This window comes from Vibrio sp. 5S239, assembly GCF_041439575.1.
GTDB lineage: Bacteria > Pseudomonadota > Gammaproteobacteria > Enterobacterales > Vibrionaceae > Vibrio > Vibrio kanaloae.
On sequence record NZ_JBGOOM010000001.1, the window covers coordinates 1 to 57,671 of the forward strand.

Sequence of the window (57,671 nt, forward strand, 5' to 3'; positions counted from 1 at the left end):
ATTAAAACGCTTTTATCTCGAACAAAATTTAACCACGAAAGGTCAACACGCCCTAATCAGTGCCAAATAAGAAGCACAAGGAAGCAAAGATGGAGACAAACACATCCCATGAGCAAGTAGTAGACGCACAAGCTTATCAGCAGCTTGAAGCGATACTGGCTCAAAAAATAGAAACAGAACGCATTGTCACGCAAGAGGCAAAGCGCTTGGCTTACGGCACCGATGCGAGTTTTTATCGCTTGGTGCCGAAAATGGTTCTAAGGCTCAAGAACTTAGACGAAGTGATATTCACCATTCAAAGCTGTCGTGAACTCGGTACCCATTTTACTTTCCGTGCAGCAGGCACCAGTCTTTCAGGACAAGCCGTTTCAGACTCTGTACTCATCACACTGACCGACGACTGGCGCGGCCACGAAATCGTAGACAACGGCAATCAGATCATTCTTCAGCCCGGTGTGATTGGTGCTGATGCCAACAAATACCTTGCCCCTTTCCAACGTAAAATCGGCCCAGATCCAGCCTCTATCAACACCTGTAAAATCGGCGGTATTGCCGCGAACAACGCCAGCGGCATGTGTTGTGGTACTGCGCAAAACTCCTATCGAACCGTCGAGAGCATGAAAGTCGTGTTGAGCGATGGCACTCTGCTCGATACCGCAGACAGTGCTAGCGTTGAAGCGTTCAAACAATCACACAAAACGCTGTTTGATGGCATTGTTGATTTACACAGGCAGACTAGCTCGAATCAAGAACTGGCAGACAGAATCCGCCACAAGTACCGCCTCAAAAATACCACTGGCTACGCGCTTAATGCATTGGTCGATTACCACGACCCAATTGAGATCATCAAACACCTGATGATTGGCTCAGAAGGCACGCTAGGCTTCATCGCAGAGATCACCTACAACACGGTTATCGAACACCCAAACAAAGCTTCGGCCCTGTTGGTGTTTGCCGACATAGAACAAGCAAGTAAAGCCGTTACTACACTATCAAAAACGCCGGTTGCTGCGGTGGAATTGATGGATGGCAGAGCACTACGTTCAGTCGCGGATAAGCCGGGTATGCCTGCCTTTATGTCGAGCCTAAACTTAGAAGCCGCGGCTATTTTGGTTGAGTCACACGCCAGCTCCCAGCAGGACTTAGATTTACAATGTAAATCAATTTTGGACGCATTAACTGAATACACGATTGTTGAGTCGGTGCCTTTCACTTCTGATCCAAAGACAGTCGCGACTCTGTGGGGCATTCGTAAAGGCATGTTCCCAGCGGTTGGCGCCGTGCGTGAAGTGGGCACAACCGTTATCATTGAAGACGTGGCTTTCCCTGTCGAAAACCTTGCTAATGGTATTAGAGAGCTGCAAGAGTTGTTCGATAAATACGACTACAGTGAAGCGATCATTTTTGGTCACGCACTCGAAGGCAACCTGCATTTTGTGTTTACTCAAGGCTTTGATAGCCAAGAAGAGATCGACCGTTACGGCGGATTCATGGATGACGTTGCCGAGCTAGTCGCTGTGAAATACCAAGGTTCTTTGAAAGCGGAACACGGCACTGGCCGCAACATGGCGCCTTATGTTGAATTGGAATGGGGCAAAGACGGCTACGCCTTGATGCAACAGATCAAAGCACTGTTCGATCCAGAAAGGCTGCTCAACCCCGGCGTTATCATCAACGACAACCCGAATTCACACATCACAAATTTGAAGCCAATGCCTGCTGCTGACGACCTTGTCGACCGCTGTATCGAATGTGGCTTCTGTGAGCCTGTTTGTCCGTCTCGCACGCTGACTCTATCACCTCGCCAACGTATTGTGTTGTACCGAGAACTGCAACGCCGCCGAGCTGCGGGTGAAGAAATAGAAGCAAGCGAGCTAGAGAAAACCTTCGAATACCAAGGCATTGATACCTGCGCGGCGACAGGCTTGTGTGCCGAGCGTTGCCCAGTCGGAATCAACACCGGTGATTTGATTAAGAAGCTTCGTATTGCCAAGTACGAGAAATTTACGCCAATCGCTAAGTGGACAGCGGATCACTTCTCGATCACCACCAAGCTGACTAAGGCTGGCCTCAAAACCAACCAAGTGGCGAGCAAAGTATTAGGCGCAAATACCGTCGGAAAGCTAACCAACGGCCTGCGCTCTATCACCAAAGGTGCGACACCGGTGTGGATGCCAGAGATGCCACAATCCAATAGTCACTCGCTAGCCTCATCACCAGTGATGGCAGAAAACTCAAGCAATCATAAGAAGGTGGTTTACCTCCCTTCGTGTGCGAGTCGAACCATGGGACAACAAAGCGATGCGGGCGACCAACGTCCTCTAACGGAAGTGACCATGTCTTTGCTTAACAAAGCCGGATTTGAGGTTATTCTGCCGAAGAAGCTCGATGACCAATGTTGTGGTATGCCTTACGACAGCAAAGGCATGACCGACTTAGCTCAATCGAAGGCTCAGCAGTTGGAAGAAGTGCTATGGCAAGCCAGCCGTCAAGGTGAATACCCAGTACTAATGGACACCAGTCCGTGCGCCAAACGCAGTATTGAGCAATTCACCAAGCCATTAGAAGTACTAGAGCCGACAGGGTTTGTGAACCAATACCTGCTTGAGCACCTGACACTTGAGCCGTTGCAAGAAACCGTGATGCTGCATGTAACTTGTAGCTCTCGTCGAATGGGTTTGGAAGGCGCGATGTTGAGCCTTGCTAAAGCCTGTACCGAAGAGGTCATCGTTCCTGAACATATTCAATGCTGTGGTTGGGCAGGTGATAAAGGCTTTACCACACCAGAGCTAAATGAGGCGGCAGTACATCCACTCAAAGAACAAGTGCCGAGCAACTGCACTCGTGGATTCAGCAACAGCCGAACCTGTGAGATCGGTTTGTCACATCACAGTGGCATTCCGTATCAATCAATCTTGTACTTGGTTGACGAAGTGGCGCAATAGCCCCATTCATACTGCGAGCGACGTGCTCTAGCTTAAAACGAAAAATGGCAGCCCAATCAGGCTGCCATTTGTTTATTCGATTTCAAACGTGCTACTGAGCTAACAGTTAGAGAGCTAAGCGCATCAACTCTTCTGGCGAGTAGTGTTCTGCTTCTGCACCTTTGGCGATTAAGTCGATCACTTGAAATTCGCTCATGTCACCAAACTCTTTGGTTAAGTAATCACGAAACGCTTTCTCGTTCGGCCACTTACCTCGCACGATGTAGCCCTCTTCTTTATCGAAATCTTCCGTCTCAAAGAAAGAAAAGTCAGTCATACCAATATTGTGGCAATACAAAACAAGATACATGTTGAATCCTTAACGCTGAACACTTAACTAAGCTGAAAACCGATCGACAACCGATCCGAAAGCCAATTTAAAAAAACAGGCTCAAGGTTACAACATAAATGCCAAATCGAACACTCTATCGAACACCCAATCAAGGACTTAAGCAACCTGCACTTTTTCGTTAATCATCAAACATCATGTTGATAGCCGCGCCTAACAGAATCAACCCAACAATTGGCCCCATGACTGCCAATGGCGCGCGTTCAATGTAGGGCAAGTTTTCTGCAATCATCAAACCCCATTCCGGTGCAGGCGGTTTCGAACCTAAACCGATGAAGCTTAGCGAGGTCAGGCTCAATGTGATTACTGGCAGCCTCAACATCGCGTGTCTCAGCAAAGGTGGCAATACATAAGGAAGCAAGTAGAAACGGAAGATTCGAAGCTTGCTGGTACCCCACAATGGCGCGAGATGCGTATAAGGTTGAGCCTTTGCTTCCACGATTAAGCTTGAGCAGTGCGCCGCTAATGGCGCCCAAGATACCAATACAATCGCGATTAATGCACTGTTCGGATTCATCCCCGTTAAGCCCGCAACCAACAGGCCTGCAATAATGTAAGGAATGCCCTTAGTGATCTCGATAAGGCCTTGGCTAAAGCGGGTATTAAAACCCATGATGATGCCCGTCACCAAACTCAAAAACGTCGCCACGATACCGGCTTGGAAGGTCGCGACCATACCTGAACCGATTCTCGCTAACAGATCTCGGCCAATGCCGTCCGCACCCAATGGCGCTTGCCAACTAGGGTCCGCTAAGCGAGTAAACTGACTGGTGTATGGGTCACGAAATGCAGCCCAAACTACGATAGCAATTAGGAATGAGAAAATCGTAAAAGTAGTGACACGTTTAGCTCGGTTCTGGGTAAAACGAAACGAAGAGTGGCTGCTAATGAGCTTACCGCTTTTCAGACTGTGACCCAGAATCAGCTGTTGAACAAACAAGCTCATGCTGCTCACAGCAATTGAAAACAGTAGCAGCACCAGCAGGCCGCCTTGCAGCATCGGCAAGTCTTGCGCCTTAGCTGCGCCTAGAATCATGCGCCCGATACCCGGAATCGAGAAGATAAGCTCAACCGCGACCGCGCCACCAGTCAAACCAATCACGTTCATCGCGATTTGTGGGATCAGGCTGCTCAGCGCTCTTTTCAGCGCAAAACGAATAATTTGGTTGGAGTGAACGTTGGCACTGAGCCAAGTGATCACCCAAGGTTCATTTAAAACGCGTTGTAAACTGTCTCTGAGTAGGCTACTAAATAGGCCACTAGCGGGCAGTGCGAGCGCTAAGCTCGGTAGCCAGATATCTTGCCAACTTTGCCAACCATACGGTGGCAGCCAACCTAACCAGATTGAGAACACCAGTATTAATACCGAGGCCACCACGTACTCTGGCAACGATATTAATACGGTGCTTAAACTGCTGTAACTCTGCCCCAGTTTGCCCTTCTTCCAACTGCGTAAGGTAGCAAGTAAGCCTGCACCACACAGTACGAAAGTCATCACAAGTGCGCTCGACATCAGAAACAGAGACGTCGACGCTGTCTTTTGAATACCTAATGCAACTGAGGAACCATCAATCCATGATTTACCTAGATCACCTGAAAAAGCACTTCCGACCCAGTCGATTAGGCGCTCAATGGCTGAACGGTCAAGCTGAAGATCAGCACGTACCGCCGCTAAAGCTTCAGGCGTAAGCAGGTGTTGTTGCCCCGCCCTAGCCCGAAGGATGGATTGACTTGGGTCGATGCCTGCAATGTCAGGCATCAAACCAACAAGAATCACCACCACAATCAGTGAGGCGATTCTTGATAGCCAAGGCGTCAAGATAAATAGAGTTCGACGCAGAGTCTCAGCAGATAACATTTGCTTAGTTAGCCTGTGTTGCCGGGTTAACTTGTGTCGTTTGATCAACCAAGCGACGTTCACTTGGGTCACGAACGACATTGCTTACACGCTCACTTTCACCTTGAATCACACGTTCGTGAAGCAGTGGAATCGCAGCAAAGTCGTTCAAGATTTTTTGCTCAGCTTCGATGATCGCTTGCTGACGCAGTGCACCTAGTGGTTGTAAGTCAGCGTGAGTCAGTGCTTGGTCGACTTCTTGAGAACAGAATTGACCAAGGTTGAATGAGCCCTTACAGCCAAAGTCACTCATCATGTAAGCCACTGGGTCACCAGAATCTAGAACCGTTGCACGAGAAAGGATGAACGCATCAAACTTGCCTGACAGTGCATCATTTTCAATCTGAGCATATTCACGAATATCCAGCTCAACCTTGAAACCAGCCGCTTCAAGTTGTTGTTTCAGTAACGCTGCCACTTCTGGAAGCTCAGCACGGTCGGTAAAGGTACCGATAACAATGCTTTCTCCGTTCGCTTTTAGTGTCTTGTCGACTGCCTGACCTTCAGGTCGAATTGGTTCAGCCCAAGCAAGTGCAGGACCTAATAGACCTTGTGCGATATCCGCGTGGTTTTCATAAACGGTATTCACGATTTGCTCACGGTCTACCGCAGCAGCCGCTACCTTACGCAAGTTAATATCGCTGAATACGCCTGACTTGTTGTTTAGGTAAAGCGTATTGGTACGAGGCATTGCCACTTCATAAAGTAGGTTCGGATCAATGGTCGCGATTTGTGAAACGGGCACTGCTTCAACGATGTCTGCCGTGCCTGTTCTTAGAGCTGCAGCACGAGCAAAACCGTTAGGAACGTATTCTGCAATCACAGATTCAACTTGCGCTTTTTCACCCCAGTAGCCATCGAAACGTTTTAGCTTCGAGCTGGTTGTACCGTTAATTTCAGTCAACTCAAACGGGCCCGTACCTGCACCCATTGGGCTAACGCGGCCATCTTCTTGGTAAGCACTGGCTGCTAGGATCGCCAATTGAGGGCTTGATAAACGGCTTGGTAAAAGAGGGTCATCAAAGCTGGTCTTGATCTCTACGCGGTAGTTGTCCATCGCTTTCACTTCGAGATCGACACCATCTAGGATACGTGGCTTAGGTGCCGCTTCCAGCGCTTTCTGCAGAGAGTTCACAACAGACTCTGCCGTTAATGTAGAGCCATCGTGGAATTTAACACCTTGGCGAATCGTGAACTGCCAAGTCAGTGGATCAAGATGTTTCCAATCAGTCGCCAACATAGGTTGTGCTTCTGAGGTTGGGCTCAGGTTAACCAGAGTTTCAGCCGTGCTCCAACGAGATAGCTTAAAAGCATCATCAGAAAGTGGCGATAAGCCGGTTCTTGGCGGTTGCATCATCGCAACACGAATTTCAGATTTGACCGCCACATCGCTCGACTCTGGTTGAGAGTCAAAACAGCCCGTCAAAGGCAGAGCCAACGCAAGCGCGCAAGCCAGTTTGATTGAATTAAAACGCATAGTTATTTTCTCTGTAGCTGTATTTTTTAATAAGATGTATTTCGTTAATAAATAGGGTTGTGTTAACAAGTAGATTTCGAAAGAGGCTGAGACTCGATCAGCATCTGAGTTGCAGGATGAGCAGGTTTACTCATCACTTGATCGGCCGGTCCGTGCTCGACCATTTCACCATGGTCGAGAACCAGTATTTCTTCACAAAGAGCTTTTGCCGCACCGAGATCATGCGTAACCAAAATAAGGCGCATATCACGCTTCTTTTTCAATAAATTAACCAAGTCCAACAACCTTTGGCGATTCACCGGGTCAAGGCTGGCAGTAGGTTCATCGGCCACCAGCACTGCGGGTCTAACGACAAGAGCCCGAGCAATGGCCACACGTTGAGCTTGACCTGTAGAAAGCTGATTAGGTTTCAGTAAGAGCAAACTGGCAGGCAATCCAACGTCTGAAAGCGCCTCTTCAATGATGGCTTCATGATTACCCGAAACATCTAAGTTGCTTAGCGGTTCGGCTAAGATCTGTCGAACGGTATAGTAAGGGTTGAGGCTAGTGTGGGGCTCTTGTGGCACCAATTGAATCAAGCGACACACCGTTGCTTGCGCTTTGCTATCGCGAATTGGGAGCGAATAACCGAACAAGTTTATTTGACCAACGGTTGGCGATTTAAGGCCAAATAGCAGTTCAATCAACGTTGATTTCCCCGCACCAGAACGCCCAACAATAGCTAAGCTTTTGTCTTCAACCTTAAGGTCAATGTTCTGTAGCGCTTTAAACGCCTTTCCACCCAACCAACTTGGTACGGAATAGTAGTGAACACTCACATTGTCGAACTTAATCTCTGTCGATGTTTGTGTGTCTGAATCAATCACTGGCATTGACGATGAGACTTCTGAGTTTAGTGATAAGGTCGAGCTCATTCGATTAAGTCTCTCAATGAACAACAGAAAGCGTGAGAGCTTGATTCAAGCGCGTGTTTCGGTGCACCATAAGCCACCACACCGCCATCATCGATCACCAATAACTTGTCACACGCTAAGGCGCTGTGCAGGTCATGTGTAATCAACAAGCCACCGATTTGTCGCTGTTTAACATTGTCTCGAATCAGCTTAAGTATCTCTTGCTCTGTCACCGGATCTAACGCGCTAGTCGGTTCATCTGCAATGATGATATCGGCGTTACTCAGCAAGCCAATCGCAATACAAATCCGTTGACGTTGCCCTCCCGAAATTTGGCTCGGATATAACGGCAATATGGTTTCAGGGTTAGGAAATCCAAGCTGCACTAACAATTCAATGAGTTTGATCTTGTCTTGTGATTTAAGCTTAGTGCGCGTCCCCGTCAATGCCAAACTGAGTTGACCTTCAATGGAAACCAGAGGATTTAATGCTTGAAGCGCATCTTGAAAGATAACTGCGGGGCGCTGTGCTGCAGTTCTTTGCAACATCGGCAAACCACACACAGCTTCACCAGATAGAGAAATATGACCTTCAGCCTCAACGGTCTCTGGCATAAAACCCGCGATCGCGCGTGAAAGCATCGACTTACCAATCCCTGAAGGGCCCATGATCGCCAACAATTCTCCTCGATACACATCGAAATGAATATCTTGAAAAAGTGTTTTCGAAGAGGTTTTGATCGTTAATCGGTCAACAGACAAAAGTGGTGCTTTCACGCAGATACTCACAAATAGATGTTATAACATAACAACTCTATCATTTGGCTGAGGTGATGAAAAGCGAACATTGAACTAGATCGCATTTTTTGCTGTTTTATTGACCGGCTCTAATCAGTCATTAGATAGAAAAAATGCGCTCACTAAATTTATTGAGCATAAATAGTAAAGCGCTTTCATAAAGTCTTAGAAGTGGCGATGGTCGTTCTGAATTAATGACACGCTGCTGACGCATCTTCTACTAGGTAACACTTCTGTTTAACCTGTGAGATGAACGGATACAGGAATGCGATACGCCCAAGATAGAACAGAGTAAACGCTAGCCACAACCCATGATTGCCCCACGCTCCGACCGCAAACGCTTGAACAGCCAAGAACACCAATAAAGTAGCGATACTAGAATCTCGAACCGGACGCGTGGTTCCTGTTCCAGTAAAGATGCCGTAAACCGTTAAACCAAAACCAGCCACCAGCGGGAACACAATCAGCCACGAAGCCATCTCTTGATACAAGGCGACCAACGTCGGGATATCGGTAAACAAGAAAACAATGTTGTCTTTAAATACCAAGGTCAATAACGTTAACGCAGCAATAAAACAGGCTGTCCATTGGAAATTGAGTCTTAACACACAGTCCAACATTGAAGGATTCTTCTGTCCTACGGCTTTGCCCGCGAACACACTCGATGCATTGGCAATACCATCAAACATGTAACTCACAATAAAGGTTACTTGCATCAAGATTGCGTTAGCAGCCAGAACATCGGTACCTAGCTTTGAGCCTGTGCGCGCCATCATGTTAAAGAATACTAAGATACAAATCGTGCGTAACAGTAGGTCAGTATTTGATGAGATGATTGTCGAAAGGTCTTTCTTGGTCATCTTCGAGCCTTGCAGGAACTCAGAGACCGAGATATTGCTGGTCTTCATCACTAGCGTCATACCAATCGCAAAAGTAGTGATTTGTGCAATCAAGCTTGCGTAAGCGACACCAGCCACACCCAAGTCGAAATAGAGTACGAACACCGCATCCAAGACAATATTCAACACGTTACCAAACACTTGTGTGTATAAGACTTCTTTAGCTTTCGCTTGCCCCATCAACCAACCAATAATGGTGTAGTTGAGCAGCACAAAAGGCGCGCCATAAATCAAAATACTGAAGTAAATGTGCGCGTGCTCAGCCACGTTCGCTTCAGGTTCTATCACCCACATCGCACCTTGCCAGATCAGCGGTTGTATCAAAATGAAGATCAAGCCCACCAAACCAGATAGTACAAATGGACGCATCAAGCTGCCCGCCAAATCAGAGCGGTTTCCCTTACCCAATGCCATCGCACTTTGCCCCGTGGTACTGACACGGAAAAAGCCAAACAACCAGTACATGGTGTTCATGATGATGGTGCCAATCGCCACACCACCAATCAGTTCAGCGATGCCAAGCTGTCCGATCACAGCGGTATCTACGGCGCCAAGCAGAGGCTGAGTCACCGTTGAGATGATGAAAGGGGAGGCGATTTTCAGATAATCTTTGTGGGTAATGGTCATATATTCTAGCGGGTGATATTAAGAACTATTTGCAATTAGGGCGAAATGCTATCGTTTAATACGTACGTTGTCATCATCTACTGGAGTAAATTATCAACAAAGCCCTTCTCTCTTGATTCAAGAAAACACCACAATCATCGATTAATTGAGTTTGCGCTAACAAGAAAAATGAGTGGCTTTTAATCGGTTAGTAAAAACCCACGGGAAGGTAAAAATCGAGTTCAAACACTTCATCACTGTTAAGAAAGTGATTCTGATGATAATGCACATAAGCCGGAGTAGAACGTTGCTTGAAGCCAGACGTAGGTAGCCACTTTTCTAATACCATACTGATCTGTGGTAGCAACTCACCATAGCGACCATTAAGTCGAAACACGGCATGTAAACCGCCCGGAATCACCATCTGATTAACCACGCTGCGGTACTTAATCGGTTCATTAATCGCGATACACGCCACATAGCGACACTGATCCATCTCAACCCAAGCAGGGTTTGAGTGATGCAAACCAAACTGGCTCGAAAAGTCGCGTTGTTCAGAGCTAGCCCACGCTTTCAATATCAACCATGCGTTGCGAATGGAGCGGTTATAACCCGTATGTCGAACATAAGCCGCCATGCGCTCCGGTGTTTCAACTATCTTAGGTTCAGGTAGCGCTCGCTGCGCCACGTTCAAATAACCCGCTGCCACTTCGGGATCTTTCAAATAGGGTTTTTCTGCTATCTGTAAGTCGTGTTTACGCCACTCACCCGGTGACATGTTAAAGGTCGCTTTGAATGCTCGGCTAAATGAAGACACCGAACTAAAGCCACACTTACTGGCAATTTCTACCACAGACGACGTGGTATCGAACATCAATTGGTTGGCCGCATATTCCATTCGAGTGCGTCGAATGTATTGGTGCAACGACTCCCCTACCACACTTTTGAAGGTACGATGAAAGTGTTGTTCTGAATAAGCGGCAATCTCAGAGAGCGCTTTGGCCGACAAAGGCTGACTGATGTCTTGGTGAATATAGAACAGAACATCATTGATTCTAGATATGTGTTGTCGCGACATCGTTTAAATAGCATAAATGGACATGTTTATGAGCATAAACGGACACACTTGTTTTTACAATTGCCGTGTAATATCAAGCGATAGAATAAAAACGAAAAACGACGAGACACAACACATGGAAATCGCACAGTCATTACAACAAATTCAATCTTCATACATTCGAGAGATCCTCGCAGCCGCAAGTGATCCAAATGTCATCTCATTGGCCGGGGGTTTACCGGACGAGAAGACATTCCCTATCGATTTAATGAAGCCAACGCTAGAAAACCTAGCGAACATGCCTGAAGTTTTCCAATACGGTTCTACTGCCGGTTACGGCCCGTTGCTTGATCACCTTACGCAAAGCTACCAATTGCCAGAAACTCACACAGCAATGATCTGTACCGGTTCTCAGCAAGGTTTGGATTTGATTGCACGTGCGTATGTAGACCCGGGTGATGTGGTTGTGATGGAAGCGCCGAGCTACTTAGGTGCGATGCAGGTGTTTGGCCTAGTTCAAGCAAACATTGCGACCGTGTCTCAAACAGAATGTGGCCCGAATCTAGATGAACTGGAAACGTGCTTTGCACAGCAATCACCGAAGATGTTCTATGCCGTGCCTGATTTCCACAACCCAACAGGTGTGTGCTGGGCAACAGAAACTCGTCAAAAAGTGGCTGAGCTGTGTATCAAATACAACGTGGCATTCATTGAAGATGCGCCATACCGTGAGCTACGTTTCACAGGTACTGAACTGCCATTGGTTTCTTCGTTCTGCCCTGACAACTCTATCGTTCTTCGTTCATTCTCTAAGATTGCATCGCCAGGTCTACGTATTGGCGCAGTAACAGGCAAACGCAGCTACCTTGAGCCACTGATCAAAGTGAAACAAGGCGCGGATTTACACTCAAGTGTACCAATGCAAGCACTGCTTGTTGGTCTTCTAAAACATGAAGACTTTGGCGTGCATATGGAAAACATTCGCACCCTGTACAAGTCTCGTTATGAAGTGCTGTTCTCAGATCTAGAGAAACAACTGCCTACAGATTGTGTACTAAAAGCCGTAGATGGCGGGATGTTCATTTGGGTTGAAATCCCAGAGTGCGACACCTTCGAACTGGCTAAAACCCTGCTATCAAATGGCGTAGCGGTTGTACCAAGCCCCGTATTCTATCCAAAGGCCGATGAAGCGAAAGCCGCACTGCGCTTAAACTTCACCAACGCCAACCCAGAAGAATTAACAGAAGCGGTAAAACGCTTAGCTGAAGTACTTAACCAAGCGTAATCGCTGACAGCACGGAGCGCTTTGGTGATTGCCTGATCGGCTTATTACCGAGAAAACCGTCACGCGTCAGCATTAAAGGCCAATGCCATTCTCAACAAGAGAGTCACATTGGCCTTAATTTTAGGTCTCCATAAAGCACAGAAAGGACATCAGTTTGCCGCATTGTATTATCGAACACTCACCCACTATTGATGGTCAGCAACTCAACCAACAAGTGTTTTTCGGCGCAATGGAATCTCAGTTGTTCTCACCAACAGGAGAAGACATCAAAGTACGCAGCCTTGCCTATCAGCATTACCAAACCGGTGAAGTAAAAGAAGACTTCGTGCATGTCTCTGTGCGCATTTTGTCAGGGCGTAACGAAAGCGTTAAAGCGATGCTCTCTAAGTCCATTTTGGATCAATTACTTACTCTCACACTATCCAATGCTTCGCTGACCGTAGAGATCATTGATATTGAGACAAGCAGCTATTCAAAAGCCTTAGTTTAAAGGCAAATCACAAGCGTCATCCCCTCACAAATAGAGGATTTTCAAAAAATTCGTTAGACAGTATGGAGCAATGAAATGGAATTGGTGATTGGTAACAACCCAGAATTGATAACGAAAGCACAAGCCATTCGTCATCAAGTATTCGTTGTTGAACAAGGTATCCCCCATGTGTTGGATCTTGATGGGCTCGATCCTGTCTCACATCATGCACTCATCACCGATGACGATAATTTAGTCGCGACGGCACGCTTGCACATTGATGAATCAGGACACTCAACCATGGCGCGAGTTGCTGTTCTGCAACCTTATCGAGGATCTGGTATCGCATCTAAAATTGTTAGCGCAATTCTAAAACACGCCTCTGAACATGGTGCCAAGGTAATTGAAATCCACGCCCATCAATACCTAAAGGATTACTATCAAAAATTCGGCTTTGAGTTCATTCGTGAAGTGGAAATGGTAGGAGAACACCAACTGATTGAGATGAGACACAACATAAGTTCTTAGCCGAATATTCAATAGACAACAAAGTACCACTGCTTATTTGAGCTAACATTCCTTATCAAATAACGGCCTTTTTACCACACATATAGCCATACTATAAGTACTGTTATATAACCCTACGTTTTGTTGGTTTTTGTCCCGTACCGCCTTGGTTATACTGCGCCTGATTTTTAATAAGCCAACAAGACAGAACCGAGTTGAAATACTCAATTTTGATCGCAACAGGCAACCGCTCTGGATTTACGTTCCAGCTCGCAGAAAGGAAAAACCATGTCTCAATATGTTGTATGTGCTCTGTATAAATTCGTTGCACTTGATGATTACCAAGAAATTCGCCAGCCACTCACTGAAGTGCTAGAAGCCAACCAAATCCGCGGTACTTTGCTACTTGCGAGTGAAGGCATCAACGGTACTGTTGCAGGTAAACGCGAATCTATCGACGCTCTTCTTCAATGGTTCAAACAAGATGCTCGTTTGGCTGATGTTGTTTACAAAGAGTCGTTCAACGAAGAACAACCATTCAACCGCACCAAGGTTAAACTTAAGAAAGAAATCGTAACCATGGGCGTTGAAGGCATCGACCCTCGCCATGTTGTCGGCACTTATGTTAAGCCAAACGAATGGAACGACCTCATCTCAGATCCAGATGTGATCTTGGTGGATACTCGTAACGATTACGAAGTCGACATCGGCACATTCAAAAACGCCGTAAACCCAAACACGGAAACCTTCCGTGAGTTCCCTCAGTACGTTGAAGAAAACCTCGACCCTAAGAAGCACAAAAAAGTTGCAATGTTCTGTACAGGCGGTATTCGTTGTGAAAAATCAACAGCCTACATGAAAGAGCAAGGCTTTGATGAGGTTTACCACCTTGAAGGCGGCATTCTTAAGTACCTAGAAGAAGTGCCAGAAGAAGAGAGCATGTGGGAAGGCGACTGCTACGTATTTGATGGCCGTGTTGCCGTTAACCATCAGCTTGAGAAGAGCGGTTACGATGTGTGTAACGCTTGTCGTCTACCAATCACTGACGAAGATAAAGCGTCTGAACACTTCGAAAAAGGCGTAAGCTGTCCTAAGTGTATTGATAAGCACAGCGACGAGCAGAAAGCGCGCTTCCGCGAGCGTGAAAAGCAAGTTCAGCTGTCGAATGCTCGTGGCGAAACCCACGTCGGTGGCGAAGCTGCTCACCTTATCGAGCAACGCAAGAAAGCAAAACTAGCACACAAAGAGCAACAACGTTCTGGTAAGAAAGCTCAGTAATTTTTAATACTACTAAAATAATAAAGGGCAGTAACGCATCCAAAATGGAACGTTAATGCCCTTTTTTGATCCTGCTCTCGCTTTGTGTTTAGGAACACATTTATCTTCAAAAATAGACTCTATACTGAAGTTAAGTAGACAAGAGAGGAAGTGCCAATGCTCAATGAAAACCATGCCTTTATCTTAGATTTCCCAGATCTTAAATTAGACATTGTTCAGCTCAACCACGACGATGAAAAATTCAAAGCAGACATGCAGAAATACCACCAACTCGACTACGATATTCGCCAACTAGAAATCTCTGGCAGCCCCATTGATGACGATAGCATGCACAACCTAAAAGTAGAACGCATGGCTCTGAAAGACTCGCTACACAAACAACTTACTCGACATCACGCGCTTAAAATCGTTTAACCTAATACGCCGCTAATCTATTTTAAGACATGGAAGAACCACTCGCCAAGTTGTCGATAATAGCGATGATAATTTTGTGGGGTTGGCTCTCTACCTAGCTAACCAAGTAAACGGTGACTAAGTAGAGAGCTCAATCACTAACGGTCTGCAGAAATATCCAACTTATCGATCAACGACGGAAAACCCCAACCGTTCTCGCCTTCGACCACAGGTTCTCCGGTCAAATACTCAAACAGCGTTGGCGCTAAAGATCCGTTAGCTTCGATTTTCAATTGCTGAGAATTATCGCCAATTGGCGCTCCCCAGAATCCTATAAAGGCATCTTTCTCTAAGTAATCCTCTCCAGCATGACGCCCCGGAACTTTAGTGTTGTAACCAATTCCAGCTTTCGGGAACAAATTAATCGTGCCTGCCCTATCTTCAAGGTAGATATTGGCCAGTTGATTGACAGAGTCAGGTCGAGGGGTCAGTTGAGTTAACTCTGTCCATTGCGCACTGCTGCACCACGTTGTCGCATCCGCCTTAACCGCTCGATTAATACACTTTTCTACCAATTGAGAATACTGTGCAAAATCAGCTTCGCTTGGTGATGCCAGATACGGATTGAGTGTTTGGGTGTTGAGTAAAGCTGGAGATTGATTGGCATCCAAAGATTCGTAGAAAAGCTTGTCACCCTCGCGAGTGATCAATTCATCGACCCGTTTTAAATCACGGTTGCCAATCACACGAACTGCGCAACTTTGCTGGTCACAAGCACTCTCTCTTACAACCATGTAATCCAGACTTTCAGGCAGGCGTTGCGCTATCTGATTAATGATGTCTATGTTCTGACCAGCTGGCGCTGCAATAGGAGACCACTGCGTGAGTTCTTGGTAAACCGGCTGAACCTGCCACCCTTGAGCCGAATTAAAGAAGTCCATCATGAAGTTACCACCGGCAGTCGAGGCGACCACCACATCCAATTCCTTCGAGCTTGGGTAGCTTAGAGCATTGGTGATTTTAGGCCCTTCCCCCTCGTCTGAAGATATCTTCTTAACCACAATTGGATACTCTAGCTCTGCTTGTAAGCCTTCAAATACCTGCTTTTCGGGGTTGAGCGCGTAGAACACTGGCGTTAAACCATGATCCCCAGCCATGCCCCATAGCGTTTTATCGTAAACGCCGGCACTGCGGTAGGTCGCTTCAATCTGGCGAATCCAATAGTCCAACCGGTTAAGCTCTCCAGTCGGCATCAAAATTTCGTCACTAAAAGGCCCCGTGAAGTGCGCAAAGTGATCCGGCCATGGATTGTAGACCAAGGTATAGTCTGGCATCCCTTTTCCATCCAACTCGGCAAACTGAGTAATCGATTGTTTAACCTGAGCCTTCTTTGAAAGCTTAGTGAAAAAATCAAAGCCCGATATAGACAGGTACGCTTCAATATCTTCAATCAAGGCTTCACGCTTTTCTCGTAGAACGGCTTCAACTTCAGAACGCTCCTCAAGCTCTTTGACGCAGCGTTTCTCACCGTAATCACGTAACGACTCTCCTAAACCTAAGTTCACTAACCCATCATAAGTCGTGTGCGCATTCCAGTCGTACTGTGCGTTGCAGCTCAGCGTTTTGAGATAATCAAGGCGATCAAACATGGTTTGTACCTTGTTGTTTGCCATCAACACATCCAACTGCAGAGCATCATTACCAAAGAAGTAATACGCTCGGTCGATTTCTCGGTCGACAAAATGAAAATTAGGGATACCCGTACCACCATTACCAGACACTTTTGCGCCCGTTTTAATGATCGGTAGGTTGCGTACACTGATTGTTGGAGTAGAAGAGATACCCACTCGGCTTATATTATTTCGATTCTCTTGATAGAGTTTTTTGAAGAACGGAAGATAATTCGGGTCACGATAGGTTTGTTCAGACAGAACCTCCATGAACCGAACCTGCTGTTGATGTTCAGGCTCGATCACTGTTTCTAGATTAGGTTTGTATTGCGCTCGGTTTTTATGATTCTGGTACGCCACCGAGATGAAAGGCGCATTCTCATCGACCAAGCCTTCGATCAACCCTTGCTGTAAACCATCGACCGTCACTTGAACCGCAAAGCGTTTGTTCTGTTGGGATTCTAAGAACTGAATGAGTGCATCAGGCTGGTCGCTAAATGCTTGCTGCATCCAATCATCGAGCGCTTCTGCACGTTCTTCTTTAAACACAAATTGTCGGTAGGCTTTCAGCAAGTTTAAGCGCACAAAATCAATAAGAGTGACCGTCAGAGCTTGTGCTTTGTTATTCGGCTTATCGGCGTTTTCTGGTTTACCATCTTCTGCAATTGCCAGCATTGCAGATTTCATGTCACCGTCATCCATGCCCAATGCCGCTTTACCGATCAAATCAACGATGATCGGTTGAATTTGAGCGATGATCGCCAAATCTTCAGGGCTGTTCGTTAAATAGGTGTAGCTCTCAGGTAGGGTGTCCATATCCTGCCAAACACCGATCTCAAATAGCGCATCGTAGATAACAACCATATTGGCAATGAACTGTTCATCAATACGAATACCTTCATGGTGACCTGTTGCTTCAGTCGAGGTATCTGGCTCTTTATGCTCTGAGACTGGCTCATCACCGACATAATAGAGGCTATGTTCAAAGCCTTTTAAAGCCTCGTTATCATAGACTGTCGACAGATACCCTTTGAATACATCTTCACTACCCAAACCGGAATAGCGGTCGTAGTAACTATAGAGAAAATAACCTAAAGGAATTGAGTAAGTCGGGTTGGACAACTGAGCGATCACTCGCGCTTTCGTTTTAGCATCTAAAGGCAGCGCAAGAATGTACGCATCTAATGTTACGCCGCCGATGGTGAAAAGTGCGGCATCGCGAGTAAGTTTGGCGGAGTAATCTAGGCTTGAAAGCACTTGATTCTTCAGTACATCACTGGAACTGAACACCCCACCAATAACAGGCGTTGTCGACATATCGGCAAAACTAGGCGCCGACACTAGGGTCAACGAAAGGCTACTAAACAAACTGGCGTAGCGACGGGCTTGGGAATAGAAACGCATCCAATATCCTTTAGGTCAAATTACTTTCATAAATACAACCTATTGTTTCAGCTCACTTTCATTAGTCAACTACGTTTACTTGTGCATCGTTCACTTATGTATTCGGAGTGAAAGCTTTAAGAGTGATAAATGAACCTTTACTTACGTCAGCAACCTTAAAGTTGCTTGCCACTACCGTCTTCCCATATCACTTCACACTCTTCTTTGATTGCTGCTGTTAATAGTTCAATCAGTGGGAAAGCTCTACTACTTATGTTAACAGGAACTTCGACACTATTATCTTCGTTCTCGAGGCCGGTATTGTCTTGTTCTACAGATTGGTTTTGCTCAGCTTCAATCTCCCTACGTAAGTTGTTCAACGCTTGAGGTACTTCTGCGGCATCAATAGCACCAGGAACCGTTCCGCTATGTCCAAGCATCTTAATAAAATGAAGTGCAACATCACCAAACATAGTGACGCTAGCATGAGCTTTGCAATTAAAGGTAATTAACATAATTAGTCTCTTTGAGTTTTATTGTATACAAACTATGTTGAGTAAATCTTTAGAAAGCAAGCGCATAATGATGAAATAGATTCCATGATTAGACGCTCCAATGTAAGTTTACCACTATCCCGTCACATTCAGTGATACACATCACTGTATAAATCTCACTCAGCCACCTTTAACATAGAACCTTGATAGTAGTCACACTAAATAGATGACAAAGGGTCCGCGTAGGTTGTTATTTAATCTAGTATTAATGCCATTATCAAATTTTAGTGGCACAAATCACATGAACAGGCTAGTGGGCAGACACATAGAAGAAATGGCGGATATACGATCCACTCGAAAGCAAAAAATTGTCTACGCCTTCTCACTCATTGCCGCAGCTTTATTCATTTTTTACACTTGGGCTTATCTCCAAGGACAGCATTACACCTTGTTAACTTTCGAACTGTGCTTTGCTTTTATCGCAATATCAAATGCAATTTATGTTAGAAAAGCCATTACCCCCCACTATTCTGAATTAATATTAAGTTGTGTACTATTAGTACAAGGCATTATTCTGTTCTTGCACAGCCACGCTATCCCAGACCGAATACTCTGGCTATACCCTATTTTGGCCGCAGTGATTTTCATCAATGATTTCAGAATTGGAGTCATCTTCAGCACCTCATTTTGTGTCTTTATCAGTATTCTAATTACGGCGCTACCTAGCAATTTTTCTTTGCCATTTAACAGTATTCATCGCTTTATTCTCAGCTTATTGATGATGAGCTTGGTATGCCATACGTCATCTTATTACTACACAAAAGCCGTGAGTTATATTCAGCGCCTGTATAAAGAAGGCATTGAAGACTTAGCCTACAGGGACCAACTCACAGGGCTAGCGAACCGTTGGAGCTTCGAAAGATGGGCAACTGAAAAGCTCACGACCGTTGATAGTGAGCGATCACTTACTGCATTGGTCTTTCTAGATATTGATGACTTTAAAAATATTAACGATAGTTATGGGCACGATGTTGGCGACAGTGTCTTACAGCATTTTGCCAATCGCTTAAGCAATAATATTCGAACCAGAGATCGAAAACGTCATGAATACGATTATTCAATTGCACGCTTTGCTGGGGACGAGTTTGTTCTGATGCTCTACGATATTCCCAATCGCAAAGATTTAGACGGTATTTTAAATAGGATTTGTGGATTATTCGAAAGCGGATGCCAAACTAACGAGAGAATCAAAGAGCTGACACTCAGCGTTGGCGTATCACTTTACCCGCAGGATGCTAAAGAGTTACATGAGTTAACAAGATGCGCCGATAAAGCCATGTATGTTGCGAAACATTCAGGAAAAAACCGATACGCTTATTATCACGACAACCCGACATCGACCTTAATAGAAGAGTTACCGACGAACCTAACCAGCTCAGAACCTGTTTCCTCTGAACTTGAAGATTGTCTTGAAGCGAAGGTTGAAGGGAACAATGTGACGCAATTAAAAACTCGCCAACGCTAGCCAACCCTGTAAGTTAGCCGCTATATAAATACCTTTTTAGCCCGCCATATACATCAGCCAAAGGCTGACTAACCCGATGATGATAATCCATACCACTTGTCGTGCTCGGTTTGGGTTATTGCCTTTAGGTCTTACTACCGTTTTAAGAACAGTTTGCTTAGCCGACTGAATAAACGGAGCTTCAATCTCACGCTTTTTCACGCGACGCTTAACCGCGCTGTTCGCAACTTCTGTAAAACGCTGACTTTGATCCGTTGTAAAGTCGTTATCAAAGCCCACCCGACCATTCTTTTCGCCATGTTTTTGCTGTACTGCCATAGCGGCCTCCTTGGCGGTCTACTCTACATTCAATTATAGACATAATTTTATATTGTTACCTGTTCAATATTTTCGAATAAGTCACTCAAAGCTGTGCCGTCTACTTTTTGAATCAAATTACATAAACTACAGCTATTCAAGTTTATGAGGGTTTCAAAATGACGAATGTAAGAGCAGTAGATCATGTGCTTGCAGCACATGCCACCTCAGATGGTGATGGTGTCAAAATCCAACGACTCGCTGGTTTTAATAACGCACGCTTCTCTCCATTTTTGATGATTGATGAACTTAAGTCGGATGAAAGCAAAGACTATGTTGGCGGCTTTCCTCCACATCCTCACCGTGGGATAGAAACGCTCACTTACATGCTGCAAGGTCACTTCCAACATAAAGACCATATAGGGAATATTGGAGAGCTACGCAGCGGTGGCGCTCAGTGGATGGCTGCAGGTCGTGGCGTCATTCACAGCGAAATGCCAATGATGGAAGAAGGCACGCTGCATGGTTTTCAGATTTGGATAAACCAACCTGCAACACACAAAATGCAGCCAGCGCAATATCATGATTTTCAAAGTGAAAGTATTGCAGAGTATCTAAATGAACAAAGCGGTTTACTAAGAGTGATCGCTGGTGGATTTGAATTACATAACAGAAATGAAAATGATTCAGAGGCTTTGCAAGCACAAGGTCCATTGCAAACGACAGGTGTGCCATTAAGCGTTGCGGATTGGCGAGCGAATTCAGGACAACAAGTAACGCTAGAGACTCTAGTTGCTCATAATGCCATGACTTATGTGTACCGAGGCACGATTCAGATCGGAGACAAAGTCATCAACCAAGGTCAACTGGCCCTGTTAACAAAAGCTGAATTGTTGTCTTTAGAAAGCCTAGAAGATTCAGGTGTGCTGATTTTTTCTGGTCAACCGATTAATGAACCGGTTGTGCACTATGGTCCGTTTGTCATGAACTCGATGGAAGAGATTGAACAGACAATTCAAGACTACAACAACGGGATATTTGAAACTTATTAGTGCTCTGGCTTTAAGCATTAAGCTTTGGCGAAAGTATTGAAAAGATTTTGTAACGAACAACGATTTAGTCATCCATTTGATGACTGTAAAAACAAGTGACACTATCCACTGCCGGTTACTATCACTTATTTAACCACGCTCTTGGAGCGTGGTTTTTCTTATTAGTCAAAGACTACTCGAAGGATCTTACAAATACTCACACAGGTAAGCTGTCGCTTCTTTTACCTGTAAGTCGAATGAAGAATCACCCGCAACGTCAAAAGACTCACCAGATTGGTATGTCGTCCAGTCATCATCGCCAACACGCTTTACAATCAAAGCACCTTTAACAACGGTCATTTTTTCTGGAGCCGCAGTACCAAACGTGTATTCACCAGCCGCCATCACACCAACACTCACATCAGCACCAGATTGGTTAAACGCTAACGACTTAACGCCACCTTCAAAGTATGTGTTTTCTTTAATCATTGTACTTCCTTGTTATCTCAAAATTGCAATTACTGGGCTCAACGAATAAGCCTATGCGTAACTCTAGGTGATCATTGTTTTAACCAATTCGAGACTGTCCTACAAGAAATAAATACGCATAGCTTAGTCATTTATGGAATTCGATTTTATTGGTAGCATAAATGCTGAGGTAAAGATTAAAAACCGCCAACGCAACCAAATTTTTTGGAACATTCGATCCTGCTTCTAACTCTTAGAACAATTTTTGCAAACTAAGGTTTTAGTTAATAGAATCTAAAACAATATCAGTCGAAAAATGAAGAGATAATGGCAAAAAATCCGACTAAAAACAGAGATCTACTTGCCAACTTGCTACTCTACGGCTTCCTATTCGCTGGCTTTATGATTGCCCTCAGCGCTGGTTATTTTGCTTACCAAACCCACCAACAATCTGTCAGCCCAAGTAATGTCTATGGCACATGGATAGAGATTGCTGCTCCACCTTACAATACCGATATCCTTACGCTTTCTGATAAGGGCGTGATAATGAACCATCGCCTCATCAGTACTGCATTTGATTTTGATGGTCAGATTGTCACCATCAACACTGGTTCTGGAAAGACAGTTTACACAATCAGTGGCACTTACGATTCGCCTCGTTTAAAGCGATTGGTTCCTAGTACTCCTTCTCAACAGTTCATTAAAGAAGGCTATGAAGATACTGCAATCGGTGATACTCATAGTATCATGCAACAACGACGTGCTTCATTAGCTGAGCAATTCAAAAGATAACCCTACGCAAGATCTCCTTCCGGCCAGCCTTTTTACCAACACCCTTAGCTTTGTGATACCGCTTCAATTCACGGTATTTCTTATAGTTTGTCACAAATTTTTATAACTTCATGTCGTGTAATTTCACTTATGAGATCTTCTTAATGAACATTGTTTTGTTTTATAAAACATGGACTCAGCCTCTCATTCACTAAGCAACAGATTTGTAACAAGGTACAATTTTTTAGTTGTCCATCGAAAATAGATTTATTTTCAGTTCTGAAATTAAAACTCTCTCGAATACTGACGGGGAAGCTCCATCAAAACTGACTGGAGCCGTTTATGGGGCCATTTGGTTCCGTAACCTTCAAGGAATGAGAGAAAAAAGTATGATTCGTATAAATACCTGTGCTGCGAGCATTGCTCTAGCGCTATCTGGTACAGCATTAGCTGCTCCAACAGCACCTAGCATCGACATGTACGGTTCCAACAACCTGCAGTTTTCTAAAATTGAACTCGCGATGGAAACCATATCAGGCTACAACCAGATGGTTAAATATCACGACAAAGCGAAAGTCGACGTTAAATTCAACCAATGGAGCGGGACATCAGGAAACACTTACAACATCTACTTTGATGGCGTTAAAGTTGCGACAGGCCCAATCACTGGCAGCCAAACCACAGCTTCATTCGAATACGGTCAGGGGGGCTTATTCGAGATGGAAATAGAAGCGTGTGACGAAACAGGCTGTAGCAAGAGTGCGCCCGCTCAGATCACAATCGCCGATACCGATGGTTCACACTTAGCACCACTAGCGATGAATGTAGACCCGAACAACAAGTCATACAACACCGATCCCAACACAGTAGTAGGTACTTACTTTGTAGAGTGGGGAATTTATGGTCGTGACTACACGATAGACAATCTGCCCGCAGACAACTTAACTCATATCCTTTATGGCTTCATCCCAATTTGTGGCCCTAACGAATCAGTAAAATCGGTAGGCGGAAACAGCTACAACGCACTCATGGCAGCTTGTCAGGGTGTTAACGATTACGAAGTGGTGATTCATGACCCTTGGGCAGCTTTCCAAAAAAGTTTCCCTCAAGCAGGTCACGAATACAGCTCCCCTATCAAGGGTAACTACGCGATGATGATGGCGCTAAAGCAGCGCAATCCAGATTTAAAAATCATTCCATCAATTGGCGGTTGGACACTGTCTGACCCATTCTTTGATTTCACAACTAAGGCAAACCGTGACACCTTCGTAGCGTCTGTTAAGAAATTCCTTAACACATGGAAATTCTACGACGGTGTGGATATCGACTGGGAATTCCCTGGTGGAGGCGGCGCTGCGCCAGACCTTGGTGACCCTGTAAACGATGGCCCAGCTTACATTGCCCTGATGGCAGAGCTACGCGTGATGTTAGATGAGCTAGAAGCTGAAAACGGTCGTACTTACGAGCTAACTTCTGCGATTGGTGTCGGTCACGATAAGATTGAAGATGTGGACTACGGCGATGCTATCCAATACATGGATTACATCTTCGCAATGACTTACGACTTCTACGGCGGTTGGAACAACGTGTTAGGCCACCAAACAGCATTGAACTGCGGTAACTTCATGCGCCCAGGTCAATGTGATGGCTCAGGACTTGATGAAAATGGCGAACCATACACTGGCCCAGCTTATACCGCTGACAACGGCATTCAGTTGCTGCTTGAACAAGGTGTTCCAGCCAACAAACTCGTGGTGGGTACAGCAATGTATGGTCGTGGTTGGGAAGGCGTATTACCATCATCACTTTCCGATCCTAGCGACCCGATGACAGGGGTTGGTAACGGCAAGCTGAAGGGTAGCTCTGCACAAGGTGTGTGGGAAGATGGCGTAATCGACTACAAAGGCATTAAGGCGAACATGCTTGGTGCTAACAACCAAGGCATCAACGGCTTCGAATACGGCTACGACGAAATGGCAGAAGCGCCTTACGTTTGGAACCGTACTTCAGGGCAACTGATCACATTTGATGATGACCGTTCTGTCAAAGCAAAAGGCGCGTACGTTCGTAGCCTTGGCCTTGCGGGTCTATTCTCTTGGGAAATTGATGCGGATAACGGCGACATCCTAAACGCAATGCATGAAGGTCTTGCCGGCGGTACAACAGATCCTGTAAACCGTAAACCAACGGCAGCCGCTGGTGCAGACCAATCGGTTGAAGGCCCAGCTTCTGTTTCTCTAGATGGCAGCGCTTCAAAAGATAGTGACGGTACGATTGCGAGCTACGTTTGGTCACAAGTGAGCGGAACCGCAGTAACACTAGCTAATGGCAATACAGCAGTTGCAAACTTCGATGTTGTTGAAGTTACGCAACAAGAGGCGCTAACATTCAGCCTAACCGTAACAGACAACGAAGGCGCAACGTCAACAGACACAATTGTTGTAACGGTAAACCCTAAAGACACAGGCCCAGTCAACACCGCTCCGGTAGCAGTGGTTACAGCTCAGGCTAAAGCCAATGCGGGTGATGTGGTAGTGGTAGATGCGTCAGCGTCTAGCGATGCAGACCAAGATACATTGGCCTTCACGTGGGATGTACCAGCAGGTATAAACGCAACAGTACAGGGCGCTTTGGTAAGCTTTGTCGCGGCTGAATACACGCAAGATACGACGCTGAACTTCTCTGTAACGGTCAGCGATGGCACAGAGACATCGTTAGCGGCTACTTCAGTAAAAGTTCTTAAGAAAACGACAGGCGGCGGTACGTGTACTAACGCTTGGGATTCAAGTGCGGTCTACACTGGCGGCGACCAAGTGACTCAAGGCGGTAAGGTTTGGGAAGCAAAATGGTGGACTACAGGTGAAGATCCAACCACAGCAGGCCAATGGGGCGTGTGGAAAGAGATCGGCCCAGCTAGCTGTGCCAACTAAAAAAATGGAATTTAGTTAAACATTAGCTAAACACCTAACAGTAAAGGCCAACCAGAGAATGCCTGGTTGGCCTTTTTATGATTTGTTCTCTTAGTTGGCGCTCCGCTGACTTACGCTCGTTAAGCTTAGCCAATCAAGTTATCAAAGCTCTCGAATACTTGTGGGCACTTCATCACTCGACCGTGCCCTTGGCCTTGAGTCGCAATCAAGGTAATACAATCCATTTCATTAGCCGCACGCTGAGACACATCAAACTTCGAAAACTTGTCTTTCTCATCATGTACAATAATCGTCTGAGATTTACGAAGTGCTAGCTTCCCATAAGGGTCGACAGACTGAAGTGGATAATTAAACTGCTCTTCCACTTCTCCCACGACTGCCTCAAACAGCTTCATTGAGTAACCAGAACGAGCCACACTCTCAAATAAATTTTCTAGATAATTCAACACAGGTGCAATCAACAACAACGGCTGGTTTTCTAATTTAACGTGCCTGCATTCCAACGCAGAAGCAGTGCCCATACTGTGACCGACCAAACCTGCTACCTCACCCACCGAAGCGAGAATAGTTTCAAGGCCGTTCACAAATGCAGGAATATGACCATGTACGCCATCGCTGCCACCATGCGCGGGGTGATCGTAAGCTAGAGCCGTGAAACCTTTAGCCGCGATATGCTCCATCAGAGGAAAGAACTGACTCGCGGTACCAGACCAACCATGAGTAAGCACCCAAACTGGACCAGTGCCCAAAGAGTAGGTTTTTAAAACGCCATCTCGACCTTTGATCTCACTTTTGATCAGTCCTTGTGGATCGGCGTTTTTTTGCTCTGTACGCATTGGTGTGAGCAGCAGTTTACGCGCTGTTTTCTTTGCATGGCTCGGCGCTAGAATATAATGCAGGTTCGTTGTCGCACCAATTAGGCTGCGTTTGAAGCTGAATTTATTCGATGTATTGAAGTAGATTTTGTCACTCATGACCGTTCCTTATATCGCCATATCATTGGCTTATCGAGCTCGGCCATAAAAACGAACGACCGTGCTATTTGTTGGTGTAAAAAATGGCGCAGAGCTTTTTATAGCTGCTTACTACCACTTCTCTTCAAATTTTCAGGTTTTAGATAAGCAAAGCTCACATGCTTCGCGAACTCTATGTTTTGCGAACTCTATGTTTTGCGAACTCTATGTTTTGCGAACTAAGTGGTTTGCGAACTAAGTGATTTACGAGTTAAACCGCTTCCCAGCTGGCGACTAAACGTTCTACACCACTCCAAAAGTGAGTGTGGCTCGCTTGTTGGCCCCGTAAGGAGTAAAACAAGTTCGCGCTCAAGTAGAGACCGTATAACTCAAAGGTTGCCTGCTTAGGGTCTAAATCGGCTCTGAACTGTTTACTCTCAACCGCTTTTGCAATCTGAATCGTCAAGTAATCAATCCACACTGAAATCGTTTTCTGCAGCGCTTTCTGAATCACAGAGGTTTCACTGCCCGCATCTTTCCATGCATCAATAAACATGCAGCTACCTTGAAATGAATGATTCCAACCCAGCCAATTGTCGAGCAGCTGCTTTAGTTTCGCTTCAATATCACCATCCCCCAACTCTCGCGCGGGAATGATGACTCTTTCAGTGAATATGGCGTTGGAATACTCGAGTACAGAGAGCTGCAGGTTCTCTTTAGAGTTGAAGTGCGCGAACAATCCACTCTTAGACATGCCACACTGCTTGGCTAATTCACCAATCGTTAAACTCTCAAGCCCATTTTCACTTGCAAGTGCGAATGCATGGCTCAAAATATACTCTTTGGTTATCTTTCCTTTGCTCATTATTCACCAATAATAAATCTGATGGTTTATTTTTAGCACGTTCGTACTTTTTTTCAAGTTTTTTGCTTTACCACTGGGATTTAATTTCTCTTATCAAAGAACTGTGGAAAAATGCGACAATATTCAAAGGAAATTGAAATCGACTAACAAAGGAAAAAGAATGAACACACTTTGGGAACAGTTTGCGTTTTCGGCGTCAGTAACAGGCCCTATCTGTTTAATGCTGTTTCTTGGTGTGGTGCTCAAGCGAATTGGCTTAATCAATGACAACTTCATTGATGTCGCATCCAAGGTGGTGTTTCAAGTCACTCTACCCGCGATGTTATTTCTCAGTATTGTTCAGTCTCACCACGATTTTGCCGCAAGTGGAAAGCTCGTTATTTTTGGCTTGTTAGCTAACCTTGCCTTCTTCGTGTTCACCACTATCAGCACTAAAATTGCCTTTAAAAAGCCTCAAGACCAAGGTGTGATAGTGCAAGGTGGCTTTCGCGCCAACACCGCTATTATTGGGCTTGCTTATGTTGCCAATATATACGGCAACGATGGTGTCGCGCTCGCTGCTCTTTATGTCGCCTCCTTGACGGTTCTCTATAATATTCAGGCTGTTATCGCGCTCACTCCAAAGGGCCAAGAGTCGGGTGACAAAGCCATTCAAGTCATCGTTAAAACACTCACCAAAAACCCTTTGATTATCTCGATCGCCTTAGGTGTATTATTCTACTTACTATCAATTCCTGTACCGAAAATGGTGACTGATGCTGGGCAATATTTCGCTAATATGACCTTACCGTTAGCCCTTTTGTGCACGGGAGGATCGCTTGATATTCGCTCGCTGAAAAAAGATAAGGGCCCGACTTGGTTCTCTACCGGATACAAACTGGTTTTGGCTCCGCTAGTGATCACGCTTACTGCCCTATTCTTCGGTTTTAGAGGATTAGATCTTGGCCTTATTTTCTTGATGAGCGCAGCACCAACCGCTGCCGCAAGCTATGTTATGGCACGTGCGATGGGCGGAAACTCAACGTTGGCTGCCAATATTATCGCGCTAACCACTGTCGTTTCACTTATCACTTGCACGCTTGGTATATTCGTATTAACAGCAATGGATTTAATATAGCTGCGACAGGCTTCAAAAAATAAACATAAGCCTTAAATCAAAGGCCTCCACCTTTGATTTAGGACTAACTGATTCCACATAAAGGCTGTTAGATTTTACGAAATTTTTCTTAGAAATCTGATATGTCTTCCGTTCAACATACGTCTTCACAACGCATCGCCAGTATCGAGTTGGGTCGAGTGGTTGCTATCTTGGCGATCATTGGCTTACACGGCCAGATGGCACTGACTTATTGGCAAATAGATGAAGTGCCATGGATTGGTTATGTGCTCAACCAGGCAGCTCGCTTCGCCGTGCCTCTGTTCTTCCTTATTTCCGGCTATCTTATTCAACCTAAGCTCACCGCATCGCCTTGGACAACCTTCATCAACTACTCCAAACCACTACTCAAAGTTTGGTTGATTTGGAGCGTCATTTGCCTAGTCATGCCATTCAATCTCGCTAAGGTTGAAGAGTTAGGTTACTTAGGCGAACGCCAAGGCTACTGGGACTTTTTAATGAACACTCCACTTAACTCTTTCTTAGAGGGTGGATTGGTGCATTTGTGGTTTATTCCCGCTCTTGTGTGTGCCGTTTTGATCATCGCCTTAATGGTTGAGATGAAACTCGACAAACTGCTATTGCCAGCGGCTATTCTGCTTTATGTTTATGGTGTGTTGGCGGGCAGCTATGCGAGTTTAACCGATCTAAGCGCGCCGTTCTTCACGCGTAACGGTCCGTTCTTTAGCACGTTAATGGTGACCTTAGGTTTCCTCATTCGACAGCATCAGTGGAAAATATCATCAGCTAAAGCGTTGGGATTATTAGCGTTAGGCATGCTAATTCACTTTGCTGAGGCTGCATGGCTAACCCAATTTGATATCACCTTTAATATTCACGATTTCTTATTGGGTACAGTTTTTTGGGGGATGGGTGTGTTTATGTGGCTTCTCGCTAATCCAAACATCGGCGACTACGCATGGGTTCGTGTTATCTCAAACCGTATGTTGGGTATCTATGTAAGCCATCTACTGATCATTATCTTACTGTTCAATGTTTGTGGAATATTAGGTATCACGGGATTAGCCAAAGATAGCATTGTATTCTTCGGTACCTTTATGCTTAGTTTCATGCTAGTTGTTGGTATCGAACAAACACCACTAAAGCGATGGCTATTACGTTAATGCTTGTTTTCACGTCAATTCAAATGGCAGCTTCAAGGCTGAGGTTAAGCTAAAGCAAATCATTATCTAAGCTAAAATGAAGCACCCAAAAGTCAGCATCTAATGTTCGCATTAATGCCACAAAGGTTATAATTTAGTTATAGCCTTTCTTTTTTTCAGGACGAAAAATGAAGCCCCTACACAGACTAACCATTTTTATCACCTGTATTTTACTTTTTAGTCCAATAGTATTTGCAACCACCGAATTACCATGGATATTTGTAAAAAGTGAAGATGGCATTATCATTCACAAACGACCACATACTGCGGGGTTGGTAGAGATACAAGCACAAATGCAAACGCCCACCACTTATTCTGGTTTTTTGTTGCTATTGGAAGACAGTGAGAACGTACCAAATTGGATAGATAACGTGTCGAACAGCCGCGTCTTGATGCAGATCTCTGACGCGGAAAACATCGTCTATACCCAATTCAAAGCGCCATGGCCAGCCCAAGATAGAGACATGGTGACCTACTCGAAATACAGAGTGGAGGATGGGCAGTTTGTCTTATCTATTAAAGATGCATCGAACTATTTAGCTAAAGAGGCAGGGTATATTCGAATGTACGACATCGACGCCTTGTGGACCCTACAGCCTCTCACCAATGGCAATACCTACATCACCTATACCGCTTATGCGAACGCAGGAGGCATCTTACCTAACTGGCTAATGAATGAGTTATCGATTAGCAGTGCACTGAGCACGTTTAAAGGGTTGAAAGAGCAGCTACCAAAGTACCAAGGCCAACAACACCCGAACCTGCCAAACGAGCCTCGCTAACGATACAGGTCTAGTTAACGTCAGTTAGGGCTATATTTTGAGCTAAGATAGGCACCAAGACGTTCAGTATCAAGCCTGCGAGGACAATCGCCCAAGCAGGAGGAAGGCGCAATGCCATAATGCTCCCTAGAACATTTTATCAAAAGGTAGGTAAACTAAGTTTAGGACAATCAAAGAGATCATGCAGATAAGCGTTAGCACCATCCCCACTTTTCGACCTTTCAAGTTCTTCGCCAAAATCCCTTTTGCATGAATCACTCGCCCTAATAAAAACGCGACGCCAAGCACATGAATAAACCATACACTGGCACCATTCATCTCTAGGAAGCCCATTAAGATTACCGTAATTGGAATGTAATCCATTGCGTTACTTTGTGCTGAGCGTACTACCTGCAACGACTCAACACCGCCATCAGCATGAGCGATAAGATTAATACGCCTTTGCTTAATAACTTCGATCGCCAGCCATATCATTAATACTGTCAGCAAAGCTGCGTAAAGTGCTGTAATCATCATCTATCCCTATAAATTGGAGTTTATTCGGCGTATTTTACCCATAGATTCACTGTTGAGGTAAACACGTCGTGGTATTTATGCCCTAACACCTGTGAGAGATCTCTTACACAGAAGTAAGATATCACAACTAAGCTTCGCAGAAGTTTCCTAAAAAACAACCCCAACCCCTTGTTTTGTATGAGTCGACGCATATTTCTTTCAGTTAACGTCTTCATTTACTTCTTCAACTCAATTGCGAACAAAGCCTCAAGAGTGTCTAATGTACGTGTCGACAGGGAGTTGGCAGGAACAGGAAAAAGCCTAACGGATTAGGTATCTTCAGGATGAAGGTTTGATGACTTAGGATGAGTTATCAGCAAGGAAGTTATGCTCTAGGATAGAGTCACTTATCGGGATGATGAGTTAGCAAGGACACCGCTAGGAAGGCGATGAATTGGATAGGTTAAAGGATTTAACCAGGTCAAGGAACGATGCAGGGAGCATTGGTTACCTATTGAAAGATAAGTAACGCGCAGTAGCAGGATGGCTACAAAAAGAATAGACCCCGTTTGGTGAAGGCCAAACGGGGTTTCCTTTTTGTTACGTCTAAAAAGATCTAGAAATCACGTTACAAAATAATGTTCATCAAGAACATTGCACCAAAAGCATTCAATACCGAAATCGCGATCATCACTGGAATGTAACGACCTTCAGTACCAATTGGTCCCATGATACGGCCCATGTACTGCACCTGAGAGCCCATCAAGTAGATAGCAGGCGCCAAAATAGCGATATGGTTGCCGTTCAAGATACCTTGGTCAAACAGCGTGATAACCACACCAACAGCCCCGCCCATCGACATCCACGCACCAATCAGTACCGCAGCCGCTTCGCCAGGTAAACCAAATACCGCCATGATAGGCGCAAACACAGTGCCCATCAGATCCAGTGCACCTGTGATTTGTAATGCCTTGATGATGACGAATGCCATTAGAACATTCGGTACCGTAGAAGTAGTGGCAATTACCCAGCCTTTCTTAGCGCCTTCAACGAAAATATCAGTCACCATTGGTTTCTTTGCTTTAACTTCGCTCATTATGCTACTTCCTCTTTCAGTTTTTGTTCTTTGTCTGATTTTGGTTTGTCTTCTTTGCCTTCAGTAATGTTGAGGTAAATTCGGAATAGGTTCGCACCAACAAACTTAAAGATAAATATCACGACAACAGCTAAACCAATTGATGAAGTGACAGCAAGAGAGCCGTCCATTGCTGTCAACGTGAACAGCACTGCACCTGAAGAGAAAAAGTTAACGATCGCCGCACCCGCCGTAAACTGGAACATGGTGAACACATCGGTTTCACGCTTAGTCAGATGCCCTTCGTCTTTCAGCTGCCTCGTCATCGCAGCACCAGCATCGGTACTTTGCAGCGAAGCGATCAGTGCCAAGCCTGAATTGCCCGGAATTCCCATCAGAGGACGAAGCAGAGGTGTCAATAGTTTGCGAGCCGCATCCAGTGCACCATAGTGCTCAAGTACGTTGATCATACCCAGTGCAAACATCACGGTCGGAATAAGTGTCAAAGCAAAAATAAAACCGTCACGAGCACCATTTCCGCCTTTGCCTCGCAGTGACGTCGTTGCCGCTTGAATACCATCAGCCGATTCACTCACATCGTAAGCGACCTTACCGAATGAACCGTTGAGCGTTGTAAAATCGAACACCCCATACCATTCATTTGACTGCATGAATCCGGAAAAGAACACAATCGCAAAAGCGAGTGCGATGTAACTACCAACCGTAGTTGGACGATGGTTTTGTGTTGGATTAGTCATAGGAACCTCTATATGCCTTCGTTTATGTGGAACAAAACACATATAGATAGTGCAAGTTAATGATTCGACGATTAATGACCAAAATCAAATAGCATATAAATTCACCCTAAATATCAATAGCGAAACATAAAACTGTGATTTAAATTTAAAGCCAGATTCAAAAACCAAAATAAATTAATAACTCAACATAAAAAACCAACAAAAACCACACCAATAACCTAGCTGTACATAAATAACGAAGCCCTATCGATAGCTTAGCTAAGGCAATCTTTTAATCATAATCTATTGAATTATTAAGATATCTATCACACCCCACGAACTTATTTAGGTCTACGCTTTTACGCGTGTTAATAACTCATTAACTTCGGAGCGTAATCCATGCTAGGTATCCAGCTTTCAGTTGTTCTCTCTTTTTTATTTTTTTCTACTGTGGCAGACGCTGCTACTGCTCAGTTAGGAGAACCTCTCAAGCTCACCAACTCATTTGTTGGTTACCTATCCCTGACCATTTTCGTTGTCGCCTACGTCGTTGTGATGATGGAAGAGTATTTAAAACTGCGGAAATCGAAACCCGTTTTACTTGCTGCTGGTCTCATCTGGATCATCATTGGCTTCACCTACCAAGAACACAACCTCACCGAGGTGGCTAAACAAGCACTCGAACATAACTTACTCGAATACGCCGAATTACTGCTTTTCCTGTTGGTCGCGATGACGTACATCAGCGCAATGGAAGAAAGAAGGCTGTTTGATGCACTTCAGGCATGGATGGTAGGTAAAGGCTTTAACTTCCGATCTCTATTTTGGTTAACCGGTATTCTGGCCTTCTTTATCTCCCCGATTGCCGACAACCTCACCACCGCTTTATTAATGTGTGCCGTCGTTCTAAAGGTTGCAGGGTCAAATCCAAAATTCGTAAACCTTGCCTGTGTGAATATCGTGATAGCAGCCAATGCTGGCGGCGCATTCAGTCCGTTTGGGGATATCACAACGCTGATGGTATGGCAGGCAGGCTACGTGAGTTTTAGCGAGTTTGTTCCCCTATTTATTCCTTCAGTCATGAACTATGTGGTTCCAGCCTTAATCATGTCATATTTCGTTCCCACAACTCAGCCCGATACCGTGCACCAACATATCGAGTTAAAACGTGGAGCAAGAAGGATCGTATTTTTATTCATCATGACGATTGCCACAGCTGTCGCTTTCCACGCCGTGATTCACTTTCCTCCCGTCATGGGTATGATGATGGGCCTCGCCTATCTTCAGTTCTTTGGTTATTACTTGCGTAAAACCTTACCCAACTCACTCGCCCAGAAAAAAGCGATGGCGATTGCCAACAACGACGAAGGCGCACTCAAGCGATTAGGCTCAGTCGTACCATTTGATGTATTTAGAAGAGTATCTCATGCCGAGTGGGACACATTATTGTTCTTCTACGGCGTCGTAATGTGTGTCGGTGGTTTAAGTCTGCTTGGGTATTTGGAACTTGCTTCTGGAGTAATGTACAGCCAATGGGATCCAATTTGGGCCAATATCATGGTGGGGATCTTGTCCGCGATTGTCGACAACATTCCGGTTATGTTTGCGGTGTTATCAATGGAGCCTCAAATGTCGATAGGTAACTGGTTATTGATTACCTTAACGGCAGGGGTTGGCGGTAGCTTATTATCGATTGGTAGCGCGGCGGGCGTGGCATTAATGGGGGCGGCACACGGAAAATATACCTTCTTTGGTCATTTGAAGTGGATGCCAGCGATCATGATTGGCTACGTGGCCAGTATTGCTGCTCACTTGTGGTTGAATGGTGGCCTTTTCTAATTCAATGGACCTTTCTGCGGCTTCTCAACTCGTGTCCAGACATTGCTTAACTGTATTGCTGGGCACATATTGCAGGTAAGTACTTCACCTTGATGCTGAACTCGCATCACCAAGTCTGAATCAGTTCGGCTGCTTCCGGAATTTAATTCAATGATGACCAAATCATCGTCGACGCTATAACTGCGTGTAACCGTGTTATCCGTGGTTTGATAGGTCACTTTCCCCGACTCAAAAAGCAGATAGCTGTCGCTGTCAGCATTTTCATACATACCTGTGAACAAAACCAACTGTGGTACTTCGAAAGGGCGAGTGGTATCCGTTAAGCAACCTGTCAGTAATAACACGCTACTGCAGCTGAACATAAGTGATTGATAGCGATTCATTTGGGCATCCTTGCCTAAAGCACATGATAAAAGGATATGCAACCAAACAAGGATTTTCCAGAAAACGACAATTTTATTGCGAAGTTACCACTTGAATACCCCTTGTTCTACAGCTTTGATTGACAGGGTTTCGTCAACAAAAATCCCTATAGAAGAATCCTCTAACTTTCCTCTCTTCCTTCAATCACCAACAAGCGCTGTTTACGTTCGACACCGCCCGCATAACCTGTCAGCTTACCATTTTTGCCAATCACTCGGTGACACGGCACAATCACTGACACTGGATTTTTGCCATTCGCCAAACCAACCGCACGCACCGCTTTCGGGTTACCAATCGCGTCAGCCAATTGGGCATAACTCCATGTTTCTCCATAAGGGATTGTCGTGAGCGCTTGCCAAACCGATTGCTGGAACGGAGTTCCCTTCGCAGCGATCGGCACATCAAACTGAATGACCTCACCAGCAAAATAACGATTAAGTTGCTCAGCAACCAATTCGAAGATCGGAAAGCTATCATCTTGAATACCCAACTGATCTGGCTTTGTGGTATGGATTTCAAACCAAGCGCCAAGCAAACCTTGCTCATTGGCCTGCAAAGTAATGATGCCTAACGGGCTCTCATAATAAGTAAAACGATTAGCCATGATATCTCCTAGCTTAGTATTCCGATTAAGATTGATTCCAACAATGGAATGTGGCGTAACTGCCCCATGGCGACACGCTTTGTGCATTAATGGCAGGACGATGCTCGATAAATTTCTTTACCACCAAATCGCCCACTAGCAAATGGTTAGGTTCACTTAAGCCTCGAAGCAACGCATATTGAATCGTCCAAGGTCCAATGCCTTTTAGGTCAATCCACTGAGAAGGATGCTCGGCTTCGTTGTTTACCATGTATTCGGCAAAACGCTTGAGGGTGTCCTTGCGGCTTCCCGGCATTCTTAAGAAACTCACATCTGCATCGGCTATCTGTTGCGGTGTTGGGAAATACGCTTTGTCTTGTATTCCAAACGGCTCCTGTGAATCGACAGGCGCTGGTGAATCAACAGACTCTTGCGTATCAGTATCCCCATGTAAGCCAGAAAGCTCACGCACCAACAAATTTAGTTGGCCAATCGCTGCGGTGACCGAGACTTGTTGCCCAAGAATAGCTCTGACCCCAGCCTCCCAAGCACTCCATACTCCAGGGATACGAATACCACTTTTAGCGACTAGAGTAGGATCGATAGTGGTAAAAAATGTTTCGACCTTTGCAATGTCGACATCTAGGTCAAACATACGTCGAATGTTAGCAATCAAGCTTCTTAATTGGCTTATATCGCCCAACTCAAATTCAATATCTAATCGGCTCTCTGTCACTAGCGTGGCCTTGAACCAGCCCCTCGAACCGTTCACATTCACCGTGCGCTGGTAATAGTCCTCGCCTACTTCTTCTAAGCCTTCAATCATTCGTCGTCGATAGAAAGCCAACAAATAGTTCCAGTCCAGCGGGCCGTGAAAACTTAACTGGATATGATTACTTAGGCTGTTATTTGGCTTGGCTCTTCGGATTTGACTTGGCGAAAGCTTCAGCTCTTTTAGAAAGGCATCATTGAAGCGGCGCGTGCTATTAAAACCACTCGCAAAGCCCACATCGGTAATGCTCATGCTGCTGGTATGCAGTAACTGCTTGGCAAACATCAATTGGCTATAAAGGCTATATTGCTTCGGTGACACCCCGATGTAATTGTCAAATAGGGTTCGCAGATAACGATCTGAAATACCCAATCGAGTAGCAAGGTCGACAATTGATCCTGAATTCAGTGCGCCGTTATCGATTAATTGCATAGCTCGCAGAAAGGTAGTCTCAACCCCTTTCCATGCTGGAGAGAAAGGCGCGCTGTCTGGGCGACAACGTAAGCAAGGGCGATACCCCGCCTTCAAAGCTTGAGCTTGATGAGAAAAGTATTCGACATTTTCTTCTTTGGGCGGGCTTGCTGGGCAAATAGGTCGACAAAAAATGCCCGTGGTTTTCACCGCAGTAAAAAACATCCCATCAAAACGAGCATCTCGTGCATAACGAGCTAAATGGCATTGCTCACTCGTTAATGTACTGTTGTGATGAATAGTTTTCGACATGTCGTACTTTCCCGTTAATCATAACCTTCATTCTGATAACTAAAAGTTTACCGTGAACTGCCATTGTCGCTAGCCATTTTCGGAAGCTAAGGTCAGATAAATCACAAAAAAAGTTTTAATTTTATTCAATTAGACTAAATTTAACCTAGAGAAGGTATTCTTCTCACAACGTCAACGATAAGTACTTAGCACGCCAAGATGTAGAGACTTATCGAATAAAAGGAAAAAGGCTATGGTTTTGCACACGTGTCGTATTGTTTTATCAAACCAACAAGTTCTCACCAGTCAATCAGTTGAACAATCTCTCAGCTTTCTTGAAGATAAAGCGAGCAACGGGATTTCTAAGATTGAAATAGACGCAACCGATGGAAATCAGATTCATTCATATCTGTCTCACTCTCTTGAAGAGTCCATTGAGAACTTAATGAACCTGTAGCTCCTTGAAAGAAAGCATAGCGATTTTAGAACATGATGCTTTAAAAAACTTGGCACCGTGATAACTAGGTGCCTTGGAATAGGTTACAGATACCAGGCTTAAACTGGTTTAAAAACAAAAATGGCTCTCTTGAGAGCCATTTTTTATAGAATAAGCTTTTTATTTTATCAGCATAGTAACAAATGAATACTACTATTCAGGCGCTTGTTCAGCGGCTTGTTGCAACGTATATGCAGTCGATGGGTCAATCTCATTAACCAATTTCTCGACCTGCATGATCGCGTCAACCGAAGTGCTACTTTTACGGTAACTCAGGTAAATTGGGCGATACCAGTCTTCAACCCCTTTCACCTTGTGTAGCTGGCCAGAGTCGATAAAAGGCTCAACTAGAGATACTGGCAAATACGCACTGCCGCCTTTCTCTAAAATGAAATCCAGGGCAATGCGGGCTGTCGAAGTACGTAGATACGGTGCCGGTACTTTAGGGTGACGCTCTGCGTGTTCAGAACCAAAACGCGTTCCCCAGTCGACATAAACGTATTTATGTTGGAATACAGATTCCAGATCATCCTGTTGCGTTGATACCAGCACCAAAACCAAATCTGCGACTTTTTTACAGTTTAGCTCTTCTGCTTTGATCTGATCTAAAGCAAAAGCCATATCTAAGGTTCGCTCTAACAAGTGACGGTTGAGCTGCTCACGCCCCATCACCTCTGCCATAAAGCCGTAGCCACCCAAGGAATCGGTCACAACACTCAAACAGTTTTGTAAATACGCATCCCAAATATTCGGCGTGCCACCCAACGTTAGCTGCAAGGCTTTCCCACTTTCCAACGACAGCTCAAATTTAGCTTGTTGTAAGGTAGAAACCATCACTTCAGCATAACCAATCAAACGTTCACCAGAGGAAGTAAGCTTAATATTGTTGCGGTCACGAATAAAAAGCTGAGTATCAAAATAGCCTTCTAGCTGTTTAATTCTCGCACTCACTGCGGCTTGCGTTAAATACAAGTTTTCTGCTGCACGCCCAAAATGGCGTACTCTTGCAACCTCAAGAAAGGTTCTAAATACTTTCACATCCATCAAATGCATCTCTGTAATAAATCTGCTAACTAGCCGATCTAGAATTGTTTATCGTAAAGGCAAAAACATTTTGTTTCCCATTGTAGCCTTTTAACAATATGTTCGCGTGAACAATAAACACTAATTTCTATCTAACCACATTACTGAGGCTGATATGTCTGAGACCGAATTCCGACACGGAAAAAAACGTTTTTATGACACCACTAAATTCCCACGAGGGTTCGCTAAATCAGGTAATTTTACTCTTTCAGAAGAGGAAGTCCTGACCTTATTTGGTGACACAATGCTAGCACTTGAGACTGGTGAGTTAACGCCAACCAATGCTGAAGAAAAACATTTCTTAAAAGTGCTGTCTCACCCTCATAAGGCTAAGTCAAAGTTAGAGCGTGTTTGGTTGAAATACATTCAACTGGCTCGTGGACGCCGTCGCTTTCATACCCTAAACGGCTGCAAACGTGGCGAAGTGTCTAGAGAAGAATACGAAAGTGAGTTAGTGTTAGAAGATTAGTAAAAACGCTCAAGGTGATACCTCATCACTTTGGGCTTTTTTTTACCTTCTATTTTTATCTTCAAACACGATTTTTCTTCGTAGTTGGTCAGTTTAGCTAACCTGCTTGGTTTTACCTATATTTATAGATAATTCATAACGATAGCGTGAACAGACCTCTGTTCTCACACAATTTCACGGGTATCAGACCCAATTAGGATCATCATTCTTCACCCTGCTGTTTCCTTTTATCACGATAGCGCTACATTGCCACCATTATTTTGCTGCCTCAACTATACTTTCAAAGCTCGTTATTACACTGAAGATCTTTAATACGCCAAAGCTATTTAATAGGTTGAAACGCACTGACCCTTTTAGGCACTGAATCAAATCAACATTCCTGTATATGACAAGCGTATTAATCTTGTTTAACGCCACCAAATATCCATACAGTAATTGTGCAATTTTGAGCGTTCTAGTCACAGATACGAGGAAAAAAGTAAAAACTTGACCTAAAACAATAGCAGAACTTGATAACTTATTTTATAATGCGAATTAATGTTTCAGAACACTGTAAATTTAATTTCTAGGGGCAAAATCAATGAGACTTATTCCATTAAGCAACAAAGCTAAAGTAGGTAAATGGGCTGCTCGTCATATCGCAGATTCTATCAACAAATTCGCTCCAACTGCTGAGCGTCCATTTGTACTAGGTCTTCCTACAGGTAGCACACCTCTAACTACTTATGCTGAGTTAATTGAACTTTACAAAGCTGGCGAAGTAAGCTTCAAGCACGTTGTAACATTCAACATGGATGAGTACGTTGGTATCGACCCAAACCACCCAGAGTCTTACCGCACATTCATGCATGAGAACTTCTTCAACCACGTTGATATCCAAGCAGAAAACATCAACCTGCTAGACGGCAAAGCTGAAGACATCGATGCTCACTGTGCAGCATACGAAGAGAAAATCCGTTCATACGGCAAAATCAACCTGTTCATGGGCGGCGTAGGCATCGACGGTCACATCGCATTCAACGAACCAGGTTCTTCTCTATCTTCACGCACTCGTATCAAGACGTTGACTGAAGACACTCGTATTGCCAACTCTCGTTTCTTCGATGGCGACATCAACCAAGTTCCTAAATACGCATTAACTATCGGTGTTGCTACTCTTCTAGACGCTGAAGAAGTAATGATCCTTTCTCTAGGCCACAACAAAGCGCAAGCGCTTCAAATGGCTATCGAAGGTTCTGTAAACCACATGTGGACGGTTACCGCTCTACAGATGCACCGTAAAGCGATCATCGTTGCTGATGAGCCAGCTCAACAAGAGCTAAAAGTTAAGACTCTACGCTACTTCCAAGAGCTAGAAGCTGAGAACATCCAAGACCTATAATCCGCATAGTCTTGAATAGAAAGGCGTTTTTATAAAGAGAGCGTCTTGAATAAAAAAAGCCACTGAATGTGGCTTTTTTGTGCGCGTTGATTTTGTGTTTAATGGGAAGAGGTTTCGGATATTTTTAGAGGCACAAAAACAACAAAGCGATTTCTCCAACGAGAGAAACCGCCATCATTTTAAACTTTGTATTGAAACGAACGAACAGCTACTAGATGTGTAGGATGTTAAACAAGTAAGCAAGGCTGCAAACTAGCGCTAAGAGCTCAGCGCGTTATCTCGGCATAGGGTAGTGATAATGTCAGTGATAGCCAATATGATCGTCGACTTCACCTTTTGATTATGTCGCCCCAAGAACATTTCAAGCATTGGGCCAGACATCGTTTCCACCATCTCCGCGTCATATTCGATAGGCATAATACGCTGAATCGCGTGCACCTTGTTGAGCTCAAATATCACATCAACTTCTGTAAAGCTGGTGTCTTCACCCTGTATTTTCGCCCACTCTTTCAAGGTAACGAAAACCTCGAGATCGTCGTAGAGTTCTTTACTGATCACGCCAAGCCCAAGTAGCAACTTAGCACGAATCATGATCTCGCCTAACGGCCCACCACTGTTGAGAAGTGGTTCGACAACGAACTTAATTGCCGTGTCGTCTTTCTTAAAGATGTTCTTTAATACGGCATCTACCGTGTCGTCCAATGCATCATAAGCCGCCATTAGGCAGGCGCCAGCACTCTCAGCTTCCGAAAGGGCTTCGAGTAATTCAGTTTCATGGCTAGTTTGTATTGGCATAACGGCTCGAAAATAAGAAAGTGTCACAGGTGTGACACTTTGATGGTTTATCATTTCAATGCTAGATAAGCTTGTTCCGCTAGTTTAACAACTTCTGAGTCACTATTCAGCTCAGAATAATGCGCTAATGTCTCAGCAAAGCCTTTTTCTGCGAACATTGCTTGAAGTTCAACCGCTTGAGGGTCATCTTCGTTCTTGTAATGGAACGCAGCAGCGATAGCTTTTACTAGGTGAGTATTCGGTAGACCATATTCTAGCGTACCGTTTAATGGTTTAACTAGACGGTCTTGCGGGCTCAGTTTACGAATTGGCTGACGACCAACGCGGTCTACTTCATCACGTAGGAACGGGTTAGCAAAACGACCTAGAATCTTTTGGATGTAGGCAGCGTGAGCTTCTGGATCAAAGCCGTAACGCTTAATCAGAACCGCACCACTCTCTTCCATCGTCGCTGTTACTTCAGCGCGGATTACATCATCTTCGATAGAGTCTTTGATTGTCTCGTGACCTGCAAGCACACCAAGGTATGCCGTTACCAAGTGACCTGTGTTTAGCGTGAACAGTTTACGCTCAACGAAAGCCATTAGGTTGTCAGTGCATTCCATACCTGGGATGTTTGGAATCTCACCTTTAAATTGTGTTTGATCTACGATCCACTCGCTGAACGTTTCAACCGTTACTGCTAGAGGATCTGTTTCGCCTGCTTCTGCCGGTGGAACAATACGGTCAACTGCAGAATCAACAAAGCCAATGTGCTCTTCAGTGAACGCTTTCATTTCATCAGCAAGGTGCTCTAACACGGCTGCTTTTAATTGGCTTGTACCGCGAACCATGTTCTCTGCCGCGATGATGTTCATTGGTGCAGTGTTGTTTGCTGCTGCACGTTTTTCAATGCCTTGAGCGATAGACTTAGAGATGATTTTAAGAACCGTAGGACCCACTGCTGTCGTCACAAGATCAGACTCAGCAATGCAATCTACTACTGCGCTTGTCGCTGAGTTAACTGCTGTCACGTTCTTAACAACTTCGACAACACACTCTTCGCCAACAATCTTAACTGGGTATTCTTGGCGTTCAATTAACGCATTTACAACCGTTTCATTTACGTCAGCAAACGTAACCTTCATACCAGCATCAGAAAGAAGCTTACCAATGAAACCACGACCGATATTACCTGCACCAAAATGTAACGCTTTCATAATTTTGACCTTATAAATATTTGAATCTAGATAGCTAACTGCTCAACAACATGCCTCTACGATGTGCCCTAGACATTAAGCAGTAAGCTATTCAGACTGAATCTTTTAGAAAGATTAAGACCGAAAATGAGGCCAGTAGGGGGATACCGGCCTCCTTCACTCAGGAGCTTGACTAGAGCTTTTTAGTTTCCGTTGAGAATACGTAGAACATCAGCAGGGTTTGTTGTGTTCTGTAGGCATTCCACAGCTTCTTCATCATCGAGTGAATTGGTAATAGCCATCAGAACCATGTTGTGCTCATCGCCTTGTGCGGCAATACCGATAACCATCTTCGCGATATCATCTTCATCTTCGCCCCACTGAATACCTTCAGGGTACTGACAGAAAACGATGCCGGTTTTTTGTACGTACTGTTTCGCTTCGATTGTGCCGTGTGGTACTGCGATAGACTCACCTAGGTAAGTAGACACAAGCTCTTCACGAGCAAACATGCCGTCTACGTATTCTGGTGATACGTTGCCAAGTTTTACTAATTGTTCGCCAGCAAACTTGATTGCGTCTTCTTTTTGAGTCGCTTTTAGGCCAAGGAAAATGCTGTCGTCAGTGAGTGCTAACTTGTTGACTTCTTGTGCTGGAGCCGCTGCAGGAGCTGGAGCTTTTACGTCACCACTTTGTGCTTCTACAAGTTCAGCGACTAGTTGGTCGTATACTGCTGCGTCTAAGAAGTTGTTCAAAGACATGTGCATTGCACCTGGAACGGTGTTACGAGCACGGTCTGTTAAGTCTTTATGTGTAATAACGATTTGCGAATCAGCCGGTAGGTTGTTGATTGCGTAGTTGGTTACCACGATGTCTAGGCCAGCTGTTTCTATTTTCTTACGTAGAAGACCTGCACCCATCGCACTTGAACCCATACCCGCATCACAGGCTACATAGACTGCTTTTACATCCGCTAGGTTGACGTTTGCTTCTGCTGCTGCACCTTTAGAAGACGCTTTCATGTCTTTCATTTGAGCAGAGGCTTTTTCTAGTGAACCTTCGTCGTCACCTTGAGCTGAAGTCTTAAGTAGGATTGAAGCTACGATGAAAGACACAGCCGTTGCAGCGATAACAGAAAGAACCACACCGATGTAAGAGCCTTTAGGTGTCATCAACAATACTGCGAAGATAGAGCCTGGAGATGCTGGGGAGATAAGGCCAGAATCGAACACTACGTTAGTGAATACACCCGTCATACCACCTGCGATTACAGCAAGGATTAGACGTGGGTTCATTAGAACGTAAGGGAAGTAAATTTCGTGGATACCACCTAGGAAGTGGATGATAGATGCACCAGCAGCAGATTGCTTAGCGCTACCTTTACCAAATACCATGTAAGCAAGTAGAAGACCGAAACCAGGACCTGGGTTTGCTTCGATTAGGAAGAAGATAGAACGACCGATTTCTTCAGATTGCTGGATACCTAGTGGAGAGAAGATACCGTGGTTGATTGCGTTGTTTAGGAATAGGATTTTCGCAGGTTCAACAAAGATAGAAGCAAGAGGTAATGCACCCGCTTCAACCATCACGTTCACACCAGCCGCCAGACCAGAAGAAAGCACTTTAACTGCAGGACCAATCACGATGAATGCGATGATTGCGCAGATCATACCAATGATACCCGCAGAGAAGTTGTTCACTAGCATTTCGAAACCACTCTTCACTTTACCGTGAACAGCTTCATCGAATTTTTTAATTGCGATACCACCTAGTGGGCCTACAATCATTGCACCCATAAACATTGGGATATCAGTACCAACGATAACACCCATTGTTGTGATAGCGCCGACTACCGCACCGCGGTCACCACCAACCATTTTACCACCGGTATAACCGATCAATAGTGGTAATAGGTACGTAATCATAGGACCAACCATTGATGCTAACGTTTCGTTAGGCCACCAACCGGTTGGGATGAATAGTGCAGTAATGAAACCCCACGCAATGAATGCGCCGATGTTTGGCATTACCATATTAGATAAGAAACGACCAAAGTTTTGAACCTTGATCTTTGCTTCTGGTGATAACATAGGTAGAACCCCGTATTGTATTGGTTGGTCAAATGACCGAAAGTGTGTGCTCAAAAGTTGATTAAAATGTATCACAACATTTCCAAAATGCACCTTAGGCCAACTTTCGTGACAAACATCACACACAAAAAACACTTTAGGGTTAGCAATAATGCCTTAGATCACAAAAATGCCATGAATTTAAATTACAAAGCAAAATTAGTGAGAATAATTCTCACAAACTAACGATCAAGATCACATTTTAATACGCAACCATTAAAAATAAATAGTGACAAAAATCACATTAAGCAAAAGAACACTCAATGAAACGATAATAAATGTATAAAAGAACGCCATACAAAGCGCGAAATATACGCATACCCTTGAGTATTAACTGGTATTGTGTAATTTAATTACAAAACAGTAAGACATAGATCACACTCAAAATTATCCAATCGCATCTTCTCGGTTACACCATTGGCTTATACATCATGCGCACCTTCACCACACTCTTGCAGCAAAAGCTGATCACAACGCACTGCTGTCAGCAGCAAGAGATGTGCTATTGTATTTACCTATTCATATTAACTACCGCCTCAACATGAATCAGCTGATCACTCCGCTATTTGAGAAAAGACTATGTCAGACAAAATTTCCACATCCGCACTCGCTAAACAAAAAGGCATAGAAGCTAAAGCTTTATTTAGCGATCTAAAAACAGCGGGCTATATAGTGCGTTCACAAGAGCGTTGGATTCTCACAGAACGGGGAGAAAGCTTTGGTGGGGAATATGTCGAACACAAGAAGTTTGGTGTCTTTATTGTCTGGCCAGAGAAACTGCTCATCGACTTAGACTCATTCTCTGGCAAAACATTAACCGCGACGCAACTTGGCCACGCTTTTGAGCTCAGCGCTAAGAAGATCAACTTGTTGCTCAATGAACTTGGGTGGATAAAGAAAGAAGAAAATGGCTGGCACGTCACCTCTACAGGCTTAAAAGCCGGAGGTGAACAAAGAGAAGACAAAGCGACTGAGAATTTATTCGTGGTGTGGCACGATTCGTTGGTTCGTAATAAACGATTAAAGCAATCTGTTGTCGAGTTTTTAGGCCACGATGCAGAAAGCCACTCGACCGATGTATCGTTTTCTAGCTTCCGCCAGAAGTTTGAGGCCAAACACCGAACCTTAGATGGGCACTATGTGCGTTCAAAGGGAGAGCTGATCATAGATAACTGGCTTTATATGGCAGGAGTGATGCATGCGTACGAACGTCCACTGCCAATATCAAAAGAAGTGATCAGCGATTTTTACCTGCCAAATGGCAAGGTGTACATCCAGTTTTGGGGAACCGATTCTGCCCCTGTCGCTGAAGACAAACGCATTGAAACGAGAGAAACATACGAAGAACACGGCTTCAGCTTAATTGAACTCACCCCAGAAGATATCCCAAGCCTAGACAGCGTACTTCCACCATTATTGCGTCAATATGGCATAAAGGCGTACTAAGCGACTGATCTTAGCGCGCCATAACATATCAAGATCACACTTAATCACTTATTATGGACATTATTTACCATAGTGATTTGATATGTTCGCTATTTTTCCCGAGTCATTCTTCTATTATCTTACACCCATCGACTTGAGCTACCGCAGATACTCGATTTTATGGGGGCATGTTCGATAGCCATTTAAGCGTTCAATCTTTTAGAAACTGACTGTTCATCTATAGATATACAGCCTAAATGCGTTATCCGTTTATTGTTGACGCTACTGAACATAAAACCCTACAACATTTATTATTGATAGATATTAGGATTCAACATGACTCATCCAATCATTTCAGATCTAAACACTCGTTACACAGCTAAAAAATACGATGCAGAAAAACGCATCTCTGCGGAAGACATGGAAGTAATCAAAGAAGCACTTCGTTTGTCTGCTTCTTCAATTAACTCTCAGCCTTGGAAATTCATCATCATTGAGAGCGACGCAGCTAAGCAGCGCTTCCACAATACTTTCGAGAACATGTTCCAGTTTAACCAACCGCATGCGAAAGAAGCGTCACATACGATCCTGTTTGCTCACGATCCTAAGTACACTAAAGAGAAATTTGCTAAGCGTGCTGATACAGAAGTAAGCTCTGGTCACCTACCCGCTGAAATGTACGAGCAGTTCTTAGGGGCTTACGCATTCGCAGAAATGAACACAGACGAAACAGGTTTCAACGGTAACTGGACTAAGTCTCAAGTGTACATCGCGCTAGGTAACACAATGCACACACTGGCTCGTCTTGGTATTGCTTCAACGCCTATGGAAGGTGTAGACGCTGCTATGATCGGCGAAGAATTTGCTGAAGAACTAGAAGGTCACGTTGTTGATGTCGCACTCGCTATCGGCTACCACAAAGACGGCGAAGACTACAACCACGGTAAACCAAAAGCGCGTCTAGCTCTTGATGAAGTGGTTACTACGCTGTAATAGCTCCCATGCGCTATGCATCATGTACCAATAGCTACAGCGCTTTACTCTTTAAAACGCTTTTTCGTTTTACAAAATATATTTTTAACAGAACTTCAGACTGTTAAATAACACTGCCTTGTTTTGGCCAGACACTCGTCTGGCCTTTTTTATTCCTGCTATTTAACGACCTAAAGTTGCCCGAATAAAGTTAGTCATAAAGACACTTAATAATCATTTTGATTACACAACATATACAGTCATAAAGACACACCCAAATAGGTGAATCCAAAAAAAACCAATGTAAAACAATATATTAAAAACATGGCACAACTAGTGCAATGATGACCTTAGATATTTAAATAAGGTATTATCATTATGACTATTCACGTTAAATCAAATGTTCACTGGGTTGGCGTCCACGACTGGGAAACCGAGCACTTTCATGGCAAGGAATACCACATGAACAAAGGTACCAGCTATAACTCGTACCTGATCCGTGAAGAGAAAACAGTGCTGGTCGATACCGTTGATCATCGCTTTACTGAGCAATTCCTTGCAAACCTTGAGATGGAAATCGATATCAACGACATCGACTACATCATTTGTCAGCACGCCGAAGAAGACCACTCAGGTGCACTTTCAGCATTATTAGCCAAAATTCCAAACACACCAGTTTACTGTACGGAAGCAGGAGTGAACTCGATTGTTGGCCATCACCATCAACCTAACTGGAACTTCAGAACAGTTAAAACTGGCGACACGCTCGATGTGGGTAACGGCAAGCAACTTATCTTTGTTGAGATGAAGATGCTGCACTGGCCAGACTCAATGGCGACCTACCTAACGGGCGACGAAATCCTGTTCAGTAATGATGCATTCGGCCAACACTACTGTGACGAAAACCTATTCAACGACCAGCTAGACCAAGTAGAACTTCATGACCAATGTCTGCGTTACTTTTCGAACATCCTGACGCCTTTCGCGCCTTTGGTGAAAGCGAAGATAGAAGAAGTGTTGAGCTTGGGTGTGCCTATCGATGTTATCGCCACTTCTCACGGTTGTATTTGGCGCGATAACGCAACGCAAATCGTTGAGCAGTATTACGAGTGGTCTAAGGCCTACAAAGAAGATCGTATTACGATTGTCTACGATACCATGTCGAATAATACTCGCATGATGGCCGATGCTATCGCTAAGGGAATACGTAAAGGCAGCCCAGAGACGGCAATCAAGGTGTTCAACATCTCCAAGCACGACAAGAATGACATCCTTGCCAACATCTTTCGCTCAAAGGGCGTACTCGTTGGCTCATCGACCATGAACAATGTGATGATGCCGCAGATCGCAGCGCTGCTCGAAGAGATACACGGTCTGCGTTTCGCAGAAAAAAGAGCCGCAGCCTTTGGTTCTTCAGGTTGGACAGGTGGCGCAGTTAAACGCATCGATGCTCGCCTACGTGAAGCTAATTTCGAAGTCAGCGCACCGCAACACATCCACTGGAAACCAGACACAGACGCCCTTCGCCAATGTATTGATTACGGCATGACACTGGCTGAGGTTTGGCGCGCCGATGCGAACGAGGTTAGTGAGCCTAAACAAGTTGAGCGCAACGTTCAACGTATTGAATCAGCACCGACAAGCCCCCCAACCGAGCTAAAAGACACGGCAGAGCAGAAGCCAGAAGAATCGCAAGACAAGTCAGCACGCAGCGCAGACTGCACTTGCTGGCGCTGTACTGTGTGTGAATGGGTGTACGACCCACAGTTAGGTGAACCGTACCAAGGCGTTGAACCGGGAACACCATGGGCACAAGTGCCGGATGATTTCCTTTGCCCTGAATGCCATTTAGGTAAAGAAGTGTTTGTGGAGAAATAACATGTCGAACATTGTGATTGTGGGTGGTGGTTTCGCCGCCCTACAAACCATAAAGATGCTTCGTAAAGCTGACCAAAACATTACTATTACTATGGTCACGGCGGACTCTGGTGTTGAATACAGCAAGCCGAACCTTTCGCACGTATTCAGTAATGAGCAAACACCTCAACAGCTCGTGATGAATAATGCTCAGCAATTAGCAAAGCAATATAACGTTGTCATTAAAACCTACGTTTGGGTAAACGAGATTAACACCGAGCAGCAGTTTATTGTCGCTGGCGATGATGTCATCCCCTACTCAAAACTTGTACTAGCGACTGGCGCTACACCCTTTATACCGCCAGCAGAAGGGTTGCTTCCTCAGGCGACCATTACACTAAATAGCTTAGAGGAATTCGAAAGGAGCAAAGCTCAAATTGATGATGCTCAACGAATCACCGTGATTGGCGGAGGATTAATCGGCGTTGAGCTCGCCTTCGACCTTCAAACCGCAGGCAAAGATGTCACCATCATTGAGCCTGCGAGTTACTTGCTAAATAGCCTAGTGCCACCTTTCGTTTCCCTTGAATTGGAAAGGGAACTAACAAAAGCAGGTGTTACCGTCGAAACCGATTCTGCAGTGTGTCGCGCAACTTATCTCCCGGATGGGGTGAGGCTGCAAACAACGTCTTCTCGATTAATCAAGACCGACGTAGTCATCGCTGCTGCTGGGTTAATGCCAAACACCACACTAGCGAAACAAGCGGGCATTGAGGTGAACAGAGGTATCATCGTTAACGAAGCAATGAGAACCAGCATACAAAATGTCTATGCGATTGGTGATTGTACTGAGATTCAAGGCCAAGTAATGGCTTACCTACAACCCGCCGTATTGTCGGCCAGCATATTAGCTAAACAACTCACCACAGGAGAAGGCAAGCTAAGGCTGCCGAATATTATTACTAAGGTAAAAACACCCCGTTATCCTATTCAACTGGCAGGTAGAAATATTCAAACCGTTCAGAGTTGGGAAGCGAGGTTTGACCCGAAAGGGATTATTGCCAAAGGCTTTAATGAATCTAACCAGCTTGTAGGATTTATTGTCACTGGTGAGCACACCCAATCTGCGTTTTCTCTGCTAAAGGAATTACAAATAAGTTCACCGCCACATGCATAAACGCAGTTAAGAAAAGGCAAAGTAGAACAATAAAAAAAACCAGTCAATCGACTGGTTTTCTTTGTATCAATTCTCTGTATTACCATTAACCTATAAACGAGATGTACCCTTGTAGGATGATCAGGTTAACAATATCGATAAAGAAGGCACCGACAATTGGCACTACCATGAACGCCTGTGGCGATGGACCGAATCGACTCACCAAAGACCCCATGTTCATTACTGCTGTTGGCGTTGCTCCTAAGCCGAAACCACAGTGGCCACCCGACATAACTGCCGCTTCATAGTTCGCCCCCATCACCTTAAAGGTCACAAAGTAAGAGAAAAGTCCCAACACCACCGCTTGAACACTAAGGATAACCAAGAATGGAATCGCAAGATCAAAAATGTTCCAAAGCTTAAGGCTCATTAGTGCCATGGCTAAGAACAGCGATAATGACACGGTACCAAGAATATCGACCGTTTCACTGTCGGTTTTGTGCAGCTTAGTCACTTCAAAAACATTAGTAATGAACACACCAATGAATAGCGCATACACAAAGTCAGGAATCATCAACCACGAAACTTCAAAAGTAGCGACCCATTGTTCTAGGTATCTCGCACCAGTGATGCAGATAAGAAGAATGAAAAGAACCTCAATTACCTTCTTCGCCGTTACTTTGTCTTCTTCATATTCGTTGTAAGTCACCAACTCAGGGAAACGTTCGTGAGTTTGTGTACCAGTACCGTATTCAGACTCTAGGTTGTTTTTATCAATCAACTTTTGGGCTACCGGACTACCAATAATACCGCCGATGATAAGACCGAAAGTCGCTGACGCCATCGCAATTTCTAGGGTGTTGGCAATGCCATAGGTCTCTGAAAAAGTTTGTGCCCAAGCGGCGCCAGTTCCGTGACCACCAGATAGCGTAATTGACCCTGCAATCAACCCCATCAAAGGTTCGAGACCAAGTGCCGTGGCGAGAGTTACACCCACACCATTCTGGATGATGATATAAACAGAGGCGACCCCTAGGAACAGAAATACCTTTGCCCCACCTTTTATCAACTGTGTGTAGTTAGCGGCAAGGCCGACGGTAGCAAAAAACATTAGCATGAATGTATTCTGTAATGGCAAAGAGAACTCTAGATCAACGCCATTAAAGTGTAGGGCTGTAATAGCAAAAGCGACGATCAAGCCGCCCACGATGGGCTCTGGGATATTGTATTTTTTGAGAACCGGTAGCTTTGCATTTACAAAGTTGCCTAGAAACAAAACACTAATCGCGATTAGGAAAGATTCTAGTGGCCCTATTGAAATTAATTGATTCATATAACCTCTATATTTTTACGTTCTCATATTCCCTAATGAGTCTAGTGACCTGTAATTATGTGTTGCTCCGCTTATATTTATGTAAATAGGTGAGAAGTTGTAGATTAGAAAAACGAGCACATTGCCGTGTTCGCTCTGTGCTATGTATGTAACGTGTTAACCTTTATCGAAGGTTTTTTAACAACAATCACCTCAAAGAAATACAAGCCGACAGAAATAATATCGCCGCTCAATACCTTTCTAAATGCCTAATAAAGCAAAAAGGAGCTACTGCTAGCTCCTTTTTTATTACCATTACAGGTAATTAGAATTTTTTCGGGGCATAACCTGTCATAACCTCAATACGAAGCTCTTTACCAATCTTCGTCATTGGGTGAACAATCACTAATCCTTTTACAGACTTTTTCAGTTTCCCCATATCCGCTTGCTCAGCTTTGGTGATTTCACGGCTAAATGGCATATCAATCAGCGATTTACGCTCTTGATTCACATCGAAGCTTTCTTTGTGTTTAAGCTGGGCAATTTTCTTCGTAAGTTTCTTAATCTCGTCTTCAAATTGACGAACAACAGGACGATCATTACGAGTTTTAGCAGCCGCTAACTTGTGGCGACACTTGTCTAGACGGTTGTTAATTTGTTGAAGTTCGTTTTTAGCACTCATAATAATTTCCTAAGATTAAGCAAGCCAACTTGGATTGGGGCGCGGAGTATAGCACAAGGGTTTACGCGAACCGAAATTTATCTGATAAATCGCCCGCAGAACCAAACATAAGCTAAACCTTCACTTTGTACTGGAGGTCTTGAGCTTCATCTCCCGTCATGCCTCTAAAACCCCAACAGTGTGACGGCTGTTCTTTTATCGTAATTTCGATATCTAAAGGAGAGATACCTAACTGTTTTTCTATTTCTGAGAAAATCTTCTTAATCAGCCGTTTTTTGGTGTTAACAGCTCGACCTTCCATCATGTTGATTTCAATAACGGTGTAAGCTTCAGACCGCCCTTCAGGATAAAAAAGTCATCTCTTTCTAATGGAACAAATCGATGCGCCCGCTTGTCATCAGGTAAACCCATCTCACTGTTCAAACATTGCTGTAAAACATTAGAGAGCTGTAACTTAATAGGATTTAAACACTCTTTGATACCATAAATAACGATCATGACCATTCCTTTGATGTGATGTCGGATAAAGAAATCTCCGTCAGATAGACGCTCACTATCTCACCTATCCATTCGCTTACTATTTAATCATATAACCTAATGGCATTCATGAAAGAAGGGATAAACAATGAATTTATTAACAGGTGCAACAAAAAATGCAGACCACCGATTTACACTCGGCCACTCCCCGATAAACCATGACTCATCAAATTGATCGTACACCAAACTAGGAACGTATATCCCTAAAATGAATTTTATGTTTGAAGGAGTACTATGTGCCTAAATCAGCTAAAAAAATACAGCCGTTAGATAACACCGAATCAGAAGCACTTGACAGACTGCCAGTATTCCCGCTTCCTTTGTTTATTTTACCAAACGGTAGACAGAGACTACGCATTTTCGAACAGAAATACTTGAAAATGGTCTCCAGTGCGTCTCAAGGAGGTGGGTTTATCATCGCCCCCCAAGATGCAGCAAAACCCAAAACACTCAGCTCATGGGGAACCAGAGTAACGATAGTGGACTTCAATATTTCTGACGACAATATTCTTGAAATCGACGTTGAAGGCGTTCAATTAGTTAAGCTTAAGGATGCAATGCGTCAACAAGACACTCTGATCACCAGTCGCTTTCAAAACTTGCCTCACTGGCCAGAGTTAAATGCCAAAACCCCAAATATCATGACCTCATTTCTTGTTCAGCTTTTCAGAGAAAATGAATCGATCAGAACGCTTTATCCAACACCTGACTTCGAAAATTCTCAATGGACTTGTGCAAGACTCTTGGAAATGTTGCCTATCCCTCTAGAAAAAAAAGCCGAATTTACTAGACCCGCGAGCTTTCCTTCTCTCGTTCCTTTTCTTAATCAAATCATTACGGGGCAATAGACACTTTTATTCACTATAATTTCGTATAATAGAAATTAGTTTAAATAGAAGTGATCCCGAGCTTTACTTTCTGCGTAGTGTTAACCAAATTCGCATGATGGTCAGATACTATGCAAGTGGAAATGAGAAGTTCAGGGAAAGGCAAGGAGCATGTCATTATTCCCGATAACAAATTACCTACCGAAACCAAAGTACCAGCTGAGCTTTCAAGCTGGTTGATTTTGGTTGGTACAGACCGAGACAAGCAGGCTTTTACTAATTTGTTTAAGTTTTTTGCTCCCAAAATCAAACGCTTTGGTATCAGTAAGTTGGGGAGCGAAGCTGCGGCTAACGAACTTGTTCAAGACTCAATGGCTAATGTTTGGAAAAAAGCACACCTCTATAACGAAGAGAAAGGCGCGGCAACGACTTGGGTGTACACCGTGATGCGAAACGCTGCTTTCGATGTGTTGAGAAAAGTGAAATCAAAAGCGGAACAAACCATTGCAGACGATATCTGGCCAATCGATTCAATGATAGCGGAATCTCAAAACGAAGAGCTTCCATTTGGTGACCATCTAATGAGCCGTCATGTAATGACTCAGATAGAGAAACTACCTCTCGCCCAGAAAACGATTGTGAAAGGGGTTTACTTTCAAGAGCTATCACAAGAACAACTCGCTCAACAACTTGATGTCCCGCTAGGAACCGTCAAATCACGTCTAAGACTCGCTTTAGCCAAACTTAAGGTCCACATGGGAGAACAAAACCATGATTAAACATCACCCAAATTTAAATATGTTGAAAAGCTTTGTTGGGGGTTCTCTCGCTGATTCCGTTTCTTTGATTGTAGCGAGCCATGTTGAGCTCTGTGAACACTGCCAACAACAAGTTAATCAGTTAACAGCCGAAGCTGCCAACACTGTATTTGACACTGACAATTTAGAATTACCTCTGGGTCATAGAGAAATCGACACCTTTTTTTCTGATGATGTAGAGTTTGATTTAAATGCAATTGAATCAATCACCGCTGACTTATCTCAATCCGTTGAAATGGAGCCAGAAATACAGAAAATAACAGTAGCTAAAACCACTTTTACGCTTCCTAGAGCGCTTAACTCAGTCGCACTAAAAGACTGGATAAGTTTAGGGAAAATATCGAGAGCAAGACTCGATTTCGATGATGAGTCGCACCACACCAGTTTATTGCATATAGACAAAAACGGACAAGTGCCTTGCCACACACACAAAGGTTTTGAAATAACCCTACTGCTAGAGGGAAGCTTCGAGGACGAAATGGGAGTCTATAACAAAGGCGATTTCATCTGGTTAGACGGTAAACACACTCATCAACCAGAAACTAAAGAAGGCTGTGTGTGTTTAACGGTTTCAAGCGACGCCATGCATTTCACTAAAGGCGTAAGTCAGTTATTCAACCCATTGGGTAAGTACATTTACTAAAAGTAAGTGTGATTCAGGTATACAGAACGGTATAGAGACCAATAAATAAATAGTCTAAAATTATATCGGCTTTTTAAAATCATCAAGTTACAGAGCTGCTATGTACAGCTCTGAACTTGTTAAATAGCCTAGACTAAATTAAACAGCACAGAGCGAAGGAGTTGGCCAATGGACAAAAAAATCAAGATAGGCATCAGTGCATGTGTTGCCGGTCACAAAGTTCGGTTTGATACAGGACATAAACGTTCTCGCTTCTGCACAGACGACCTTGCAGAATATGTCGAATTGGAACCAGTTTGTCCAGAAATGGCAATTGGTCTACCGACACCAAGACCAACCATTCGTCAAACTCGTCAACTAGATGACATCATCCATGTCTCTCGTCCAGACGGTTCCGGTGATGTAACCAATGAGCTTATTGAGTTTGGACAAAACTATTCAAAAAACAATCAGCACATTGCTGGTTTCATTGTTTGCCAAAAAAGCCCGACCTGCGGTATGGAACGAGTGAAAGTTTACCACCATCATGGCCGCGGTTCTGAATCGACAGGCGTGGGCATGTTCACCCAACAAATTATGGATGGGAACCCGTTACTTCCAGTTGAAGAGAACGGTCGCCTTAACGATCCGATTTTGCGCGAAAACTTCATGACACGAGTATTCACCTATCAAAAGTGGTTAGACCTTGTCGATGAGGGCGTGACTAAACACAAATTAATTCAGTTCCACAGTGCACATAAGTACCTAGTAATGTGTCATCACGTAGAAGGTTATAAGAGCCTAGGCAAGCTACTGGCCAGTAATGATTTAGAGATAGATGAACTAGCAAGTCAATACATTGAAGGTTTGATGACGGCGTTATCTCACCACGCGAACCGTGGTAGCCACGCTAACACCTTGCAACACCTTCAGGGTTACTTCAAAAAGCAACTGAGCAGCGCGCATAAGCAAGAACTTGCCAATCAGATAACCTCATTCCGCGAAGGTGTCATTCCTCTGTTAGTACCATTAACACTGATAAACCACTATCTAATGGAGTACCCAAATGAATACCTTGAGTCACAAGTGTATCTAAACCCTCACCCACAAGAACTTAAACTGAGGTACGGATATTGAGCGATATTTTATGGATACGACGAGACCTAAGGATTCACGATAATCCCGCTCTCGTCGCTGCAATTGAAAGCGGCGTAACTATCGCCGTTTTTATCTCTACCCCGCAGCAATGGCAACGGCATCACCTAGCACCAATAAAAGCAGATTTTATCTACCGCCACCTCAAGCAGCTAGAATCACAGCTCTCGGAGTTCGGTATCACTCTGCTGCACCTCAAAGCCACTGATTTTAACGACCAATCCACAAAACTAGTCGACTTATGTAAACAGCTCGATGCGACATGTGTCTACGCAAACTCAGAGCCTGAGGTTGATGAACAAGCTCGCGATCAAAAGCTGATTTCAAACGGCCTAAACCTGAAGGTAAGCGACTGCGATGTAATGCTGCCACTAGGTAGCGTTCTCAACAAACAAGGTGAGATGTTCAAAGTCTTTACACCCTTTAAGAACGCTTGGCTAAAAGAAGTTCAGGTAAAAGGCATCATCTGTAACCCTGCTCCTTTCGTGCCTGCTGAGTTTTCACAAGAACAGCTTCCTGATGACTTAAAAGCCTTAAGAATCTCCGCTGACTATGATTTCGACTTTCCTCGTGTTGATTCAAGTCGCTGGCCATTAAGCCAAGATGTATTAAAAAGCGTGATTCCCAACTTCCTAGCAAACAAAGTCAACGACTACGCGACGTTTAGGGATATTCCTTCGATTAAAGGCACATCAGGGTTATCACCCTATTTAACAATAGGAGCGGTCAGTCCGAGGTGGCTAGCGATTCAATTGATTCAGCAGCAACCTGACCTATTATTTGACACTCAATTACCTGCCTTTTCTTGGCTTAATGAATTGATATGGCGAGATTTCTATAAACATCTGATGTTTCACCACCCTGATTTAGTGAAAGGCTCTAATTTCCAGCCCAAATACAACGGCTTAGATTGGCATCAAGACCACCCAAGCTTCAAAGCATGGTGTGAAGGTAAAACTGGTTATCCATTGGTTGATGCCGCAATGCGTCAATTAGTTGAGACTGGCTGGATGCACAACCGGTTAAGAATGGTGGTGGCGAGTTTCCTGACCAAGCATCTACTCATTGACTGGCGCTGGGGCGAGCGATTCTTTATGTCGCACCTTATCGATGGTGATTTTAGTGCCAACAATGGTGGCTGGCAATGGGCGTCAAGTACCGGCTGTGACGCTCAACCTTACTTTAGAATTTTCAACCCAATCACTCAAAGTGAAAAGTTTGATCCAAAAGGCATTTTTATTCGTAAGTACATACCAGAGCTGCAAAATATCCCTGATAAGCATGTACATTTCCCACATGACTTTATCGCTAAAAACGGAATAGACAGCGAATACTGGCAACCCATCGTCGAACATAAAGAAGCACGATTGAGAGCCTTAGCCTTTTTCAAATAATTAGAGTGAGTATTATGGATAACTCTCTATGGCTTGATAACTTTCTCAACATGTATCGAGAACTTGGTACCGAGAATTTTGATGTGCTGAAAACGGTGTATCATCCAAAAATTGAATTCCAGGACCCACTGCATCAAGTCAGTGGGATCGAAGCACTGACGCACTATTTTGAGAACCTATATTCCCAAGTAACCAGCTGCTACTTTCACATAGAGCACAAGTTTGAGGTGAAAGATGAGGCGTCTATATATTGGACAATGCAGTTTGCTCACAAGCAGTTAAATGGTCAAAAGCCTATCGAAGTTCAAGGCCACAGCCATATCAAAATGCTCGATGACCAAGTGATCTATCACAGAGACTACCTCGACGTCGGTTCTA

General features: G+C 44.4%; 52 protein-coding genes and 1 pseudogene (1 of these 53 running past the window's edge). 27 read left to right on the top strand and 26 right to left on the bottom strand.

Going from position 1 to position 57,671, the window contains the following annotated elements; genetic code table 11:
- The first annotated feature begins 89 nt into the window (after positions 1-89).
- Positions 90-2,945, top strand: a complete 2,856-nt coding sequence (locus ACED48_RS00005) for an FAD-binding and (Fe-S)-binding domain-containing protein (protein ID WP_029627154.1) — start codon at positions 90-92, stop codon at positions 2,943-2,945.
- Positions 2,946-3,051: 106 nt separating this feature from the next.
- Here ACED48_RS00005 and ACED48_RS00010 read toward each other — a convergent pair whose 3' ends face one another.
- From ACED48_RS00010 to ACED48_RS00040, 7 genes are all read right to left on the bottom strand, one after another.
- Positions 3,052-3,294: a hypothetical protein gene (locus tag ACED48_RS00010; protein WP_012601190.1), complete on the bottom strand. Its 243-nt coding sequence runs from the start codon at positions 3,292-3,294 to the stop codon at positions 3,052-3,054.
- Positions 3,295-3,454: 160 nt separating this feature from the next.
- On the bottom strand, positions 3,455-5,191 hold the full coding sequence (locus tag ACED48_RS00015; RefSeq protein ID WP_017057586.1) for an ABC transporter permease subunit: 1,737 nt from the start codon (positions 5,189-5,191) through the stop codon (positions 3,455-3,457).
- A 4-nt stretch (positions 5,192-5,195) separates the two neighbouring features.
- Positions 5,196-6,707, bottom strand: a complete 1,512-nt coding sequence (locus ACED48_RS00020; protein ID WP_017057587.1) for an ABC transporter substrate-binding protein — start codon at positions 6,705-6,707, stop codon at positions 5,196-5,198.
- A 62-nt stretch (positions 6,708-6,769) separates the two neighbouring features.
- Entirely contained in the window at positions 6,770-7,621 is an 852-nt protein-coding gene (locus ACED48_RS00025) for an ABC transporter ATP-binding protein (protein WP_017057588.1), read from the bottom strand.
- Positions 7,618-8,376 carry an ATP-binding cassette domain-containing protein gene (locus ACED48_RS00030; protein WP_017057589.1) on the bottom strand — a complete coding sequence of 253 codons (759 nt, stop codon included), beginning with the start codon at positions 8,374-8,376 and terminating at the stop codon, positions 7,618-7,620. The genes ACED48_RS00025 and ACED48_RS00030 overlap by 4 nt, the downstream gene beginning before the upstream one ends.
- Positions 8,377-8,588: 212 nt before the next feature.
- Positions 8,589-9,923, bottom strand: a complete 1,335-nt coding sequence (locus ACED48_RS00035; RefSeq protein ID WP_017057590.1) for an MATE family efflux transporter — start codon at positions 9,921-9,923, stop codon at positions 8,589-8,591.
- 187 nt (positions 9,924-10,110) lie between these two features.
- Positions 10,111-10,980 (bottom strand): GyrI-like domain-containing protein, encoded by an 870-nt coding sequence (locus tag ACED48_RS00040; RefSeq protein ID WP_016797794.1) that lies wholly within the window; start codon positions 10,978-10,980, stop codon positions 10,111-10,113.
- Between the two features lie 115 nt (positions 10,981-11,095).
- On the opposite strand from ACED48_RS00040, the gene ACED48_RS00045 reads away from it, so the two are divergent.
- The 5 genes from ACED48_RS00045 to ACED48_RS00065 all read left to right on the top strand — a co-directional run bounded on the left by ACED48_RS00045 (position 11,096) and on the right by ACED48_RS00065 (position 14,912).
- Entirely contained in the window at positions 11,096-12,244 is a 1,149-nt protein-coding gene (locus ACED48_RS00045; protein WP_017057591.1) for a PLP-dependent aminotransferase family protein, read from the top strand.
- 154 nt (positions 12,245-12,398) lie between these two features.
- Positions 12,399-12,734, top strand: a complete 336-nt coding sequence (locus tag ACED48_RS00050) for a 5-carboxymethyl-2-hydroxymuconate Delta-isomerase (protein WP_017057592.1) — start codon at positions 12,399-12,401, stop codon at positions 12,732-12,734.
- Between the two features lie 75 nt (positions 12,735-12,809).
- Positions 12,810-13,241, top strand: a complete 432-nt coding sequence (locus ACED48_RS00055) for a GNAT family N-acetyltransferase (RefSeq protein WP_017057593.1) — start codon at positions 12,810-12,812, stop codon at positions 13,239-13,241.
- A gap of 267 nt (positions 13,242-13,508) precedes the next feature.
- A complete protein-coding gene (locus ACED48_RS00060) occupies positions 13,509-14,498 on the top strand; it encodes a rhodanese-related sulfurtransferase (protein WP_017057594.1) in 990 nt (329 codons plus the stop codon).
- A gap of 156 nt (positions 14,499-14,654) precedes the next feature.
- Complete coding sequence (locus ACED48_RS00065) at positions 14,655-14,912, top strand: YdcH family protein (RefSeq protein ID WP_010432560.1); 258 nt, start codon at positions 14,655-14,657, stop codon at positions 14,910-14,912.
- Positions 14,913-15,049: 137 nt separating this feature from the next.
- On the opposite strand, the gene ACED48_RS00070 is transcribed toward ACED48_RS00065, so the two are convergent.
- Positions 15,050-17,965 carry an alkaline phosphatase family protein gene (locus ACED48_RS00070; RefSeq protein WP_017057595.1) on the bottom strand — a complete coding sequence of 972 codons (2,916 nt, stop codon included), beginning with the start codon at positions 17,963-17,965 and terminating at the stop codon, positions 15,050-15,052.
- Positions 17,966-18,120: 155 nt separating this feature from the next.
- Positions 18,121-18,459, bottom strand: coding sequence for a DUF1840 domain-containing protein (locus tag ACED48_RS00075; RefSeq protein ID WP_017057596.1), 339 nt, complete (start codon positions 18,457-18,459; stop codon positions 18,121-18,123).
- Between the two features lie 313 nt (positions 18,460-18,772).
- Here ACED48_RS00075 and ACED48_RS00080 point away from each other — a divergent pair, with 313 nt between their 5' ends.
- Positions 18,773-19,963: a GGDEF domain-containing protein gene (locus tag ACED48_RS00080; RefSeq protein WP_017057597.1), complete on the top strand. Its 1,191-nt coding sequence runs from the start codon at positions 18,773-18,775 to the stop codon at positions 19,961-19,963.
- Between the two features lie 36 nt (positions 19,964-19,999).
- On the opposite strand, the gene ACED48_RS00085 is transcribed toward ACED48_RS00080, so the two are convergent.
- The gene (locus ACED48_RS00085; protein ID WP_017057598.1) at positions 20,000-20,281 is read right to left on the bottom strand and encodes a hypothetical protein; all 282 of its coding nucleotides are present in this window, start codon (positions 20,279-20,281) and stop codon (positions 20,000-20,002) included.
- A 158-nt stretch (positions 20,282-20,439) separates the two neighbouring features.
- On the opposite strand from ACED48_RS00085, the gene ACED48_RS00090 reads away from it, so the two are divergent.
- Positions 20,440-21,312: a pirin family protein gene (locus tag ACED48_RS00090; protein WP_017057599.1), complete on the top strand. Its 873-nt coding sequence runs from the start codon at positions 20,440-20,442 to the stop codon at positions 21,310-21,312.
- A 186-nt stretch (positions 21,313-21,498) separates the two neighbouring features.
- On the opposite strand, the gene ACED48_RS00095 is transcribed toward ACED48_RS00090, so the two are convergent.
- Positions 21,499-21,780: a pyrimidine/purine nucleoside phosphorylase gene (locus tag ACED48_RS00095; RefSeq protein ID WP_017057600.1), complete on the bottom strand. Its 282-nt coding sequence runs from the start codon at positions 21,778-21,780 to the stop codon at positions 21,499-21,501.
- A gap of 306 nt (positions 21,781-22,086) precedes the next feature.
- On the opposite strand from ACED48_RS00095, the gene ACED48_RS00100 reads away from it, so the two are divergent.
- Both ACED48_RS00100 and ACED48_RS00105 read left to right on the top strand, forming a co-directional pair.
- Positions 22,087-22,551 (top strand): DUF2850 domain-containing protein, encoded by a 465-nt coding sequence (locus ACED48_RS00100; RefSeq protein WP_017057601.1) that lies wholly within the window; start codon positions 22,087-22,089, stop codon positions 22,549-22,551.
- Positions 22,552-22,919: 368 nt separating this feature from the next.
- Positions 22,920-25,460, top strand: a complete 2,541-nt coding sequence (locus ACED48_RS00105) for a glycosyl hydrolase family 18 protein (RefSeq protein WP_017057602.1) — start codon at positions 22,920-22,922, stop codon at positions 25,458-25,460.
- A gap of 125 nt (positions 25,461-25,585) precedes the next feature.
- Here the strand turns inward: ACED48_RS00105 and ACED48_RS00110 are convergent, their stop codons facing one another.
- Together ACED48_RS00110 and ACED48_RS00115 are read right to left on the bottom strand one after the other, a co-directional pair.
- Positions 25,586-26,434, bottom strand: coding sequence for an alpha/beta hydrolase (locus ACED48_RS00110; protein ID WP_017057603.1), 849 nt, complete (start codon positions 26,432-26,434; stop codon positions 25,586-25,588).
- A gap of 250 nt (positions 26,435-26,684) precedes the next feature.
- On the bottom strand, positions 26,685-27,278 hold the full coding sequence (locus ACED48_RS00115; protein ID WP_017057604.1) for a TetR/AcrR family transcriptional regulator: 594 nt from the start codon (positions 27,276-27,278) through the stop codon (positions 26,685-26,687).
- Positions 27,279-27,438: 160 nt separating this feature from the next.
- Here ACED48_RS00115 and ACED48_RS00120 point away from each other — a divergent pair, with 160 nt between their 5' ends.
- The 3 genes from ACED48_RS00120 to ACED48_RS00130 all read left to right on the top strand — a co-directional run bounded on the left by ACED48_RS00120 (position 27,439) and on the right by ACED48_RS00130 (position 30,379).
- Complete coding sequence (locus ACED48_RS00120) at positions 27,439-28,395, top strand: AEC family transporter (protein ID WP_017057605.1); 957 nt, start codon at positions 27,439-27,441, stop codon at positions 28,393-28,395.
- A gap of 122 nt (positions 28,396-28,517) precedes the next feature.
- Positions 28,518-29,558: an acyltransferase gene (locus tag ACED48_RS00125; RefSeq protein WP_017057606.1), complete on the top strand. Its 1,041-nt coding sequence runs from the start codon at positions 28,518-28,520 to the stop codon at positions 29,556-29,558.
- Between the two features lie 167 nt (positions 29,559-29,725).
- Complete coding sequence (locus ACED48_RS00130) at positions 29,726-30,379, top strand: START domain-containing protein (protein ID WP_017057607.1); 654 nt, start codon at positions 29,726-29,728, stop codon at positions 30,377-30,379.
- A gap of 126 nt (positions 30,380-30,505) precedes the next feature.
- On the opposite strand, the gene ACED48_RS00135 is transcribed toward ACED48_RS00130, so the two are convergent.
- From ACED48_RS00135 to ACED48_RS00145, 3 genes are all read right to left on the bottom strand, one after another.
- Positions 30,506-30,892: an MAPEG family protein gene (locus tag ACED48_RS00135; protein WP_017057608.1), complete on the bottom strand. Its 387-nt coding sequence runs from the start codon at positions 30,890-30,892 to the stop codon at positions 30,506-30,508.
- Positions 30,893-31,502: 610 nt separating this feature from the next.
- Positions 31,503-31,970, bottom strand: coding sequence for a YjiG family protein (locus ACED48_RS00140; RefSeq protein WP_017057609.1), 468 nt, complete (start codon positions 31,968-31,970; stop codon positions 31,503-31,505).
- Positions 31,970-32,707 carry a nucleoside recognition domain-containing protein gene (locus ACED48_RS00145; protein WP_017057610.1) on the bottom strand — a complete coding sequence of 246 codons (738 nt, stop codon included), beginning with the start codon at positions 32,705-32,707 and terminating at the stop codon, positions 31,970-31,972. Before ACED48_RS00145 ends, ACED48_RS00140 begins: the two co-directional genes overlap by 1 nt.
- Before the next feature lie 378 nt (positions 32,708-33,085).
- Between ACED48_RS00145 and nhaD the strand changes: the two genes are divergently transcribed.
- Positions 33,086-34,525, top strand: a complete 1,440-nt coding sequence (gene nhaD, locus ACED48_RS00150; protein ID WP_017057611.1) for a sodium:proton antiporter NhaD — start codon at positions 33,086-33,088, stop codon at positions 34,523-34,525.
- Here the strand turns inward: nhaD and ACED48_RS00155 are convergent.
- The 3 genes from ACED48_RS00155 to ACED48_RS00165 form a co-directional block, all read right to left on the bottom strand.
- Positions 34,522-34,908, bottom strand: coding sequence for a hypothetical protein (locus ACED48_RS00155; RefSeq protein ID WP_017057612.1), 387 nt, complete (start codon positions 34,906-34,908; stop codon positions 34,522-34,524). The two genes, nhaD and ACED48_RS00155, sit on opposite strands and share 4 nt — an antisense overlap.
- 161 nt (positions 34,909-35,069) lie before the next feature.
- Entirely contained in the window at positions 35,070-35,552 is a 483-nt protein-coding gene (locus ACED48_RS00160; protein ID WP_017057613.1) for a methylated-DNA--[protein]-cysteine S-methyltransferase, read from the bottom strand.
- A 25-nt stretch (positions 35,553-35,577) separates the two neighbouring features.
- A complete protein-coding gene (locus ACED48_RS00165; RefSeq protein WP_017057614.1) occupies positions 35,578-37,026 on the bottom strand; it encodes an AlkA N-terminal domain-containing protein in 1,449 nt (482 codons plus the stop codon).
- A gap of 232 nt (positions 37,027-37,258) precedes the next feature.
- Between ACED48_RS00165 and ACED48_RS00170 the strand changes: the two genes are divergently transcribed.
- Positions 37,259-37,462: a hypothetical protein gene (locus ACED48_RS00170; RefSeq protein WP_017057615.1), complete on the top strand. Its 204-nt coding sequence runs from the start codon at positions 37,259-37,261 to the stop codon at positions 37,460-37,462.
- A gap of 192 nt (positions 37,463-37,654) precedes the next feature.
- Here the strand turns inward: ACED48_RS00170 and ACED48_RS00175 are convergent, their stop codons facing one another.
- Positions 37,655-38,545 carry a LysR family transcriptional regulator gene (locus ACED48_RS00175; protein ID WP_017057616.1) on the bottom strand — a complete coding sequence of 297 codons (891 nt, stop codon included), beginning with the start codon at positions 38,543-38,545 and terminating at the stop codon, positions 37,655-37,657.
- A gap of 154 nt (positions 38,546-38,699) precedes the next feature.
- Between ACED48_RS00175 and ACED48_RS00180 the strand changes: the two genes are divergently transcribed.
- The gene (locus ACED48_RS00180) at positions 38,700-39,053 is read left to right on the top strand and encodes a DUF413 domain-containing protein (protein WP_017057617.1); all 354 of its coding nucleotides are present in this window, start codon (positions 38,700-38,702) and stop codon (positions 39,051-39,053) included.
- A gap of 580 nt (positions 39,054-39,633) precedes the next feature.
- Positions 39,634-40,434 carry a glucosamine-6-phosphate deaminase gene (gene nagB / locus ACED48_RS00185; RefSeq protein WP_017057618.1) on the top strand — a complete coding sequence of 267 codons (801 nt, stop codon included), beginning with the start codon at positions 39,634-39,636 and terminating at the stop codon, positions 40,432-40,434.
- Between the two features lie 258 nt (positions 40,435-40,692).
- Here the strand turns inward: nagB and ACED48_RS00190 are convergent, their stop codons facing one another.
- From ACED48_RS00190 to ACED48_RS00200, 3 genes are all read right to left on the bottom strand, one after another.
- On the bottom strand, positions 40,693-41,229 hold the full coding sequence (locus ACED48_RS00190; protein ID WP_017057619.1) for an MltR family transcriptional regulator: 537 nt from the start codon (positions 41,227-41,229) through the stop codon (positions 40,693-40,695).
- Between the two features lie 50 nt (positions 41,230-41,279).
- On the bottom strand, positions 41,280-42,428 hold the full coding sequence (locus tag ACED48_RS00195) for a mannitol-1-phosphate 5-dehydrogenase (protein WP_017057620.1): 1,149 nt from the start codon (positions 42,426-42,428) through the stop codon (positions 41,280-41,282).
- Between the two features lie 182 nt (positions 42,429-42,610).
- Positions 42,611-44,497, bottom strand: a complete 1,887-nt coding sequence (locus tag ACED48_RS00200; RefSeq protein ID WP_017057621.1) for a PTS mannitol transporter subunit IICBA — start codon at positions 44,495-44,497, stop codon at positions 42,611-42,613.
- Positions 44,498-45,115: 618 nt separating this feature from the next.
- Here ACED48_RS00200 and ACED48_RS00205 point away from each other — a divergent pair.
- From ACED48_RS00205 to norW, 4 genes are all read left to right on the top strand, one after another.
- Positions 45,116-45,982 (top strand): hypothetical protein, encoded by an 867-nt coding sequence (locus ACED48_RS00205; RefSeq protein WP_017057622.1) that lies wholly within the window; start codon positions 45,116-45,118, stop codon positions 45,980-45,982.
- A 315-nt stretch (positions 45,983-46,297) separates the two neighbouring features.
- Entirely contained in the window at positions 46,298-46,954 is a 657-nt protein-coding gene (locus ACED48_RS00210; RefSeq protein WP_017057623.1) for an NAD(P)H-dependent oxidoreductase, read from the top strand.
- Positions 46,955-47,311: 357 nt separating this feature from the next.
- A complete protein-coding gene (norV, locus tag ACED48_RS00215; protein WP_017057624.1) occupies positions 47,312-48,811 on the top strand; it encodes an anaerobic nitric oxide reductase flavorubredoxin in 1,500 nt (499 codons plus the stop codon).
- 1 nt (position 48,812) lies between these two features.
- On the top strand, positions 48,813-49,967 hold the full coding sequence (gene norW, locus ACED48_RS00220; RefSeq protein ID WP_017057625.1) for an NADH:flavorubredoxin reductase NorW: 1,155 nt from the start codon (positions 48,813-48,815) through the stop codon (positions 49,965-49,967).
- An 85-nt stretch (positions 49,968-50,052) separates the two neighbouring features.
- Here the strand turns inward: norW and gltS are convergent, their stop codons facing one another.
- From gltS to ACED48_RS00235, 3 genes and pseudogenes are all read right to left on the bottom strand, one after another.
- Positions 50,053-51,279 (bottom strand): sodium/glutamate symporter, encoded by a 1,227-nt coding sequence (gene gltS / locus ACED48_RS00225; protein WP_017057626.1) that lies wholly within the window; start codon positions 51,277-51,279, stop codon positions 50,053-50,055.
- A gap of 304 nt (positions 51,280-51,583) precedes the next feature.
- Positions 51,584-51,940 carry a YibL family ribosome-associated protein gene (locus ACED48_RS00230; protein ID WP_017057627.1) on the bottom strand — a complete coding sequence of 119 codons (357 nt, stop codon included), beginning with the start codon at positions 51,938-51,940 and terminating at the stop codon, positions 51,584-51,586.
- 112 nt (positions 51,941-52,052) lie between these two features.
- A pseudogene (locus tag ACED48_RS00235) lies at positions 52,053-52,438 on the bottom strand (tautomerase family protein).
- A 275-nt stretch (positions 52,439-52,713) separates the two neighbouring features.
- Between ACED48_RS00235 and ACED48_RS00240 the strand changes: the two are divergent.
- The 6 genes from ACED48_RS00240 to ACED48_RS00265 all read left to right on the top strand — a co-directional run.
- The gene (locus ACED48_RS00240; RefSeq protein ID WP_017057629.1) at positions 52,714-53,325 is read left to right on the top strand and encodes an LON peptidase substrate-binding domain-containing protein; all 612 of its coding nucleotides are present in this window, start codon (positions 52,714-52,716) and stop codon (positions 53,323-53,325) included.
- Between the two features lie 110 nt (positions 53,326-53,435).
- Positions 53,436-54,083 carry a sigma-70 family RNA polymerase sigma factor gene (locus ACED48_RS00245; RefSeq protein WP_017057630.1) on the top strand — a complete coding sequence of 216 codons (648 nt, stop codon included), beginning with the start codon at positions 53,436-53,438 and terminating at the stop codon, positions 54,081-54,083.
- On the top strand, positions 54,076-54,765 hold the full coding sequence (locus tag ACED48_RS00250; protein ID WP_017057631.1) for a ChrR family anti-sigma-E factor: 690 nt from the start codon (positions 54,076-54,078) through the stop codon (positions 54,763-54,765). The genes ACED48_RS00245 and ACED48_RS00250 overlap by 8 nt, the downstream gene beginning before the upstream one ends.
- A gap of 168 nt (positions 54,766-54,933) precedes the next feature.
- Positions 54,934-55,881, top strand: coding sequence for a DUF523 and DUF1722 domain-containing protein (locus tag ACED48_RS00255; protein ID WP_017057632.1), 948 nt, complete (start codon positions 54,934-54,936; stop codon positions 55,879-55,881).
- Positions 55,878-57,293 carry a deoxyribodipyrimidine photo-lyase gene (gene phrB, locus ACED48_RS00260; RefSeq protein WP_017057633.1) on the top strand — a complete coding sequence of 472 codons (1,416 nt, stop codon included), beginning with the start codon at positions 55,878-55,880 and terminating at the stop codon, positions 57,291-57,293. The genes ACED48_RS00255 and phrB overlap by 4 nt, the downstream gene beginning before the upstream one ends.
- A 14-nt stretch (positions 57,294-57,307) precedes the next feature.
- Positions 57,308-57,671, top strand: the 5' portion of a protein-coding gene (locus tag ACED48_RS00265; protein WP_017057634.1) for a nuclear transport factor 2 family protein. Its footprint extends 68 nt past the window's final position; 364 of the gene's 432 nt are visible here — the first part of the coding sequence; the start codon lies at positions 57,308-57,310; its stop codon lies off the right edge, out of view.

Excerpts from the sequence above, each read along its gene's own strand:
- ACED48_RS00005 (WP_029627154.1), top strand. The coding sequence starts at position 90 with ATGGAGACAAACACATCCCATGAGCAAGTAGTAGACGCACAAGCTTAT.
- ACED48_RS00010 (WP_012601190.1), bottom strand. The coding sequence starts at position 3,294 with ATGTATCTTGTTTTGTATTGCCACAATATTGGTATGACTGACTTTTCT.
- ACED48_RS00015 (WP_017057586.1), bottom strand. The coding sequence starts at position 5,191 with ATGTTATCTGCTGAGACTCTGCGTCGAACTCTATTTATCTTGACGCCT.
- ACED48_RS00020 (WP_017057587.1), bottom strand. The coding sequence starts at position 6,707 with ATGCGTTTTAATTCAATCAAACTGGCTTGCGCGCTTGCGTTGGCTCTG.
- ACED48_RS00025 (WP_017057588.1), bottom strand. The coding sequence starts at position 7,621 with ATGAGCTCGACCTTATCACTAAACTCAGAAGTCTCATCGTCAATGCCA.
- ACED48_RS00035 (WP_017057590.1), bottom strand. The coding sequence starts at position 9,923 with ATGACCATTACCCACAAAGATTATCTGAAAATCGCCTCCCCTTTCATC.
- ACED48_RS00040 (WP_016797794.1), bottom strand. The coding sequence starts at position 10,980 with ATGTCGCGACAACACATATCTAGAATCAATGATGTTCTGTTCTATATT.
- ACED48_RS00045 (WP_017057591.1), top strand. The coding sequence starts at position 11,096 with ATGGAAATCGCACAGTCATTACAACAAATTCAATCTTCATACATTCGA.
- ACED48_RS00055 (WP_017057593.1), top strand. The coding sequence starts at position 12,810 with ATGGAATTGGTGATTGGTAACAACCCAGAATTGATAACGAAAGCACAA.
- ACED48_RS00060 (WP_017057594.1), top strand. The coding sequence starts at position 13,509 with ATGTCTCAATATGTTGTATGTGCTCTGTATAAATTCGTTGCACTTGAT.
- ACED48_RS00065 (WP_010432560.1), top strand. The coding sequence starts at position 14,655 with ATGCTCAATGAAAACCATGCCTTTATCTTAGATTTCCCAGATCTTAAA.
- ACED48_RS00070 (WP_017057595.1), bottom strand. The coding sequence starts at position 17,965 with ATGCGTTTCTATTCCCAAGCCCGTCGCTACGCCAGTTTGTTTAGTAGC.
- ACED48_RS00075 (WP_017057596.1), bottom strand. The coding sequence starts at position 18,459 with ATGTTAATTACCTTTAATTGCAAAGCTCATGCTAGCGTCACTATGTTT.
- ACED48_RS00080 (WP_017057597.1), top strand. The coding sequence starts at position 18,773 with ATGGCGGATATACGATCCACTCGAAAGCAAAAAATTGTCTACGCCTTC.
- ACED48_RS00085 (WP_017057598.1), bottom strand. The coding sequence starts at position 20,281 with ATGGCAGTACAGCAAAAACATGGCGAAAAGAATGGTCGGGTGGGCTTT.
- ACED48_RS00090 (WP_017057599.1), top strand. The coding sequence starts at position 20,440 with ATGACGAATGTAAGAGCAGTAGATCATGTGCTTGCAGCACATGCCACC.
- ACED48_RS00095 (WP_017057600.1), bottom strand. The coding sequence starts at position 21,780 with ATGATTAAAGAAAACACATACTTTGAAGGTGGCGTTAAGTCGTTAGCG.
- ACED48_RS00100 (WP_017057601.1), top strand. The coding sequence starts at position 22,087 with ATGGCAAAAAATCCGACTAAAAACAGAGATCTACTTGCCAACTTGCTA.
- ACED48_RS00105 (WP_017057602.1), top strand. The coding sequence starts at position 22,920 with ATGATTCGTATAAATACCTGTGCTGCGAGCATTGCTCTAGCGCTATCT.
- ACED48_RS00110 (WP_017057603.1), bottom strand. The coding sequence starts at position 26,434 with ATGAGTGACAAAATCTACTTCAATACATCGAATAAATTCAGCTTCAAA.
- ACED48_RS00115 (WP_017057604.1), bottom strand. The coding sequence starts at position 27,278 with ATGAGCAAAGGAAAGATAACCAAAGAGTATATTTTGAGCCATGCATTC.
- ACED48_RS00120 (WP_017057605.1), top strand. The coding sequence starts at position 27,439 with ATGAACACACTTTGGGAACAGTTTGCGTTTTCGGCGTCAGTAACAGGC.
- ACED48_RS00125 (WP_017057606.1), top strand. The coding sequence starts at position 28,518 with ATGTCTTCCGTTCAACATACGTCTTCACAACGCATCGCCAGTATCGAG.
- ACED48_RS00130 (WP_017057607.1), top strand. The coding sequence starts at position 29,726 with ATGAAGCCCCTACACAGACTAACCATTTTTATCACCTGTATTTTACTT.
- ACED48_RS00135 (WP_017057608.1), bottom strand. The coding sequence starts at position 30,892 with ATGATTACAGCACTTTACGCAGCTTTGCTGACAGTATTAATGATATGG.
- ACED48_RS00140 (WP_017057609.1), bottom strand. The coding sequence starts at position 31,970 with ATGAGCGAAGTTAAAGCAAAGAAACCAATGGTGACTGATATTTTCGTT.
- ACED48_RS00145 (WP_017057610.1), bottom strand. The coding sequence starts at position 32,707 with ATGACTAATCCAACACAAAACCATCGTCCAACTACGGTTGGTAGTTAC.
- nhaD (WP_017057611.1), top strand. The coding sequence starts at position 33,086 with ATGCTAGGTATCCAGCTTTCAGTTGTTCTCTCTTTTTTATTTTTTTCT.
- ACED48_RS00155 (WP_017057612.1), bottom strand. The coding sequence starts at position 34,908 with ATGAATCGCTATCAATCACTTATGTTCAGCTGCAGTAGCGTGTTATTA.
- ACED48_RS00160 (WP_017057613.1), bottom strand. The coding sequence starts at position 35,552 with ATGGCTAATCGTTTTACTTATTATGAGAGCCCGTTAGGCATCATTACT.
- ACED48_RS00165 (WP_017057614.1), bottom strand. The coding sequence starts at position 37,026 with ATGTCGAAAACTATTCATCACAACAGTACATTAACGAGTGAGCAATGC.
- ACED48_RS00170 (WP_017057615.1), top strand. The coding sequence starts at position 37,259 with ATGGTTTTGCACACGTGTCGTATTGTTTTATCAAACCAACAAGTTCTC.
- ACED48_RS00175 (WP_017057616.1), bottom strand. The coding sequence starts at position 38,545 with ATGGATGTGAAAGTATTTAGAACCTTTCTTGAGGTTGCAAGAGTACGC.
- ACED48_RS00180 (WP_017057617.1), top strand. The coding sequence starts at position 38,700 with ATGTCTGAGACCGAATTCCGACACGGAAAAAAACGTTTTTATGACACC.
- nagB (WP_017057618.1), top strand. The coding sequence starts at position 39,634 with ATGAGACTTATTCCATTAAGCAACAAAGCTAAAGTAGGTAAATGGGCT.
- ACED48_RS00190 (WP_017057619.1), bottom strand. The coding sequence starts at position 41,229 with ATGCCAATACAAACTAGCCATGAAACTGAATTACTCGAAGCCCTTTCG.
- ACED48_RS00195 (WP_017057620.1), bottom strand. The coding sequence starts at position 42,428 with ATGAAAGCGTTACATTTTGGTGCAGGTAATATCGGTCGTGGTTTCATT.
- ACED48_RS00200 (WP_017057621.1), bottom strand. The coding sequence starts at position 44,497 with ATGTTATCACCAGAAGCAAAGATCAAGGTTCAAAACTTTGGTCGTTTC.
- ACED48_RS00205 (WP_017057622.1), top strand. The coding sequence starts at position 45,116 with ATGTCAGACAAAATTTCCACATCCGCACTCGCTAAACAAAAAGGCATA.
- ACED48_RS00210 (WP_017057623.1), top strand. The coding sequence starts at position 46,298 with ATGACTCATCCAATCATTTCAGATCTAAACACTCGTTACACAGCTAAA.
- norV (WP_017057624.1), top strand. The coding sequence starts at position 47,312 with ATGACTATTCACGTTAAATCAAATGTTCACTGGGTTGGCGTCCACGAC.
- norW (WP_017057625.1), top strand. The coding sequence starts at position 48,813 with ATGTCGAACATTGTGATTGTGGGTGGTGGTTTCGCCGCCCTACAAACC.
- gltS (WP_017057626.1), bottom strand. The coding sequence starts at position 51,279 with ATGAATCAATTAATTTCAATAGGGCCACTAGAATCTTTCCTAATCGCG.
- ACED48_RS00230 (WP_017057627.1), bottom strand. The coding sequence starts at position 51,940 with ATGAGTGCTAAAAACGAACTTCAACAAATTAACAACCGTCTAGACAAG.
- ACED48_RS00245 (WP_017057630.1), top strand. The coding sequence starts at position 53,436 with ATGCAAGTGGAAATGAGAAGTTCAGGGAAAGGCAAGGAGCATGTCATT.
- ACED48_RS00250 (WP_017057631.1), top strand. The coding sequence starts at position 54,076 with ATGATTAAACATCACCCAAATTTAAATATGTTGAAAAGCTTTGTTGGG.
- ACED48_RS00255 (WP_017057632.1), top strand. The coding sequence starts at position 54,934 with ATGGACAAAAAAATCAAGATAGGCATCAGTGCATGTGTTGCCGGTCAC.